Source organism: Halorubrum sp. SD683, from assembly GCF_002135045.1.
Classification (GTDB): domain Archaea; phylum Halobacteriota; class Halobacteria; order Halobacteriales; family Haloferacaceae; genus Halorubrum; species Halorubrum ezzemoulense.
Window position 1 is genome coordinate 54,858 of record NZ_NEWJ01000002.1, and the last position, 43,356, is coordinate 98,213.

Here is a 43,356-nt window from a genome sequence, read left to right on the forward strand (position 1 = left end):
CCGCCAGCGAGACGGTGATCTGCCGACGGAGTTCCGCGTCGATTTCCATGGCTGCGGCTTCCCGTCGCCACTAAAAAAGGACTTCGATGGGCGTCCCGCCTGGCGACTCACCGCGCGAGATGGGTGATGTCCCGCCGCAGGCTGTACCCCCGCGGCACACCGACGACCTCCAGGCAGTCGGCGCACAGCACCCGCTCGTAGTCGCGGTTCGTGTCCTTCTCCAACAGAGAGACGTCTTCGAGCGGGAACACCGACTCGCACCGGTCGCACTCCGCCTTGTCGCCGTCGACGATCTTCATCGCCTCTCGGTACCCGGGATCCGTACATAAAATCGCGGCCGGCGTTATCACTCCGGATATCGGCGGTCGGAAAAATCGCGTTCGAGCGTCGGTCGATGCGGTCGGGGGTCGGTGGGCTCCGGCGTTAGCCGAAGAGCTCGCCGAGGCCCTCGCCGCCGTCGCCGTCCTCTTCGTCGTCGTCGGCCTCGTCGGCATCCTCGGCCTCGTCGGCCTCTTCCTCCTCGTCGTCATCCGCCTCGTCGGCGGCGTCGGCGTCGGCGGCGCCACCGGCGGACGCGCCGGCGGCCGGGGCCGCGGCGGCCGTCTCGATGGCCTCCTCGATGTCGACGTCCTCCAGCGCGGCGACGAGCGCCTTGACGCGGGACTCCTCGACGTCGACGCCGGCGGCTTCCAGCACGCCGGTGACGTTGTCTTCGTTGATCTCTTCGCCAGTCTCGTTCAGGATGAGCGCAGCGTAAACGTATTCCATTGGTGTGTACCTCGTGTTATCCGAACATCGCGCCGAGACCGTCGCCGCCGTCGTCGCCGTCGTCCTCGTCGGCGTCGTCGGCGTCGGCCTCCTCGGCGTCTTCCGTGTTGTCGTCCGCCTGTTCCTCCTCGTCGTCAGCGTCGTCCGTCGCCGGCTCCGCCGCCGGCGCGGCCTCGACGCCCTGGAGCTCCTCGGGGAGCGCCTCGTCGTCGTCGATCTGCGCCGCAAGCGCGCGCAGCTGGGCGTCGGCCTTCCCGATCAGGTCGGGCACGACGTCCGGGCTCTCGATCTCCGCGAACAGCCCGACGGACTTCGCCTCGCCGGACGCCTTCGCGAGAAGGGTGCCGGCGGTGGCGGCCGTCGGGTATGCGGCGTTGACCGAGAGGTTTCGCGCGGCGGCCGCGGCGGACCGGATGTCCGCCTCGTACTCGTCGACGTCGAGTTCGAGTTCTTCTGGCTCGAACAGGACGCCCTCGGAGTAGACGGCGCGCAGGTCGAGACCGACCTCCTTGGGCTCGATGCCGAGCTCGACGAGGACGTTCGCGAGGTCGTCGTCGACGACCTCGCCCTCCTCCAGCACGGTCGAGTCCTCGGTCACCTTGATCGAGCCGTCCATGATTCGGGCGGACGCGCCGACCGTCTGGAGCTCGCCGACGAACGGTCCCGGGTCGACGCCGGTGTCGCCCTCGGGGATCACGATGTCGTTGGGGGCCACCTCGCCCGCGTTGATCGGGGCGGGGGTCTTCGAGGCTTCGAGCTGCTTGAAGAGGCCGAACGGGTTGTCGTTGGTGCCGATGAGCGCCACCTGGCCGCTGACGTACTCCGTCAGCGCCTCGACGCTGTCGCCGACCTCCTCGAGCGCTCGGGTCGTGAGCGTGTTGCGGCTCATGCGGACGGCGGCCGAGCCGTGGAGCTCCCGGCGCATGGCCTGGAGCTGCCGGCTCGGGATGCCGGCCACGCCGACGATCCCGACGGACTGGTAGGAGTCGATGAACTCGACGAGCTCGTCGACTTCCTCCCGTTTCCACTCGGGGATCGTCTCGGTCTTGCGGACCGAGCTCATACGGGCACCTCCTTCGCGGGACCCATCGTGGTCTTCACGTAGATCCCGTCGATGTTGAGCGGGCCCTTCTCGAGGTCTGCTTCGAGTCGCCGGATGATGACGTCGATGTTGTCCGAGATCGCGTCGGCGCCCATGTCTTCGGCGCCCACGCGGGTGTGGAACGTGCGCCGGTCGCGCGACCGGAGCTGTACCGTGTTCTTCATCCGGTTGACTGTGTCGACGACGTCGTCGTCCGGCTGCAGTGGGGTAGGCATCTTCCCGCGCGGACCGAGGACGGTACCGAGGTACCGACCGATGTCCTGCATCAGGTTGGCCTCCGCGACGAAGAAGTCGGTCTCGCCGGCGAGGTCCTTTGCGCGGTCGTCGTCGTCTCCTAAGTCTTCGAGGTCGTCGCTGTCCAGCACTTCGTCAGCGACCTCCTCTGCGCGGACGGCGGTTTCGCCCTCCGCGAAGACGACGATCTGTGTCTCCTGCCCCGTTCCAGCCGGCAGCACGACGGACTCGTCGATACGGTTCGACGGATCGTTGAGGTCGAGGTCTCGCAGGTTGATCGCGATGTCCACGGTCTCGCGGAAGTTCCGCTCGGGCGCATCGTCGAGTGCGAGGGTTACGGCCTCTTGTATTGTGTCTGCCATTTTCACCTCCGTAGTACGCAGGTCGCTCCTACGGGTCAGTGAAACAGGCGAAGCCTGTCTCATCGGAGAGTGGTTCATCGGAGGTTTAAAAGCGTCGAACCGCCGGTCGCCGTGTGAACCGGAGGCAGGGCCGCTCGCTGGCGGTCACGCGGTCGCGCCCGCTTCGCCGGGCCGCAGGACTCGGATTCGACGGGCGTCGAACGCCAAAACGTCGGATAGGGGAACCCTTTTGACGGCGCTCTTCGACCCATGAAGTAATGACGCAGGGTGGTCCGCCGTGACGATGGACGACCGCATCGACGACCTCCGGAAGCGCCGCGAGCGGGCGGCCAAGGGCGGCGGCGAAGACCGGATCCAGTCGCAACACGACAAGGGGAAGATGACCGCTCGCGAGCGGATCGACTACTTCCTCGATGACGGCACGTTCCACGAGTTCGACCGGTTCCGCACCCACCGCAACCACACCTTCGGGATGGAGGAGAAGCAGATCCCGGGCGACGGCGTGGTGACCGGCTACGGCGAGGTGAACGGCCGGAAGACGTTCGTCTTCGCGCACGACTTCACCGTCTTCGGCGGGTCCCTCGGCGAGGTGTTCGCCGAGAAGGTGTGTAAGGTGATGGACAAGGCGATGGACGTGGGCGCGCCGGTCGTCGGCCTCAACGACTCCGCGGGCGCCCGCATTCAGGAGGGGGTCGCCTCGCTCGGCGGCTTCGCCGAGATCTTCCGGCGCAACACGGAGGCCTCGGGCGTGATCCCTCAGATCTCGGCGATCATGGGGCCGTGCGCCGGCGGTGCGGTGTACTCTCCGGCGATCACAGACTTCACCTTCATGGTGAAAGACACGTCGCACATGTTCATCACCGGGCCGGACGTCATCGAGACGGTCACCGGCGAGGAGGTGAGCTTCGAGGAGCTGGGCGGCGCAGTGACCCACTCGTCGACATCCGGCGTGGCGCACTTCGCCGAGGAGAGCGAAGAGGAGGCGCTGGACAACATCGCGCGGCTGCTGTCGTACCTCCCGGCGAACAACGTGGAGGACCCGCCGCGCGTCGAGCCGTGGGACGACCCGGAGCGCGCGGACGACGCGCTCGCCGAGATCGTCCCCGACGCCCCCCGGAAGCCGTACGACATGAAAGACGTGATCGAGAGCGTCACCGACGAGGACTCCTTCTTCGAGGTTCAGGAGAACTTCGCGAAGAACATCGTGGTCGGCTTCGCCCGGCTCGACGGCCACTCCGTCGGCGTCGTCGCGAACAACCCCCGCGTGAACGCCGGCACCCTCGACATCGAGTCGAGCCAGAAGGGCGCGCGGTTCGTCCGCTTCTGCGACGCGTTCAACATCCCCATCGTCACCTTCGAGGACGTGCCCGGGTTCATGCCCGGCACGGATCAGGAACACAACGGGATCATCCGCCACGGCGCGAAGCTGCTGTACGCCTTCTCCGAGGCGACCGTCCCGCTGCTCACCGTCATCACCCGGAAGGCGTACGGCGGGGCCTACTGCGTGATGTCGTCGAAGCACATCGGCGGCGACGTCAACTACGCGTGGCCCACCGCCGAGATCGCGGTGATGGGTCCGAAGGGCGCGGTCAACGTCCTCTACCGCGAGGAGCTGGCCGAGGCCGACGACCCTGACGCGCGCAGACAGGAGCTCATCGACGAGTACCGCGAGGAGTTCGCGAACCCCTACACCGCCGCCGACCGCGGCTTCGTCGACGACGTGATCGAACCGACCGAGACGCGCGCCCGCCTGATTGAGGACCTGAAGATGCTGAAGGGGAAGCGCTCGGACCAGCCCGCAAAGAAGCACGGCAACATCCCGATCTGATGGCGACCGACCACGAACCGGGCCGCGAGGGGTCGGCGGGCGAGGGTGCGACCGACGAGGCTCCGACGACAGATCCGGCGCCCGCGCTCGCCGGCCTCTCGATCCCCGACGACGCTCGCGACGACGAGGCGGCCGCGATCGCCGCCGCGGTCGCCGCGCACCTCCGGGACGGCGAACTCGCCGCGGCGGCCGCCGCGAGCGACGCGGACGACGACCGCGACGAGGACCGCTGGGGCTTCGCCGCCCGGATCGACCGGCTCCACCGCCGCCGGGTGCGCGTCCCCGTCGACGCGCCGACCGACCCGTGGACCGCGGCCGGTCGGAGCGACCGGTTCTGATCCTCTCGGCGGAGGCGACCGATCCCGACTTCTCGCCAGACCCACTTCCCTTCGCTCTGTGACGGTCGAGTTCAGACGGTCGCTCGCGCCGTCGCTGGTCGGACACTCGACACGTCGAATAGCGTCGCCGGACGCGGTGGCGTCCGGCCGCGTACATTCCCCCGACGGCGCGCCGTCGACCCGTCGCGCCGTCGACCCGGCCCTGACTCAGGGCGCGTTCGTAGATCGGTCCACTGACATATATACCTGTGGTAGTCTCTCTCGGGGTCGGTCACTCCTCTCCGAGCTCGTCGCCGCCGGAGGTCGGCGCCCCACCCCGGTCTCCGAACAGCCGGTTGAGGACCATCGGAACGACGACCACGAAGGCGAGGAGCGCGCCGACTCGGACCAACAGCGACGCGTCGGTCGCTACCGTGAGTCCGAGGTAGACGGCGGCGCCGACGAGGACCGACGGCAGCATGTATGGGTTCCCGGCGTCAAGCATACCTCACCGTGGCGCCCGCCGCCCCCTTAACCGCCTCGGCACGGACCGACAGAGTTTGGTAGCAGTTCGTGGAAGAACCGACAGGAATGTTCGATAAGGTTCTCGTGGCGAACCGCGGCGAGATCGCGGTCCGCGTGATGCGCGCCTGTGAAGAGCTCGGCGTCGACACCGTCGCCGTCTACAGCGACGCCGACAAGCACGGCGGCCACGTCCGGTACGCGGACGAGGCGTACAACGTCGGGCCCGCCCGCGCGGCCGACTCGTACCTCGACGGCGAGGCGGTCGTCGACGCGGCGCGGTCCGCCAGCGCCGACGCGATCCACCCCGGATACGGCTTCCTCGCTGAGAACGCCGAGTTCGCCGCCCGCGTCGAGGCCGCCGACGGGATCACGTGGATCGGTCCCGCGAGCGACGCGATGGAGCGGCTCGGCGAGAAGACGCACGCGCGCCGCGTGATGGACGACGCGGACGTGCCGATCGTCCCCGGGACGACGGAGCCAGTCACCGACGTGGAGGCCGTCACGGCGTTCGGCGACGAGTACGGCTACCCCGTCGCGATCAAAGCGGAGGGCGGCGGCGGCGGCCGCGGGATGAAGGTCGTCGAGAGCGCCGACGAGGCCGAGGAGGCGCTCGAATCCGCCAAACGCGAGGGCGAGGCGTACTTCTCGAACGACTCGGTGTACCTCGAACGCTACCTCCAGACCCCCCGCCACGTCGAGGTCCAGATCGTCGCCGACGAGGGCGACGACGGCGAGGGCCCCGCCGACACGTCCGACGTGGTCCACCTCGGCGAGCGCGACTGCTCGCTCCAGCGCCGCCACCAGAAGGTGATCGAGGAGGGGCCCTCCCCCGCGCTCTCCGACGAGCTGCGCGAGAAGATCGGCGAGGCCGCCCGCCGGGGCGTCGCCGCCGCCGACTACACCAACGCCGGCACCGTCGAGTTCCTCGTCGAGGAGGACCCCGACCGCGACCCGTCGGAGCCGCTCGGGCCCGACACCCCATTCTACTTCCTCGAGGTCAACACTCGGATTCAGGTCGAACACACCGTCACCGAGGAGCTGACCGGGATCGACATCGTCAAAGAGCAGCTCCGGGTCGCCAGCGGCGAGGGGCTCTCCGTCTCGCAGGACGACGTCGAGCTGGAGGGCCACGCGATCGAGTTCCGGATCAACGCCGAGAACGCCGCGGACGACTTCCAGCCCGCCAACGAGGGGTCGCTGGACACGTACGACCCGCCGGGCGGGATCGGCGTCCGCGTCGACGACGCGCTCCGGCAGGGCGACGAGCTCGTCACGGACTACGACTCGATGATCGCGAAGCTGATCGTACGGGCCGGCGACCGCGAGACCTGTCTCGCCCGCTCGAAGCGCGCGCTCGCGGAGTACGACATCGACGGCGTCGTCACCATCGTCCCGTTCCACCGGCTCATGCTCGACGACGAGCGCTTCGTCGACGGGACGCACACGACGAAGTACCTCGACGAGGAGCTCGACCGGGAGCTGGTCGCCGAGGCGCAGGAGCGCTGGGGCTCCGAGACGGTCGGCGCCGCGGACGACGACGAGGAGGTGACCGAACGCGAATTCACCGTCGAGGTGAACGGCAAGCGCTTCGACGTCGAGTTAGAGGAGCGCGGCGCGCCCGCGATCCCGGTCCCGGAAGGCGGTGGGAGCGGTGGGAGCGGCCAGCAACGCCCGCCGCAAGCGAAATCCGACGACGGCGGCGACGAGGGCGACGTCGACGTCGCGGAGGGCGGCGAGGCGATCGAGGCGGAGATGCAGGGGACGATCCTCTCGGTCGACGTCGCGGAGGGCGACGAGGTCGCCGCCGGCGACGTGGTCTGCGTCCTCGAGGCGATGAAGATGGAGAACGACGTGGTCGCCGAGCGCGGCGGCACCGTCGCGGGGGTCCACGTCGCGGAGGGCGACAGCGTCGACATGGGCGACGTGCTGATCGTGTTGGAGTAGTCGGACTCCTGTCCCCGCGAGTCGCTTCGCGCGTTTCCTCGGTGACGAACCCGTCCCTCACGGCACTCTCGGTGGCTCTATCACTGGAAATAATCGGCGGGAATGATTGATACGACCGCGTCGCCGAGAGTCCGTAATGGAACACCCGAGCGACGAACACCCGGAGCGGATTCACGTGCTGTACGTGAACGGCGACGCCGACTTCGCCGAACTCGCCCGGGCGAAACTCGAACGGATCGCCCCGCGAGTCACGGTGACGACCGTCGGCGACGCGCGGGCCGCCCTCGATCGGGCGATCGAGGGCTCCGCCGACTGCCTCGTCACCTCGTACTCGCTGCCGGAGGGGACCGGGATCGACCTCGTCTCGCGAGTCGAAACCGAGCGCCCTGACCTGCCGACGGTCCTCTTCACCGGGAGGGGCAGCGAACGGATCGCCAGCGAGGCGACCCAGGCCGGCGTGTCGGACTACATCCCGATCCACGGGACCCAGGACAGCTTCGAACTGCTCGCCGGGCAGATCCGGACGCTCGTCGACGCGGTGCGCAAGCAGGCGGCCGCCGAGCGGTTGTCGGACCGCTTCCAGCGGACGCTCGAACGCGCCACCGACGCGATCTACGCGGTCGACGACGACTGGCGGGTGGAGTACATGAACGACACGATGGCCGAGCGGGTCGACCGCGACCCGGAGCGCATCGTCGGGAACACGATCTGGGAGGCGTTCCCGTCGATAGTGGGGACGGAACTCGAAGAGCGGTATCGCACGGCGATGGCCACCGGGGAACCGGCGTCGTTCGAGCAGCGGCTCGGCGAGCCGTTCGACTACTGGGTCGAGGTGCGGGCGTTCCCGGACGAGGACGGGCTCACCGTCTTCTCGCGGGAGATCACTGACGACCGGGAACGCGAACTGGAGCTGGAGCGCAGCGAAGCGGTACTGGAGAACGTCCACGACGCGGTGACGGTCGTCGACGAGGACCGGTCCGTCGTCTTCGCGAACGCGGCCGCGGGCCGACTGCTGTCGGACGATCGGTCGGCGGACCTCACGGGGGAGCGGCTCTCCGACCTCGTCGGCGACCGCGTCGGCGAATCGGACGCTCGCGCGTTCTCCGAGACCGTCGACCTGACGCTCGACGAGATGGAGAGCGACGGCGGGACCTCCGGGTTCTACGACGCAGACCTCCAGATGGACGTCGCCGTCGGAGGCGGCCAGCGGACGTTCGACATTCGACTGACGCCGTTCCAGCGCCGATCGACCAACCAGGTGCTCGTCGTCGCCCGCGACGTGACCGAACAGAGCGGGGCGAAACGCCAGCTGGAACGGGAGCGAGACGCGCTCCGAGAGCTCCAGACCGTCATGGGGAAAACCGACATCTCAGCCACGGCTCGCCTCCGGGACCTCCTCCGTGTCGGCTGCCGGACGCTCGGGCTCGAGATCGGCATCGTCTCGCGGATCCGCGACGACGACTACACGGTCGAAGCGGTTCACGCGCCGGACGCCGACCTCGAGGCCGGCGATCGGTTCGACCTCGAAACGACGTACTGCGCGGAAGTGGTCGAGACCGACTCCGTCTGCTCGTTCGCCGACGCGGTCAGCGACGGGAAGGAGACGCATCCCGCGTACCGCGACCTCGAGCTCGAGTCGTACATCGGCGTGCCGCTCGTCGTCGACGACGCCCGCTACGGGACGGTCAACTTCTCGAGCCCGACGACGCGGGTTGCCCCGTTCGGAGCGCTCGAACGGACGTTCGTCGAGCTGTTGGCCGAGCTCGTGAGCGCCGAGCTCTCCCGGGCGCGAGACCGCGCCGAACTGGAGCGACAGGAGTTCCTCTTCGACCGCGTCCAGGACATCGCGGACATCGGCGTCTGGGAGTACTTCCCGTCGCAAGAGGAGCTCACGTGGTCGGACGGGACGCGCCGGATCCACGGCGTCGACGCGGGGTACGAGCCGTCGATCGACAACGCGGTCGAGTTTTACCACCCGGACGACCGCGCGACGATCACCGACGCGGTCGAGGCCGCGGTCGAGGACGGGGAGCGGTACGACCTCGACCTCCGGATCGAGCGGGCGGACGGCGAGGTGCGCGACGTCCGAGCGTGGGGGGAGTACGTCGAGGACGCGCGGCGGGGCGACGCGGCGCTTCGCGGCGTGTTCCAAGACGTGACGGAGCGGGAGGCGAAGCGGCGCGAACACCAGGCACTCGCGGAGGAGTACGCGGCGCTGCTGGAGACGTCCGGCGACGCGATATTCCTGCTTGACGTCGACGCCGCCGGCGACGAGCCGTCGTTCGAGTTCGCCCGACTCAGCCCCGGCTACGAGTCACAGACCGGGCTCACGACCGCGGACGTCCGGGGTGAGACGCCGCGGGCGGTGTTCGGGGAGGAGCAGGGGGCCGAACTCGCGGCCAACTACGCCCGCTGCGTCGCCGAGGGCGAGCCGATATCGTACAGCGAGGAGCTCGAGACCGTCGCCGACGGCCGCTTTTGGGAGACTAGCCTCGCACCGGTGATCGTCGACGGCGAGACGGTCCGGCTCGTGGGTATCGCCCGGAACGTGGCCGAGCGGGTCGAACGGGAGCGGGAGCTCGAGGCGACGAACCAGCGACTGGAGTCGCTCATCGAGGCGACCCCGCTCACCGTCATGGAAGTCGACGCCGACGGGAGCGTCGTCCGCTGGAACGAGGAGGCCGAGACCATGTTCGGCTGGTCCCACGAGGAGGTGCGCGGCGAGGAGAACCCGCTCGTCTCGGCGGAGCGGTGGGACGAGTTCGCCGCGCACCGGCGGCGGGCGCTCCGCGGCGAGCGGGTCCGCGCCGAGGAGGTACGGCTAGAGACGAGGGCCGGGGCGGAGCTGGATCTCCTCCTGTCTATCGCCCCGATAACGGATCCCGACGCCGAGGTCACGGGCACGCTCGCCGTCGTCGAGGACATCTCCGACCAGAAGCAGCTGGAGGGCCGGCTCCGGGCGCTCCAGGAGACCGCTCAGCGGCTCAGCAGCGCCGAGTCCGCCGGGGGGATCGGCTCCGTCGCCGTCGACGCCGCGGCCGACGTGCTCGGCCTCGACGTCACCGCGGCGTGGGAGCACGACGAGCGGGCGGACGCGCTCGTCCCGATCAGCGAAACGCCGGCGACGACGGACCTGTTCGGAGCGGCGCCTCGGTTAGACCGCGGCGAGGGGCTCGCGTGGGACGCGTTCGAGTCGGGGGAGACGCGGGTGTACGACGACCTCGGCGACGCGGACCGCCGATACGACCCCGACACGGCGATCCAGAGCGTGGTCATCGTCCCGCTGGGCGAGTACGGCGTCATGATCACCGGGTCGACGTCGCCCCGCGAGTTCTCCGAGACCGACGTCGACCTGTTCCGGATCCTCGGCGCGACCGTCGAGGCGGCCTTCGCGCGGGCGAGCCGTGAGGCGGAGCTCCAGCGACAGAACGAGCGGCTCGACGAGTTCGCGAGCGTCGTCGCCCACGACCTCAGGAACCCGATCACCGTCGCGCAGGGGTTCCTCGAAATCGCGGCGGAGACGGGCGACCCGGACCACTTCGACCGGGTACAGTCGGCGCACGACCGGACCGAGCGGCTCATTGACGACCTGCTCGCGCTGGCTCGCGGCGAGACCGCGGTCGAGGACGCCGAGACTGTGGACCTCGGGACCGTGACGACGGAGGCGTGGGGGTACGTCGACACGGACGAGGCGGCGCTCGCGGTCGCGGACGCCGTCCCGACGGTCACCGGCGATCCGGGGCGCCTGACGCAGCTCTTCGAGAACCTCTTCCGGAACGCAGTCGAACACGGCGGGTCGACCGTCTCGGTGACCGTCGGGCGGCTTGACGCTGACGGGGGCTTCTACGTGGAGGACGACGGGAGCGGGATCCCGCCGGATCGACGCGACGAGGTGCTCCGTCACGGCGTTACGTCCAGCGACGGAGGGACCGGCTTCGGGCTCTCTATCGTGGCCGACATCGCGGAGGCGCACGGCTGGACGGTCGCCGTGACGGAGGGGAGCGACGGCGGCGCGCGGTTCGAGTTCGACGCGGCCGCGTAGGGCCGCACCCGAGTCGGAGCGGGGGACCGCGACGTCGGTCGGGCCGATCTGACCGACGCTGTTTAACCGAACGCCCGAGAACGAGGGGGTATGGAACCGGTCGACGACTGGCGGTCGGCGATCGCCGAGGCCGGCGAGCTGACCGGCCCGATCGCCGCGGCCCTCGTCGAGGCCCACGGCGACCGCGGCCAGCGCGCGATCGAGGCCGTCGGCGAGGGGCGCGTGAAGCGGTACCGCGATTTCACCGTCGTCGTCGGCCACGAGGACGAGTACGTGGTCGAAGACGGGGAGTGTACCTGCGCGGACGCGACGTACAACCTCGACGCCGACGACCCCGACGAGCGCTGCTGGCACGCCATCGCGGTCGACGTCGCGGACGCGCTCGACGCCGTCGACCACCACGACATGTGGTACTCCGAGGTCCGCGAGTTTCTCTGAGGCCGCCGCCCGCGCCGCTAAGCGTCGCTGCCGCCGCCGCTCTGGGTCGTCGGACCCCACCAAAACAGCCGCCGCTCGCCCGCGTGAGGCGACGTTTTTCGCGAACTTCGGTCTGAGAGTCGAAAACGTTTACAACAGCGGCCGGTCTCCCCTACGGTATGGCGGACTGTCCACTCGCCGACGACTGCCCCAGCTTCGACGAACGGATCCAGGGGATGGGGTGTCAACACTACGGCAACAAAGGCGGCGCGGAGTGGTGTAACCACTACGACATGCCGATCTACGAGCTGAAACAGCAGCCGGTCCAGCCCGGCGAGGCGGTCGTCGTCGAGGTCGACGACATCCACGAGAGCGGTGCTGGCGTCGGCCGCACCGACGACGGGTTCATCGTCCTCGTCGACGGGCTCCTCCCCCCGGCGCGCGCCGAGGTCAAGATCCACCGCGTGAAGTCCAGCCACGCGACGGCGCAGGAAGTCGTCGAGCGCCTCCCCGACGACCCGGACGCCGAGGAGTCCGACGACGACGCGGACGCCGAGGGGAACGACGAGGCGGAGAGCGAGGACGACGAGGGTCGCAGTCGCCGCGACCGCCCGGACCGCGAACGGCTCGGCAGCCGCGAGAACTTCTGGGGCAAGTGACGGCGTCTCGGGGGAGCCCCGCCCCACGGACAGTCCGGACGCCGTCGATCCGTCGCGCGATTCTCCGCCGCCCGACTCCCGCGACGCCCGTCGCCTGAAACCGCCGTTTTTTGAGCGACCGGCCCGTCGATGACCACATGGTGGCAGACGACGAGCAGCCGGAGCCGGTCGATGTCGACGCCGACTCGATCCTGGAGGGGGCTGGGTTCGACGCCGACGAGAGCGTGCTCACGCGCCGGCAGGCGGAGGTGTTAGCGCTCCGCGAGCGCGGGCTCCGACAGTCGGACATCGCCGACCGACTCGGCACCTCGCGCGCGAACGTCTCCAGCGTCGAGGCGAGCGCCCGCGACAACGTCGAGCGCGCCCGCGAGACGGTCGCGTTCGCGGAGGCGCTGTCCTCGCCGGTCCGCGTCGAGATCGAGGCGGGAACCGACCTCTACGACGCGCCGAAGCGGGTGTACGACGCCTGCGACGAGGCGGGCGTCAAGGTGAACCAGACCGCCCCGGAGCTGATGAAGGCGATCGGCGACCGCGCGGGCGACGCGGTCCACGGCCGCGAAGTCCGCAACCGGCTGTTCGTCACGGTCGCCGCCGACGGGCAGATCCGCGTCCGGCGGCCGTAGCCTCGCGCCGCAGTCGGTTTCCGCTCTCTCACTCCACGTCGATCCGCTCCGCGACGCCGACAAGCGTCGCGCCCGCGGTGACCGTTGCCTCGCGGGCGACCGAGTACGCGATCCCGCCGCGGTCGGCGCGCGCGACCTGATGCGTCTCGAACGTCGTCGGGTCGAACACCTCGCCGACGCGGTCGCCCTCGGTCACCCGGTCCCCGACGGCGAGGTCTGGCTCGGGGACGAACAGCCCGGAGTCGCCGGCGGTCACCCGCCCGAGGTGGTTGCGCGCGACGACGCCGTCCCACGGCTCGGGCTCGCCGTCGAGCAGCCCCTCGTGTCGCAGCGCGCCGATCATCCCGGCCACGCCGGTCTCGACCGCCGCCGGGACGACCTCCCGGCTGTGGGCGAGCTCGGGCGTGATCGTCGGGATCCCTTCGCGGGTGGCCGCGACCCGGAGCTTCCCGGCGAACCCGCGCTCGTCCCACTCCGTGTCCGCGTCGTCTCCGGCCGCCTCCGCGAGCAGCAGGTCGGTGCCGAACGCCTCCGCGAGCCCGCGGCAGGCGTCGTCACCGCGCATGTACACCGCGTGGGTCGCCATCGACGGCGACCCGGTGTGGAGGTCGACGATCGCGTCCGCCTCGCCCGCGAACGCCCAGAGCCGGGCGGCCATCCGGTCGTGGAGCGACCCCTCCGGGTCGCCGGGCCAGCATCGGTTCATGTTCGGCTGGCGCGAGTCGAGCGACTCCGGCGTCGTGTACGAGACCCGGTCGAAGGTGAGCGGGTCGGCGACCGGCACCGTCACCAGCGTGCCGTCGAGGTCGGCGGCCGACGGCCCGCCCTCGGCTCCGGTTTCGGCTCCGGACGCGCCCTCGGCGCCGTCGCCGACGAGCCGGTCGTGGAGCCGCCGGAGCACCGCGGTCCCGTTCACCTCCCGACCGTGCTGAGCCGCCTGCGCGTACACCACGGGCGCGTCCCCGGGCGCGTCGAGCTCTGGCCCGCCGTCTCCGTGGACGATTTCCCCCTCGCCGTAGGCGTGGACGGTCGTCCGGATCGGCACGCCCGACGGGAGCCGCGCGAGGGTGAGGCTGCGACTTGTGTGCATGCGAGCGGCTCGGGCCGGCTCGGAGTTATACGTCCGGGTGTGACTCTGACCCCTACGGACCCCCGTCCGACCGCGGACGCTAAGGCCATGGCCCGCACACCACGTTCCATGCGCGTCACCCTGCTCGGGACGGGCGACACGACGGGGACGCCGACGGTCGGCTGCGACTGTGACACCTGCGAGACGGCTCGCGAGCGCGGGGTGTCGCGGTCGCGCTTCTCCGTCCACGTCGCCAACGAGCGGACCGGCGAGTCGCTGCTCGTCGACTTCAGCCCCGACTTCAGACAGCAGTTCCTCGCGGCCGACGTCCCGCTGCCGGACGCCGGCCTCGTGACGCACATCCACTTCGACCACCTCGACGGGCTGGGGAACGTCTACCGGCTCGTCGACGGGCTGCCGGTCCACGCGCCCGCGGAGACCGACTCAGCGACCGACGAGAGCGTCGCGGAGACGATCCGAGACAAGTACGACTACCTCGAAGACCGGATCGGCGTCCACGCCCGCGACCCCTTCGAGCCCTTCGAGACCTGCGGCTTCGAGGTGCGGTTCGTCCCGGTCGACCACCCGCCGCTCGTCTGTTACGGGGTCGTCGTCCGAGATCCGGTGACCGGCGCGAAACTCTCGCTCACGGGCGACACCAGCTACGACGTTCCCGAACGCTCCCGCGAGGCGCTCGCCGGCGCGGACCTCCTCCTCGCCGACGCCATCGTCCCCGCCTCGCTCTGTGAACACCACCCGATCGGCGGCCGACACGAGGGGCCGGACGGCGTCGCCCGCACGTTCGGCACGAAGCACATGACCCGGGAGGGGGCGCTCGCGCTCGCGGACGAGCTCGACCCCGACCGGACGCGGCTCGTCCACCTCGCCCACTACTACCCCGCCGACGAGGCGTTCGAGGAGCCACTCGCGGTCGACGGCGAGGTGTACGAGCTGTAGCGAGCACGGCGATTCTCCGCGGGCTGTATCCTTTTGTCTCGCTAGCACGTAGCACGCGTAGATGGCCGCGACGGACCGACTCCGAACCGCGCTCGACCGCTTGGAGCCGCCGCCGCGCGCGGTCGACTGGTCGCTGTTCGCGTTCGTCGTCGCCGAGGCGGCCACCGGGCTGGTCTCCTTCACCGTCGGCGTCCCGGAAGGGTGGCCGCTGTTCTGGTTCCACCGCGCGCTCGGCGTTGGCATCGTCGCGCTGCTGGGGTGGAAGCTCGCCCGCGTCCGCCGTCGGCTCACCGACCCGAACCTGTGGCGGCGGTCGACCGCGCTCTCCGTCCTGACGCTCGTCGCCGCGGTCGGCGCGCTCGCGACCGGCACCATGTGGGTGTTCGGCCTCGACGTGCGGCTCTCCTACTGGACGCTCCTCTCCGTTCACGTCGGGTTCGGGCTCGCGCTCGTCCCGCTCGTGGCCGCGCACGCCGCCACCCGGTTCCGCCCGCCTCGGCGCGTCGACTTCGAGCGCCGTCGGACCGCAGTCACCTACTTCGCGCTGCTCGCGGCCGGCGGCACGACCTACCGCCTCCAGCAGGGGATCAACGACGCGCTCGACACGGCCGGGGCAGACCGGCGGTTCACCGGCTCGCAGCCCCGCGAGGGCGACGGAAACGGCGCCTTCCCGATCACCTCGTGGGTCGCCGACGACCCCGACCCGATCGACCGCGACGCGTACCGGCTGGCGGTCGACGGCCTCGTGAGCGACGCCGTCGAACTGACCGCCGACGAGCTGGCGGCGGGTCACGAGACGGAGGCGCTGCTCGACTGTACGAGCGGCTGGTACACGGTCCAGGAGTGGGGCGGGATCCGCGTCGGCGACCTGCTCGACGCGGCCGGAGATATCGACGACGACGCGGCCTACGTCCGGTTCACGTCCGTCACCGGCTACCGCTGGAGTCTCCCCCTCGACGAGGCCGAGGACGCGCTGCTCGCGACGCACGTGGGCGGAGAGCGGCTGAGCCACGGCCACGGCGCGCCCGCCCGACTGGTCGCGCCCGACCGCCGGGGTTTCCAGTGGGTGAAATGGGTGACGCGCGTGGAGGTCCGGTCGGAGTACGACCTCGGGCAGTGGGTGGTGACGCTGGTGAGCGGGTTCGACTAACTCCGCGGCCGGTCCGGCCTCACTCGTACTCGGTCCCGACGACCTCGCGGATGCGCTCCGCGGTCACCGGGCCGACGCCGTCGACGTCCAGTAAGTCGTCTTCGGGCGCGGTCATCACGGCCTCGACGGTGCCGAAGTGTTCCAGCAGCGTCCGCGCCGTCACGGGCCCGATGTCGGCGATCGAGGAGACGACGTACTCCTGCTGTTCCGCGCGGGTCTTCGTCGTCTTCTCGCCGTGGACGCTCACCTCGCGGTCGCGCGTCTCCTGCTCCCGCTTGGCGATCGTCGCGAGCAGCTCGGTGGTGTCCTCCTCGCCCTCGGTGCGGAGGACGCTCACGTCGAAGTCGACCGCGAGCGACGCGAGCGCGCCGCGGATCGCGTTCGGGTCGATATCGCGCTGGCCGTAGAGGTTCGTCCCTTCGACGACCATGACGGGGCGAGCGTACGCCCGCGAGAGCTCGCCCACCTGCTCGAACATCGACCGGTCGGAATCGAGCATCGAGTCGACGAAGTCGGCCGCCGACTTGCGCTCGACCGCGACGCGGTCCGAGAGGACGTAGTCGCCGACCGCGAGCGTCTCCAGCCGGGTGACGAGGCCGTCGCGCGTCGAGAGGTCCTTCGCGATCGAGGAGTCGAGCTCGCGCTGGTCGACGACGACCTCGACGCCCTCGTCGACGCCGGCGGTGGCGACGACGCCGTCGTCGCCTGCGTCCGTCTCTGCCTCGACCTCCGTCTCTCCGTCAGCCTCGGCCTCCACGTCGTCCACGTCGTCTTCTCCCTCCCGCGCTTCCGCAGCGAAGTCGGTGAGGCCGGCGTCGCCCTCGTCGTCACCGCCGATCTCGCCTTCATCGTCACCACCGACTTCGCCCTCAGCCTCACCCTGGTCATCGCCCGAGCCGCCTTCGCCAGAGTCGCCCTCGCTCGCGGACCCGCCGGCGAACGCGTCGAGGCCCGCCTGTCCCTCGTCGCCGACTGACTCCTCGATGTCGTCGGTGGCCTCCTTCAGCTCGGCGAGCTGGCTGGCCATCTTCTTTTCGCGGCGCCGTGAGATCCAGAAGAACGCCTCGTCGCGGGTGTCCTCGGCCATCAGGACGACGACCTTTCCCTCGGCCTGCCGGCCCGTCCGCCCCTTGCGCTGGATCGAGCGGATCGCAGTGGGGACCGGCTCGTAGAAGCAGACGAGGTCGACCTCGGGCACGTCGAGGCCCTCCTCCGCGACCGAGGTGGAGACGAGTACTTCGAACTCGCCCATCTTGAACTCGTCGAGCGTCTCCTGTTGCTGTTTCTGGCTCATCCCGTCGGAGCCGTCCTTGTCGCCCTGTCCGACGAACTTGCGTACGTCGAAGCTGGCGGAGAGGAACTCCACGAGCGCCTCGGCGGTGTCCCGGGACTCGGTGAACAAGATAGCGCGCTCGCCCTCGTTGATCCCGAGCGTCTCCGCAAGGAGGATGCGGGCCTTCGAGAACTTCGGGTGGAGCCCGTCGAACGACTCCGCCTTCCGCATCGCTTCTCTCACTTTGGGGTCCGCGACCATGCGCTGGCTCGCCTTCGACGCGCCCGACGACCGGGCGGCCTCGCGCTGGCGCTCGAAGTAGCGACGCACGGACTCGACGGACTGCGTCTCGACAAGCTCGGTCGCGCGCCGGAGCTTCATCACCTCGGCGTGGGTACTCATCCCCTTGTACCCCTCCGACTGGTCGTTGTCCATCATCTGTTTCAGCTGCCCCCGCATCTTGTTGAGGTCCTTCTGCGAGAGGTCGGGGTTCGTCGTGTTCGTCACGCCGAGCTGTTTCAGCTTCTCCAGCCGGTCCGTGATCACCTCGTTGAGCGCGTCCCGGATCGCGAGCACCTCGTCCGGCAAGGTGACTTGCTCCCACCCGACATCGGTGTCGTGAGTGTACTCGTCGACATCGGCGTCCTCCTCGGTCATCACCTCGACGTTGACGAGCCCGAGGTTCTCGCAGACCGTCTCGATCTCCTCGGTGTCGCCGCCCGGCGAGGCCGACATCCCGGTGACGAGGGGGTCGGTCGCGTCGACGTGGTACCGCTCCGCGATGTAGACGTACGCGTAGTCGCCGGTCGCGCGGTGGCACTCGTCGAAGGTGAGGTGGGTCACGTCGCGCAGCGAGATCCGGTTACCGACGAGGTCGTTCTCGACGACCTGCGGCGTCGCGATCGCGATGCGCGCGTCGTCCCAGAGCGCGGCGCGGTCGTCGGGCTTCACGTCGCCGGTGAACACGACGATCTCGTCGTCCGGAATCTCAAGCGCCTCGCGGTAGAAGTCCGCGTGCTGCTGGACGAGGGGCTTCGTGGGGGCCAAGAAGAGCGCCTTCCCGCCCGCCTCGTGGAGGCGCTCGACGGTGACGAGCAGGCTGACCGTCGTCTTGCCGAGGCCGGTCGGGAGACAGACCAGCGTGTGTTTGTCGGCGGCGGCGTCCGCCAACTGGAGCTGGTAGCGGCGCCGCTGGAGGAAGTCGTCGACGAGCAGGGGTCTGTCGATCCCGGCGGCCTCGGTCGCCATCGGCGGTGCTTCGCCGCCGTCGGCCTAAAGCCTTCGCGAAGCGGGGTGAAAGTTATCCGTCGACGGAACGCTCCTCTCGGAGCTCCTCCGGAACGTCCTCGTCGACCAGCTGTGCCCACTCCGCGAGCCGGTCGTCGGATCTGTTCTGCGTGCTCATTACGCGACGGATCTCCGTGGTGCGTATTAACAGTTACCCCGATTCCACACGATCTATTATATGCTCGGCGGATCGCCGCTCCGCGATCGCCCGCGACCGGAGCCGGTTCCGCTCGAGGCGACACGCACACCTTTTACCGCTCACGCGCCTCCGGGCGGCATGAGCAACCTCGACGAGTTCCTCGCGGGCGAGCGGCTCGACGACGTGGTCTTCTACCTGAGCGACGCGTACCTCGACGACGACTCCCGGCTGCGCGAGGTCGGCACCGAGACCGCCGGCGGCGTGCGGCTGATCCTCGACGGCGAGACCGGGCGGTCGGCGTTCCAGGCCGGCACGGGCATGGGCGCGATGGAGTTCGCGAAGACGGCGATGGCCGCGGAGGGCGAGATCGCGCGCTCGCTCGACGACGGCGCGTGTCCGTTCGCGGACGGCCCGGACGCGGACGACGCGAGCGAGGATCCCGAAGCCGACCACGACATCCAGTTCATCTTCGCGTTTGCCGAGGCGCAAAACGAGGAGGTCGGCGGCCTCTACGCCGAGGGCGACGTGGTCCACGCGTACGCTCACTGTACCTGCGGCGAGAGCTACTCGCACAAGTGGGTCGTCGGCGACCGCGACGACTGAAAGCCCGCCGAGCGACCGGCTACCCGCTCGGCTCGACTACTCCTGCTCGGGCGCGTCGTCTTCCGGGACGGCCCCCTCGACGAGCGACTGGTCGCCGTACTGCTCCCGGAGGTCCTTCTTCGAGAACTTCCCGGTGGCGGTCTTGGGAACCTCGTCGATGAACTCCACCGCGTCCGGGACCCACCACTTGGGGTACTCCTCGCGGAGCCCGGTCTCGATCCGCTCGACGAGCTCGTCGCGGTCGACGCCCTCGGCCACGACGATGAACGCCACGGGGCGCTCCTGCCAGCGCTCGTGGGGCACGCCGACGACGGCCGCCTCGCTGACGCCGTCGTAGGCCATGATCGCGTTCTCCAGCTCGACGCTGGAGATCCACTCGCCGCCGGACTTGATCACGTCCTTCGTCCGGTCGACGAGCTGCATGTAGCCGTCCTCGTCGACGGTGACCACGTCGCCGGTCTTCAGCCAGCCGTCGACGAACTCCTCCTCGTTCGCCTCGGGGCGCTTGAAGTACTCCTTCGTGACCCACGGGCCGCGGATCCGGAGCTCACCGAACGCCTCGCCGTCCCACGGGATCTCCTCGCCGTCCTCGTCGATGACCTCGAACTCCAGGCCGGGAGCGACGAGCCCCTGCTTCGAGCGCTTGTTCACCTGCGTCTCGTACTCGGCGTCGCGAAGGTCATCTTTGAGATGCGAGACGGTGCCGATCGGCGACAGCTCCGTCATCCCCCACGCGTGGAGCACCTCCACGTCGCGCTCGTCGTACCACTCGACCAGTGCCTTCGGCGCGGCCGCGCCGCCGATGATCACGGTGTCGAGCGTCGAGAGGTCTACCTCGTTACCCCCCTCGATGTACTCGCGGAGGCCGAGCCACACCGTCGGCACGCCCGCGGAGATGGTCACGCCCTCCTCTTCGATCAGCGCCGCGAGGTCCGCGGGGTCCGGCGATGGACCGGGGTAGACGTGCTTCGCGCCCGCGGCGGCGGCGGTGAACGGCATCCCCCACGCGTTGACGTGGAACATGGGAACGACGGGCATCACCACGTCAGAGTCCTCCATCGGGATCCCCTGCGGGGTCTGGGAGGCCATCGTGTGGCTCCATAGCATCGAGTGGGTGTACTCGACGCCCTTCGGCTTCCCCGTCGTGCCGGAGGTGTAACAGAGGCCGGCGGGCTGGTCGCCGTCGAGGTCCGGCCAGTCGTACTCGGTCGAGTGGTCCGCGATGAACTCCTCGTAGGCGGGCGCGTTGAGCGCGTCGATGCCCTCCGACCCCATCGCGACGAAGTCGACGCCGTCGAACTCTTCCGCCCCCTCCGCAGCGCCCGCGATCTTCTCGGCGAGCGACGGGTCGACGAAGATGATCTCGTCTTGGGCGTCGTCGACGATGTACTGGATGTGCTCGTCGGGCAGCAGCGGGTTGATCGTGTGGAGCTGCGCGCCCGTGTTCGGGACGCCGAAGTACGTCTCGAAGTGCCGCGTGTGGTTCCAACAGAACGTCGCGACGCGGTCGCCGCGCTCGATCCCGTGGTCGTCTAAGGCGTTCGCGAGCCGGGCCGTCCGGTCGGCGTACTCGGCATACGTGTGCCGCGTCCGCCCCTCGTGCGTCCGCGAGACGATCTCGGTGTCGGGGTACAGTCGCTCGGCGCGCCACATGAACGGTCGCAGGGTCTGCGCGTGTCCGCCTGGCATACCTCTCACCTCACGCGGTCTGGAACTATGAACGTTATCATGATTGATCGTGACTCTTCACCCCCGAAACAGGCTCGCGTGGACCGGCGCGTGGTTAGAGTCTGGCCGCGGGTCGTCGCCGTCGTCGCCGTCCTCGTCGGAGACGGCGCGGCCGTCGACGCCGTCGGCGAGGAAGTCTCGGACCGGCGGGCCGACGTGTTCCGGCTCGACGAGGAACGCGTCGTGGCCGTGGTCGGAGTCGACCACGTGGTGGGCGACCGGCACCCCGGCCTCGCGGAAGGCGTCGCCCAACGACGCCGACTGCTCGACCGTGAAATGCCAGTCGGCGGTGAAGCTCATCAGCAGCGTCTCGCCCTCGAACGCGGCGAGGGCGTCGGCGTCGGTCCCGTGGCCGGCGGCGAGGTCGTACTCGTCCATCGCGCGCGTCAGATAGAGGTAGCTGTTCGCGTCGAAGCGGTCGCCGAACCCCTCCGCCTGGTAGTCGAGGTACGACTCGACCTCGCGGTACGGGAAGAACCCGGCCGTCGGCTCCGGCGGCAGCCCGAGGTCCCCGTCCTCGCGCGTCAGGGAGTCGCGGCCGGCCGACCGGCGCCCGAACTTCCGCTCCATCGACGCCTTCGAGAGGTACATAATGTGGCCGATCTGGCGGGCGATCGCGAGCCCCTCGGTCGGGGCCGGCCGGTCGTCGCCGTAGTAGTCGCCGCCGTTCCAGTCCTTGTCGGCGCGGATCGCCCGGCGCGCCACCGCGTCGAGCGCGAGACACTGCGCGTCGAGGCGTCCGGCCGTCGCGATCGCGACCACGCGGTCGACGTCGTCCGGGTACCGCTTCGCCCACTCCAAGGCGTTCATCCCGCCGACGCTGCCGCCAACGACCGCCCGGAGCCGCCCCACGCCGAGGTGGTCGAGCAGGCGGCGCTGTGCGCGCGCCCAGTCCTCAACTTGGACCGGCGGGAACGCGGTCCCCCAGCGGTCGTGGTCGGGCTCCTCGCGCAGGCCGAGGTCCGCGGGTCGCTCGCTGGCGGGGCCGGTCGTCCCGTAACAGGAGCCCGGAACGTTCGCGCAGACGACGTAGTACTCGGTCGTGTCGATCGCCTTCCCCGGGCCGACGACGTCGTCCCACCACGCCCGGGCTTGCCCGGCCTGCCCGGCCCCGGTGGTCTCCGCGTCCCGCTCCGGCTCGGGGGAGCGCGCGACGTTCTGGCTCCCGGTGAGCGCGTGGCAGACGAGCACGACGTTGTCGCCGTCGAACTCGCCGTGCGTCTCGTAGGCGACCTCGAAGTCGGGGACCGACTGCCCGCACTCGAAGGTGAAATCGCCGAGCGAGGCGACGCCGTGGTTGGTCGGGACGGCGCTCATCGGTCCGCCCCCTCGTCCGGGGCCCGCTCCTCCTCGGTCCGGCCCGCCGCGACGTGCTCGCCCGCGGCCAGTCCCGCGTCGAGGTCGGCGATCACGTCGTCGGGGTCCTCGATCCCCACCGAGAGCCGGAGCATCTCGGGGTAGACGCCCGCGAGCCGCTGCTCGTCCTCGTCCATCTGCGCGTGGGTGGTCGAGGCGGGGTGGATGACGAGCGTCTTCGCGTCGCCGATGTTCGCGAGGAAACTCGTCAGATCGACCGACTCGCAGAAGGTCTTTGCGGCCTCGTACCCGCCGTCGACGCCGAAGGTGACCATCCCGCCGAAGCCGTCGAGGTACTCCGCGGCGTTGCCGTGGCTCTCGTGGTCCTCGAAGCCGGGGTACGTCACCCAGTCGACGCGGTCGTCGCCGCGGAGGAACTCGGCCACCCGCCGCGCGTTCTCGCAGTGGCGATCCATTCGCAAGGGGAGCGTGTTCAGCCCCTGGATCGTCTGCCACGCGTCGAAGGGCGACTGCTGGCCGCCGGTCGGCCGCACGCCGCGCTGGCGGGCGACGTTTGCGAACGCGGCGTCGCCGAACTGCTCGACGAAGTCGATCGGGTACGCGGGCGATTCGCCGTCGAGCTCGGCGTAGTCGGCGTCGGGGTGGTCCCACGGGAACTGCCCGCCGTCGATCACGACGCCGCCGACGGTGGTGCCGTTGCCCGTGATCCACTTCGTCGTCGACTCCCAGACGATGTCGGCGCCGTGCTCGAACGGCCGACAGCAGTACGGCGTCGCGAACGTGTTGTCGACGACGAGCGGCACCGCGTTCTCGTGGGCGATCTCGGCGAGCCGCTCGAAGTCGGGCGTGACGAGCGAGGGGTTCGCGAGCGTCTCGACGTGGACGAACGCGGTGTCGTCGTCGATCGCGTCGGCGTACGCGTCGTAGTCGAGGGTCTCCACGAGCCGCGTCTCGATCCCGCGGCGGTCCGCGACGCTGGTGAGGTACGCGGCCGTCCCGCCGTACATCTCGGAGCTGGCGACGACGTTGTCGCCCGCGCTCGCGAGGACGGTGGTTATCGCGTCGAACGCGGCCATCCCCGAGCCCGTCGCGACCGCGTCCGACCCGCCGGCGAGGTCGGCGAGCCGCTCTTCTAAGACGTTCACCGTCGGGTTTGAGAGCCGGGAGTAGACGTGGCCTTCCGCCCGGAGCGCGTACAGCTCCGCCGCCGTGTCCGCGTCGTCGAAAACGTACGAGGTCGTCTGGTGGATCGGCGTGGCGCGGGCGCCGGTCGCCGCGTCGGGCTCGGCACCGGCGTGGAGACTCCGGGTGGAAAACCCACGTGTCATGTACGTAGTGTATATCTCTGGACACTGCTATAACCGTCAGTTACGGCAAGTGATGCCTCGGCCTGTCCCGCGGCGGACACCGAACGGCGCGCCGCGGCTCGAGACCGAACCTGTCGCTACTGCGACGCCGCTTGGAGAACGCCCCCCGAAACGGTTTCCGGCAGTCTCACGAGGATTCGGGTATGACTGAAACACCCACACCTGCCGACCTCGTCGCCGACCTCACGCTGACGGAGAAGGTCCGACTCGTCCACGGGGCCGTCGACCCTGAGGGTCGGGCGACGGGCTACGTCCCGGGCGTCGAGCGCCTCAACATCCCCCCGCTCCGACTGGTCGACGGGCCGCTCGGTGTCCGGGTCCCCGGCGAGTCGGCGACCGCGTTCCCCGCGCCGGTGGCGCTCGCCGCGACCTTTGACTCGGCTCTCGCGCGCGAGCACGGCGCGGCGCTCGGCCGGGAGACGCGCGGCGCGGGACAGGACGCCCTGCTCGCGCCCGGCGTCAACCTGATCCGCGTCCCGCACAACGGCCGGAACTTCGAGTACCTCTCCGAGGACCCGGTCCTCTCCGCGACGATGGGCGCGCGGGTGGTCGCGGGGATCCAGTCGGCGGACGTCATTGCCACCCCCAAACACTACGTCGCGAACAGTCAGGAGACGCATCGCGCGTCGGTCAGTACCGAGATCGGCGAGCGCGCGCTCCGGGAGTGTTACCTTCCCTCGTTCCGCGACGCCGTCGAGGTGGGCGCGAGATCGGTGATGACCGCCTACAACGGCGTCGACGGCGTCCGGATGAGTGACCACCGCGAGCTCGTAACCGGGGTGCTGAAAGGCAAGTGGGGGTTCGACGGGTTCATTGTCTCCGATTGGTACGGAACGGAGGGCGCGGCGGCCGCGGCCAACGCGGGCCTCGACGTGGAGATGCCGGGCACCTCGCCCGAGGCGCTCCACGACGGGACGGAAGATGAGGGCGACGAGTCCGACGGCGGCGGCTTCGACGACCTCCCCGAATCGATCGCTCGCGGCATGCCCGATCCGCGGACCTGCGAGGGGTTCGCCGAGACGCTCGCCAACGCGGTGCGAGACGGCGACGTCCCCGAGTCACGCCTCAACGACATGGTCGTCCGGGTCCTCCGCGCAATGGACGGCGTCGGGCTCTTACGTGACGCAGACGAGCGCGCCGACGGCGCCGTCGACACGCCGGCCCACCGCGAGCACGCCCGCGAGGTCGCCGCGCGAGGGACCGTCCTGCTGAAGAACGACGGTGAGGCGCTCCCGCTCGACGACGGCGACGATGTCGCCGTGATCGGCCCGAACGTCGACGAGGCGGTCCTCGGCGGCGGGGGCTCCTCGGAGACGACGCCGGTCGTCTCCGCGACGCCGGTCGAGGGGTTCGAGTCCCGCGCCGCGGGCGACGTGACCGTTCGCTACGGGCTCCCGCGAGTCGAGGGCGTCTCGATGTTCGACCTCCTCGCGGGCGACGACGGGACCGACGGGGACGCGCGCGATCCCGACGTCGACGGCGCGGTCGACGCCGCGGGCGACGCCGACGCCGCGGTGGTCTTCGTGCGCGACGCCGCCACCGAGGCGATGGACCGCGAATCGCTCCGGCTCCCCGGTCGACAGGACGAACTCGTCGAGCGGACCGCGGCCGCCGCGACCCGGACCGTCGTCGTCGTCAACGCCAGCGGTCCGGTCGAGCTGCCCTGGCGCGACGCCGTCGACGCGGTCCTGGTGAACTGGTACCCGGGACAGGCGCACGGCGACGCCGTCGCGAGCGTCTGCTACGGCGACGCCGACCCCGGCGGACGGTTACCGGTGACGTTCGCCCCTGAGGGGGCATACCCGACCGCGGTCGACGAGCGCCGCTTCCCCGGCGTCGATGGCGAAGTGAGCCATGACGAGGGGGTGTTCGTCGGCTACCGCTGGTTCGACGCGGACGACGACCGCGCCGCGGGCGCAGGCGACGCCGAACCGACCTACCCGTTCGGCCACGGCCATTCGTACGCGACCTTCGAGTACCGCGACGCGAGCGTCGAGGCGGCGCCGGCGGCCGACGCCGAGCGTCGGGCGACCGTCACCGTCGCGAACGTCTCCGACCGCGACGGCCGCGAGGTCGTCCAGGCGTACGTTCGCCCGCCGGCCGTGGACGGGGTCGACCGCCCGGTCCGGGAGCTCGCGGGGTTCGCGAGCGTCGCTGTCCCGGCGGGTGAGGTACGTACCGTCGAAATCGTGCTCGACGAGCGCGCGTTCGCGCGGTACGGGGAGTCGGGGTGGCGGGTCGACCCCGGCGAATACGCCGTCGAGATCGGCCGTTCGAGCCGGGACGCGCGGGTTGAGCGCGTCGTCGACCGCCGCGACGAAGCGTGAGTTTATCCACGGTCGCGAGCCAACAAGAGGTAATGGCAGTCGCCGCCCCCGTTCCCGACCTCGCCGACCGCGCGACCGACTGCGCCGACCGCCTGCGCGAGGCCGACAGGGTGCTGCTCGCGTCCCACATCGACGCCGACGGGATCACGAGCGCCGCGGTCGCGTCCACCGGGCTCGCCCGGGCGGGGATCGACCACGAGGTCGTCTTCGAGAAGCAGCTCGACGCCGACTCGATCGCCGGGATCGCCGCCCGCGAGTTCGACGTGGTGCTGTTCACCGACTTCGGCTCCGGCCAGCTCGACGCCATCGCCGACCACGAGGACCGCGGCGACTTCGTCCCCGTCATCGCTGACCACCACCAGCCCGCCGACCGCGACACGCGGTACCACCTCAACCCCCTCTTGGAGGGGATCGACGGCGCGAGCGAGCTGTCGGGTGCCGGCGCGAGCTACCTTCTCGCCCGCGCGCTGGAGGGGCCCGACGGCGACAACCGCGACCTCGCCGGGCTCGCCGTCGTCGGCGCGGTCGGCGACATGCAGGACTCGGCGGACGGGCTCGTCGGCGCCAACGAGTCGATCGTCGCTGACGGCGTCGACGCCGGCGTCCTCGACGCGCAGACCGACCTCGACCTGTACGGCAGACAGACCCGCCCGCTCCCGAAGCTGCTGGAGTACGCCTCCGACGTGGACATCCCGGGGATCTCGAACGACGAGGCGGGGGCCATCTCCTTCCTCACCGACCTCGACGTCGACGTGAAACGCGACGGGGAGTGGCGCCGCTGGGTCGACCTCGACGCGGAAGAGCGCCAGCGGCTCGCCTCCGCGCTGATGCGCCGCGCGGTCGCCTCGGGCGTCCCGTCCGAGCGGATCGAGGCGCTCGTCGGGACCTCCTACACGCTGGTCGACGAGGAGCCCGGAACGGAGCTGCGAGACGTCAGTGAGTTCTCGACGCTGCTCAACGCGACCGCCCGCTACGAGCGCGGCGACGTCGGCCTCGCGGTGTGTCTCGGCGACCGCGGCGACGCGCTCGCGGAGGCCCGCCGGCTGCTGCGCACGCACCGGCGGAACCTCTCTGAGGGCCTCCAGTGGGTCAAAACCGAGGGTGTCACCCACGAGGACCACCTCCAGTGGTTCGACGCCGGCTCCCGCATCCGCGAGACGATCGTCGGTATCGTCGCCGGGATGGCGGTCGGCTCCCCCGCGGTCGACCGGTCGAAGCCGGTGATCGCCTTCGCCGAGGAGAGCGCCGAGGAACTGAAGGTCTCCTCGCGCGGCTCGCACGCGCTCGTCCGGCGGGGGCTCGACCTCTCGACGGTGATGCGCGAGGCGAGCCGATCGGTCGGCGGCGACGGCGGCGGCCACGACGTGGCCGCGGGCGCGACCATCCCGATCGGCGAGCGCGACGCGTTCCTCGCCGAGGCGGACCGGATCGTCGGTGAACAGCTCTCGTGAACGCCGTCGGCTCCCCGCCCGCCCACTCGCCGACCGTTCACTCGCCGACCGTCCGGCGGACCCAGCCCGACGCGCCGCTCGGGACCGGGCCGGACGCCTCGCTGGTCTGGCGCGTCCCCTCGCCGTCGACCGCGCGGACGACGACCTCGTGTTCCCCGGCGGGCTCGAAGGCGTGGCGCCACTGCCGCCAGACGTCCGCGTCGGGCAGCGCGTCGGAGAGCTCGGCGTCGGTCCACGAGTCGCCACCGTCGGTCGACACCTCGACGCGCTTGACGCCAGGCGTCCCGGCGTAGGCGTGGCCGGCCAGTTCGATCCGGCCGTCGCCGAGTTCCGTGATCCCCTCGTCCCAGAGCTTGGCCACGGTGGTCACCTCGCCGGTCCCCTCCCAGCCGCGCTCTTCCCAGTAGCCGTCGTCCTCGACTTTCAGCAGTTCGATTTCCGAGAGCCATTTCACGTTCGTTTCGCCCCAGTGGCCCGGGATCAGCATCCGGACAGGGTGGCCGTGGTTCGTCGGGAGCTCCTTGCCGTTCATCCCCCACGCGAGGAACCCCTCGGCGAGTATGTCCACTGGGAACTGAACGTAGTACCCGTCCTCGCCGCGCAGCATGGCGCAGTTACAGTCGCCCTGGGGGTCCACGGATTCGAGCAGCGGCCGGATCGGCGTCCCCGTCCAGACGGCGGTGCCGATTCGGCGCCCGTTCAGGTCCTCCCCGACGCACCGCAGCGTCACCGCGCGGTTCTCGGCGGGGCGCTCGATCAGCTCGTCGAAGTCGACCGTCCGCTCGGAGCCGGTCTCGCCGGTGAACGTCAGCGACCACTCCTCGGCGGTGACCTCCGGGTCGAACTCCGCGATGTCGACGTTGTAGAACTCGCCGATCGGCGTCACCATCTCCTGGAGCCCGTCGCTTTCGACCGTCAGCGACGCCGAGTCGAGTTCTCGGAGCCGCGCGGCTGCGCCCTCCGACCGCGGGGCGTTGGGAAGGGGCTCGTCCTCCGACGCGAGCGCCCGCCGGCCGACGACGGTCGCGGCGACGAACCCGAGCGCGCCGGCGACGACCCCGAGCGTCCGGCGGCGCACCGCATTGACGACCGCCGGCGAGCCCCTCACTGTGCCGGTGTCACCTCCGGACGGGGTCGCGGACGACGGCAACCACCCGATCCCGACGACGACCGCCGCGGGGAGCGCCGCGCTCAGCGCACCCGTCGAGACGCCCGTCAAGCCGGCGGCAAGCAGCCAGGATCCCCCACCCGCGATCGCGGCGCCGACTGCTCGCCGATCGGTGCGCGCGGCGAGCCGAAGGCCCGCGAACGCGACCGTCCCGAACAGTCCGACGGCGATCGCGAGCGCCAGCGCGATGTGGATCAGGTGACCCGCCTCGCCGAGCGTTTCGATCGTCGCCGTCACGATCGGTCCAGGGGTCAGGTTGACGACGGTTTGGTCGATCGGCCTGACGACGAACGACGGCGTCCACCCCGCGACGAGGTACGAGCCGGCGATCGCGGCCGCGCCGGCCGCCGCGGCGAGAAGCGGTTCCCGTCGCTCGGTAACGTTGATCACGGTCAGGGTTAGGGCCGCAGTAACTTGAACTGCGGCCTCGGGGCGGTGTTGAGATAAGGTCGAAGGATGAGGCGGTCAAAGGATCGAGTTGTCTATGCTCAGTTTCGACCGCCTCAGCGGCGATAGCGGTTGTATCGAGTTAGATTTTCTGGAGCGAGAGGCGACACCCGAGTCGGCGATGAAACTCGGTATCCGACTCCATTTGGCGTGACTATCACTTTCGGATACCGTCTCGACTCTTGAGAGATTGGGTGTCGATCGCCATCGAACCACCGTCCATCGGTGGGTACAGAAAGCCGATTTACAGCCGACGGACGGTGCGAATCCGAATCACGTTGCGGTCGATGAAACCGTGATCCAGCTCAACTCTGAGCAATATTGGCTGTACGCTGCTGTCGATCCCGACACAAACCACCTGCTCCACGTTCGGCTCTATCCGACGAGAACGAACGCGATCTCCTCGATGTTTCTCTCAGAACTCCGTGAGAAACATCAGGTCGACGACGCGGTCTTTCTCGTCGACGGTGCGCCATGGTTACACGCGGCCTGTCATCGTCATGGGCTCCGATTCCAACACGTCACACATGGGAATCGGAATGCCGTCGAACATGTCTTTCGCGAAGTAAAACGACGAACAAACCAATTCTCAAATACGTTTAGTCACGCTGAACCGAGTACCGCCGAAAATTGGCTACAAGCGTTCGCCTTCGCATGGAATCAGCTTATCTAAACACTACCCCGAAACCGCTACAGTACCGTCGGCGTCGCCGGAGTACGCACAGCCGCGACGGCGAGAAAAGCGATCAGAACGAGCGCCGCGAGCGATCGCAGCGAGGGGGCGGCGTCGCGTCAGGCCTCGCCGAGGTCGCGGAACATCGCGCGGTAGTCGTCGGTCGACAGCGACTCGCCGAGGTTGTCGATGTCGGCGTCTAAGTCCTCCAACCGGTCGACCAGGTCGGCGTACGCCTCGTTCTCCTCGCGCTGTGCGGCCGGTTTCTGCGAGCTGAGGACCGCGCGTTTGCTGGCGAGGGCGGCGGCCTCCTGAACGAGGTCGTCGTACTCGCTGCGCGTCAGTAGCGTGTCGATGGCTGCGAGCAGCTTCGAGCGGCTCACCGGCTTGGTGAGGTAGAGGTCGAACCCCATGTCGATGATGTCGAAGTCGGGTTCAACCGCGGTGACCATCGCCACGCGACAGTCGTACCCCTCCTCGCGGATGTGTCCCAAGACGTCGTCGCCGCTCCCGTCAGGGAGTCGGCGGTCGAGGAGTACCACGTCGACGGCGGCGTCGACGCGGTCGATCGCCTCGGCGGCGGTCTCCGCCACGTCGACGGCGTACCGCTCCTCTAAGAAGCCGGCGTACAGCGCCGCGATGTCTGGCTCGTCCTCCACGACGAGCACCGACGGATCGCTCACCGCCGATCACCGCCGAGGGCGACCGGACACGCTTCACCGGGCATACACGAACGGGCGGCGTGTCGAGAGATAAAACTGTCGCCGTTCGCTCGCCCGATGTGCTCAACCGTCTTTTATATACTCCGGCCGCCAAGGGGGAGACGAATGTCAGAACTCGTCTCCACCGGGGTCGAGGGGCTCGACTCCATTCTCACCGGCGGCATCACCGAGCGGTCGACGGTCCTCGTCTCCGGCAACCCGGGCACCGGCAAGAGCATTTTCGGCATCCAGTACCTCCATCACGGCGTCTCCGAACACGACGAACGCGGCGTGTACGTCTCCTTCGAGGAGGACGAGGCCGACATCCGCGGCGCGGCCGCGTCCGTCGGCTTCGAGAGGTTCGACGAGATGGTCGACGACGGCGACATCGTGATCCTCGACAAGCGGGAGATGCTCCGCGAGACCGACTTCTCGACCGCGGTCGACCGCCTGCTCGACACGGTCGAGGACGGCGAGTTCGACCGCCTCGTCTTGGACTCGCTGTCGATGTTCCAGTTGTTCTTCGACGCCGAACAGGAGAAGCGCACCTACCTGCTGAAGTTCTCGGACATCCTCAAGGCGAACGGGCTTACCTCGCTGCTCATCAACGAGCAGGGCGCCGTCTTCCCCGACACGGAGGTCGGCTTAGAGAACTTCCTCACGGACGGGAACATCTACTTTATCCAGACGCCGACGGACTCGGGCGTCAACCGCTACGTCTGGGTGGCGAAGATGCGGAAACAGGACATTGACACCGACATCTTCCCGATGGAGATCGGACAGGGTGGGATCACGGTCCACGAGCGCGCCGGCGGGTTCTCGATGATGGGCGGCTCCGACGACCAGCCCTCGTTCTAACCCTCGCAGCGCGGCTGCGTCGATCGCGGCCTGGTGACGCTCTTCCGATCGCGGCACGATCGACGGTCTTCCGATCGCCGCTGCCGACCAACGCTGATCACTTTCGCGACGAGAGGTCGCGCCAGACGTCGTCGAGGCGGTTCTTCACCGCCGACCGTTCCTCCACCTCGACCGTGAGCCCGTCGCGGAAGTCGACCTCGACCCCGTCGACCCTCCGACGGTACACCTTCACGCGCCGGTGTTCGTCCGAGAGCGGGCGGTCGTGTAACTCCAGTAGATCGGCCTCCTCCAACTCGTTGATCCGTCGGTAACACGTCGCGATCGGGACGTCCAGCTGGTCGCTGAGATCCTGCGCCGACTTCGCGTCGCCCGTCGCCGTCAGGATGTCCGTGTTGTATTTGTTACCGAGTACGGTGATCAGATTGTCCCCCACCATTCACGTTATCGGGATTGATTTTTATCTCTTATAACGGTACCGGTGAGTGCCCCGGGCGGCAACCCTCGCGATCCGGCGTGCGGTACGGGACCACGGGCGGTTCGGCGACTCGAATCGGTTTGCCGTGTTATCGCCGCTGATACCCGCTCCCGTGGGTTTATAATCCGCATTCGAGCAGGTGAGGTATGGAGCTCATTGAGGGGTTGTACCTGATGACGACCACCGTGCTGGCCGGCGCGAGCGCGACGCTGGTTGCGTTCGCCGTCGCGGCGTATCGGTCGTCCGGCCGCACGGCGATGGCGTACCTGGCGGTCGGCTTCGGACTCGTCGTCGTCGCGGCGGTCGCGACGCCCGCGGCCGCCTTCCGGACCGAATTCGCCGACCCCGAGGCCCTCCTCCTCGTCAACACCGGGCTGCTGGCGGCGTCGATGGCGCTTGTCGCCGGGAGCCTCGCGGTGTACGAGCCGGGGACGCGGGAGTTCGTGATCCCCGAGTCGGAGGTGTCGCGTCTGCGCGATCGGTGACAGTCGGATCCGAGCCCTAACCTCCCGCGTCCCCGCTGAATCGATCCTAAGCGAACACCGCGAAACCGGAGGCGTACCCCGCTCCCCGACGCCCTTTTGCGTTCTCGGTCCGTAACGACATCGATGACAGATCGCTGTCGAAACGGCGGCGCGACCGCGAGCCCGCGACCGGTTCCGCGGCGGCGCCGACCCGGTGAATCGCCCCGAGGCTCGGGGCGTCGACGATGACGGCTGCCGACGCCCGCGGGGGTCGCTCGCCGGTCGCGCGCCTCTCGGATCTCGCCGCGCGCGCCGGCGTCGGCGCCGGGGTCACGGTGCTCGTGAGCGTCCTGCCCGTCGTCGGGCTGGTCGCGCCAGCGGTCGGCGCCGGCGTGGCGAGTTGGACCGACGACGCGGAGCGCCCCCGCGGCCCGAAGATCGGGGCCGCCACGGGCGCGCTGGTCGCGCTGCTGTCGCTGCCACTGACGTTCTTTGCGGTGTGGGTCGCCGCCGCGGTGTCGCCCGCGGCGACCGTCGGCGTGCTCGCGCTCACGCTGTTCGGCGCGGCGTACGTCGTGGGCAGCGGCGTGCTCGGCGGCTACCTGGCGGACCGGATCGCCGCCGAGCGCGATACCTCGCGGGCGGACGCCGACCGCGAGGCGCCCGCGACGCCGATCGAGCGCCTCAAACACCGCTACGTCGAGGGCGAGATCTCCGACGCGGCGTTCGAGCGCCGCCTCGACCGACTGGTCTCCGCCGACCGCGACCGCACCGACTCGGCGTCTCGGCGCGAGACGCCCGAGACGACTGCCCCCGAACACGAGCGCTGAAACGGCCTCGGGGGAATCGCTCTTTCGAACGGCGTCGTTGACAGCCGGTATTCACCTCTCTCCCTTGTCAGTCTCGCCCGACGCGGTCGCCGCTCGTTCGCACATCGGATTCGTGATGGAGACCGGTCGGTACCGCCGCTGCGCCGCAGATCCAGATCTGATACTCTCTCGCCGAAGTCGTTGATATATTCTGTAACTAAACTACTCAAAATAACCCGGAAATCGCACGACGTGACGTGTTTATCAACTCGGATAACCGGGGACGTGATCTTAAGTAGGAAATCCACTTCGCTATCGATAACGCCCGCCGGGCAGGCCGGGGGCCGACGCAACACACAATGTTCGAAACCATACTGGACGAGGAAGAGCGCGGTCAAGTGGGGATCGGGACCCTCATCGTGTTCATCGCGATGGTGCTGGTGGCGGCGATCGCCGCCGGCGTCCTGATCAACACAGCCGGGTTCCTCCAGACGCAGGCAGAAGCAACGGGCGAAGAGAGTACATCTCAGGTGAGCGAACGGCTTCAGGTCGTGAGCCAGTCCGGTGACATCGCTGACAACGTCGCCGGTACCAGCGAGCGCGGCATCGGTTCACTTGAGTTCGTCGTCGCGTCGGCACCCGGCGCCGACAACATTGACCTCGACGAGGTATCGGTGGAGTTAGTGGGGACCTCGGGGCAGGAGACGTTCCAGCTCGACGAGGACCCGCCGGCGACCAACGACATCTTCACCAAACCTGGGGATAGCCCTGTCCTGACAGACAACAGTGACCGCGCTGAAGTTGTCGTCGATCTTGAGGCAACTGACACGTTCGAGGACACTAACGGTTACGCGCTCACTGAGGGCGACTCGCTGACGGTGACGTTCACGACCGCGGCAGGCGCATCGACGACGACTGAGATCCGTGTCCCGACCACGCTGGTCGGCGATGACGGCGACTCGGTGAGGCTGTAACAATGTTCGAATTCATCACTAACGACGACCGCGGTCAGGTCGGTATCGGCACGCTCATCGTGTTCATCGCGATGGTGCTGGTCGCCGCCATCGCCGCGGGCGTCCTGATCAACACGGCTGGGTTCCTCCAGTCACAGGCGGAATCGACCGGCGAAGAGAGTACGGACCTCGTGTCCGAGCGGATCGAAGTGACTAGTTCCGTCGGGATTGTCAGCAGTGACACCTCGACGCTGAGCGAGATCCGCGTGACGACCACCGGGGCGCCCGGTGCCGACGACATCGACCTGACCGACACGACGATTCAGGCGGTTGGGCCCGGCGGACAGGAGAACCTCGTGTTCACCGACGCCGCGTACGACGTCGTTGTCCCGGATGAGACAGATAACACCTCTATCCAGCAGGCTGTGGCCAGCGACGCTAAGACCGTTCAGGTCGGCGTGAGTTCGGATCTCTCCGACGATGTCGAGTATCTGAATGTTTCATCAAATAAGACTGGTAATCCATACGTGTCTGTCCCGATTGAGAACATCGATGCGGGTGAAATCAACACGATCGACATCTCTGATCTCGACCTCAGCGGAACTCCAACCTTAACATCGCAGGTCTACGCTAGTTCCACTACTGATGGTACGAGTGTCACTGTGACTGATGTTAGTTTCTCTGACCCCACTGCCAATGCTAACGCGTCACAGCTTCAGGGTAATATCCTCGCTCATTATACAGAAGTCCGCGTGGCTGCTGGTCAAGATAATTCCAGCGACGGCAGTGGATACGCACAGATCAACATCACGAACCAGGCCAACGGTAACACGGTGATTCTCACCGCTGGCGAGGATTTCACTAAGGATTCGAGGTTCACGGCAGATATCTCGGATCTTGACATCTCTGAGAATGATAAGCTGGCGACCACCACGGAAAAAAGCGACGGTAGCGACGTGAGCAGTAGTAGCAATCAGACGGTTAATGCGGGTCTTGACATCGTATCTGTCGAGAACCTCAATCCCGGTGAGTTCGCGGTCGGCTCCGACGGTGCCTTCGAATCTGATCCGGTCCTCGACGATCAGGGTCAGTACACGATCCTACTGAACCCGACTTCCGGCGCGTTTGCGGACGAGAACGCCTTCGGTGAGAGCGACGACGCCACTATCGACCTCGTCTCGCCCGCCGGAGCGACGACGCAGGTCGAACTGACCGCACCCGATCTCTTCAGTGAGTCGGGTGAAGCGGTCCGGCTCTAAGCGCGGACGCACACACAATTAACCGCTCCCGCCGCGGAGACCGGATCCACGGCGGGAATCCGCCGCAACACCTATTTTACGGCGCGCGCTACCACGACCCATGAGTGACCACGACGCGCCCGCGGCCGACCCGGACGCGCCGCCCGCCGACCCCGACGAGCTCGACTTCACCGACGACGAGAACGTCGTCGAGATCGGGCAGAGTCGGTACGTCGTCGGGACGAACGGCCGCCCCAACGTCGGGCGCTCGCAGGACGACCGCCGGCCGCCGCCGGACGACGCGGCTCCTCCTGCCGACTCGGGCGAGTTCACCGCCGCGGAGCCCGCGAGCCCCGACGACCGCCGCCCCGCCGGCGACGACCCGCGGGCGAGCGCCGCCGGTCGCGGCGCCGAGGACCGCGGCCAGCGACAGGCGAGCGGACAGGACCGTGCCAGCAAACGGGGGCGGCCCGGCAGGCGGGGACGTGCCGGGTCAAGTCCGGGCGAGCAGCAGGCACCGTCCGGCGCGGACGCGGTCGACCGACAGGCGGTGAGCCGGTGGCTGGCGAACTCCTTCGACGGCGACGGCTTCGACTACGGCATCGACGCGACGCTCCACGCGGAGGGCGACACCACCCGCCAGCGGACCGTGTCGAACGACGTGACGGCGACGTTCGACACGCTGATCTCGTGGTTCGCGTCGAACGCCGGGCCGAGTTCGCCGACGCCGGAGGCGATCGGGCTGCTGCTCGCCGCCTCCGAGACGACCGTCGACCTCCCGCCGGTGATGATCAAGCGGTTCGCGGCGAGTCAGGGGCTCTCCGCGAGCGACAGCATCGGCGATCTGGTGCGCGCCGCCGAGAAAGAGGGCGGGTTCCGGGTCGAGTGAGTCGGGAAGGAGAACGGGAAGCTACAGGAGGAACAGCAGCGCGGCGCCGACCACCGCGAATATCGCGTACAGTCCCGCCATCACTTCGCGTTTCAGCGGGCTGCCGAGCGGCTCGGCGGTGAGCCGGCGGATCGGCGGGAGGATCGCGATCCCGGTGAGGATCAGGGGGAAAGACCCGATCGCGGGGACGAGGGTGAGCGCGACGACGACGGTGCCGTACCCGACGACGTAACAGCCGCGCCGCCAGAGCTGCTCGCGGTCGCTGAGGTCGGCCATGTCGGCGAATCCGCTGGACCCGCTCGCGTCGCCTCCGCCGTCTCCGCCGCCCCCCGCCACCTGCTCCGCCTGTCGCTGGACGTACTCGTCTAACTCCTCGGCCGCGTCCTCCGTCTGCGGGGCACCGCACTGCGCGCAGTACCGGGCTTCCTCGTCGATCGACGCCTCACAGCGGGGACACGATGCCATCGTGGTGGAAAGCGGACGCCCGTTCGGCTTAATTCTTCGGGGAACGGCCGAGCGGTCGACACCCTCGCAGTCGGTCGATCTGGCGCTCGTTCGACGCTGTCTCCCCGACTCCGTTCACAGGAGTGATAATCGGGAGGGTACGTTTTAGCTGAATGTAGGCGCTAAGCCCCCGTCCTCAAGGAGCGAGCAACGCGAGCGAGTAGGGCGGGGATACAGCGCCGTCATCAGTTATCTTACACTGACTGTTACAGGCCCACAGGCCCACGGAATCAACAACTTAATGTAAGTACAATGTATACACTCTGATGATGGATAGACACGAAATCGAAGGCCACGAAGTCATCGAAGGTGAGGTGAAAGCCACTGGTAATGGCGCTCACGTTTTCGTTCCCAAAGACTGGCGTGGCGCAGACGTGAAGATCGTCCGAATATCTGATCCAGACGAGTAACCCATGCACTACGCCTACAGGTATCGACTCCACCCAACAGAAGACCAGCGTGAGACGCTGGACTATCACCGCGATACCTGCCGGCAACTGTACAACCACGCACTCAACGAGTTCGAGCAAATTCCTGACTCAGCAGGAACACTCAACCAGCGAGTGCGTCAAGTCCGTGACCAACTGCCCGCTCTCAAAGACTGGTGGGCTGAGCTCACCGACCTGTACTCGACAGTGACACAAGCCGCTGTCATGCGAATCGAAGACAGTATTAAAACTCTCTCACAGCTCAAAGAGAACGGGTACAACGTCGGGAGTCTCAATTGGAAGGCTCCGAGCGAGTTTCGGAGTTTTAAATATGTGCAGTCTGGCTTCGAGTTCGACAAAAAGAACGGCCAGACTGTCCTCTCGCTCTCGAAACTTGCTGACATTCCAATCAGTTACCACCGCGAAATTCCCGAGGATGTTACTGTCAAAGAGGTCTGTGTCAAGAAAGAACGAACTGGCGAGTGGTACGCTTCATTCGCCGTCGAAGGCAAACAAGAACCAGTGAAACCAGATAATCCCGACCGCTGTGTCGGGATCGACGTGGGTATCCTCAAATACGCTCACGACACGGACGGGCGTGCTGTTGGCTCACTTGACCTACAAGACGAACGAGAACGCCTCATACGCGAACAACGGTCGCTCTCCCGGAAACAGCACGGCTCGAACAATTGGGAGAAACAACGGCTGAGAGTAGCTGAGTGTCACCAGCGAGTCAGACGGAAACGCCACGACTTCCTACACAAACTCTCGAATTACTACGCCACCGAGTACGACTTGGTGGCCGTTGAGGATTTGAACGTGAAGTCGATGCTGGAGTCGCCTGGAAACAGTCAGAACACGGCTTCGGCAGCGTGGGATGCGTTCACCACGATGCTCAAATACAAGTGCAAGCGAGAAGGCACACACTTTGTCGAAGTAGAGCCAGCGGGCACAACCAAAGAGTGCGCGTCGTGCGGCGTTGAATCAGATAAACCGCTGTGGGTGCGTGAACACTCGTGTCCTGCCTGTGGGTTCAAGATGGATAGAGACGCAAATGCCGCACTCAACGTTTTGTCTCGTGGTTTCGAGAAGCTAGGACTGGGACAGTCCGAAGACACAACGCCTGTGGAGACTGCGCTCCCTATGTTCATACCGTCGGATGCTTCCGATGTTGTGGATGTAAAGCGCGTCGTAGAAACAGGAAGCCCCACCCTCAAGGAAGCCGCGTCAGCGGCTGAGTAGGGTGGGGTAGTTCACTCGGAGAACGGCGGAGCGTCGAACGACTGACACGCCCCCGTGACCCTCGCGGGGTCGACGATCCGTCCGACTCACAATGACAGACACGCCTGACGACAACCGAGACTCGCCCCCGCGGCCGAGACCCGCCCGACTCGGTGGTCCCGACGCTCCCGGAGGCACCGACGAAGCGCTCGCGTCTCGGCTCCGCCGGCGCTCGACGCTCCGACGAGGCATGGCGGTGTTCGTCGCCCTCGTCGCCGTGTTCTCCGTCGTGGCTACCGGTCCCGTCGCCGCCGGCCTCTCGGCGGCCGACCACGTGCCCTCGGGCGACTCCCTCGAAACCAACGCCGTCTCTACCGACTCGACGGAACCCGGCCCGACGGCCCGACCCGAACTCAGCGGTTCATTTTCCCGCCCGACCTACACCGGAATCGCGGGCGACCCGGTCAATATCAGGTACACCGCCAGCAACAGCAACGGAAGCGCGTACCTCCTGATCGGCGGGAATCGCCTCACCGACTCCGGAAAGTTGGTCGGGTTCACCGACGTCGTGAAGCTAGACGATTTCGACGGCACGGTCAACACCCGCCTTCTCGGAACGGCCGAGGGAACCGCCAGTAGCTGTGCCCGAGAGAACACGTCCTGTGACTTGGAGTTCCGCGATCAGGACGGCGACACGCTTGACAAGGACCTCTCCGACCTCCGCGGTGCCACCGGTGCCGGCGGACTCGCCCGTCCGCTCGTTCCGCAGCGGTACCGGCTAGCGATCACCAACGGCACGTTCATGATCGAGGACTCCGGCGCGGTGACTCCCGTTGAGTCGGCCGCCTCGTCGGACCTCGTGTTGACGAAGCCGACGTTCCACGACGAGATCGAGGTGTTCACCACCGCGGATCCGGAGAACGTCGAAGGCGGTGGCGGCGACGAGTCGCTCAGCGCACTCGAACAGAACGGGCTTGAGCGAACCGCGGTGACGAAGGGCGACCGCGTTGTCCTCGGCTTCGAAGCGACCGGCATCTGGGGAGCACTGTCGCACTTCGCCGAGAAAGAGGGTGAAGACTCGCTTCAGGCCGGCCAAGCGATCAACCACACCGTTCTGAGAGATTTTCTCAGGGCCGAAGAGGGCGTCTCCCTCAGCGTTCGACAGACGAACCCGAGCATGAACGAGCCCCGCTCGAAGCTCGACCTCGCGGACGCCGACCCCGAGGACGTCTCGCTTCTCCTTGCCGACGCTAAGGAGCTAGAGACTGGTGACTCGACCCCGGGCCGGTTCTACCTCGTTCTGGACACGAGCGACGGGGGGCCCCTCGGGAACCCCGAACCGGGAGACGAGTTCGCCGTCGAGTTCGCTCTGGAGGGCACCGAGGGGCAGCGGTACGCGTTCGCTGAAACTGACTCGGAGCCGCCGGACCCGTTCAGACATAAATCGAACACCCCGGACCAGTTCCCGTACTGGGAGACCAACGACGGGACCGTGAGCGCGGAGGCGTCGTTCTCGATCCAGGAGCGCTACTTCGAATACGACCACGTCACCGACGACGGCGAACTCCTCGTCGAGGCCTCGGGCGGGGCGGTGACGGGGACGACAACGATCCTCCCACCGATCGAGATGTCCGCCACCTTCGTCGACGACAAGCGCGACGAGCCCTTCCGGTCGGAGTCCGAAGTATCGCTCTCCGACGACGGGAACTTCACCATCGGCGCCGACCTCGGCAACGCCGACCCCGGAACGCGGCTGAACTACGCGCTGTACGAGGGGACGACGCTCCGCGACAGCCGCACGGTGGTCGTCGTCGAGGACACCGACGACCCGGACCGGCTCGCGATCGACAGCGTCCCCGAGAACGTCACCGTCGCGACGGGCGGGAACCTCTCCGCGCTCGGAATTGGCGTCCGAAACGCCGGCGGGCTGGAGGGAGCGGGAACGCTCGCGCTCGATGTCGACGACGGGAACATAACGACCGCTCGCGACCTGACGCTGTCGTCGAACGAGTCGCGCACCGTCGGCTTCCCGTCCGAGACCGTCCGTCTCGCCCCCGGGGAGTACCCGTTCTCCGTCACCCTCGACGGCGACCAGCGGAACGGAACGGTGACCGTCGCGGAGAACCCGGCGCGGACGACGATCGACGACGGCGACGGCGAGGCCGACGGAAGCGACACCGACGACGCCGAGAACGCTTCGAACGTCAGTGAGGGTGACGAGAACGCTACGAACACCGACGGGAACTCGACGGACGCCGGTGGAAACTCCACTGCGAACGACTCCGCGGGCGCCGCGGACCCCGACGGGAACTCCTCGAATCCCGGCGGCAACTCTACGAACCCCGACGGCAACTCGTCGGACCCGACCGGCGATTCCGGCGGGGGTGACGGCGATGACGACCCGGCGACCTTCCTCCCCTTCGGCATCGGCACCCGCGAGACGCTCCTCGGCACGGTCGTCGTCGGTGCGATCCACATCCTCGGCCACTGGGTGTGACTCACCCGGCGGCGACCGGCCGCGTCCCGCTCCGTTCTCAGCGCTGAGAACCGCGGGGGAGCGGTTAAGTGATCGCTGTGCCCGGATTCAGACAACAATGGCTACGCGGGTACTCATCGCCGACGACTCGGAGTTCATGCGGAACCTCCTCCGAGAGATCCTCGAAGGCGAGTTCGAGATCGTCGGGGAGGCGGAGAACGGCGTGGAGGCGGTCAACATGTACGAAGAGCACGGTCCGGACCTCGTGATGATGGACATCGTGATGCCGATCCGCGACGGGATCGAGGCGACGACGGAGATCTTAGAGGAGAATCCCGACGCGACGGTGATCATGTGTACCAGCGTCGGGCAGGAGGAGAAGATGAAGGCGGCCATCAAGGCGGGCGCTGAGGGGTACATCACGAAGCCGTTCCAGAAGCCGAACGTGCTCGACGCCATCGGCTCGGCGGTATAATGCGCGTCGACGTCCGCGCGCTCGGGGCCTGTAATCGCCTCGCGGAGCGGGGGGCCAAACAGGCCGCCGGCGCGCTCTCGGACCTGACCGGGACCGACCTCGCGGTGGAGGTGACGGGCGCGAGCGTCGCCAGCGGCGAGGACCTCGCAGAGTCGTTCGCGGGCCGAGAGTCGATCGGCGTGAGCGTCGGGCTCCGCGGCGGGTTAGACGGCGAGGCGGTCCTCGCGTTCGACGCGGTCAACGCCGACGCCCTCCTCTCGCTTTTACCCGGCGGGCAGTCGATGGAGCGCAGCGCGGTGACGGAGGTCGGCAACATCGCGCTCGGCGGCTTCCTCGACGGCTGGGCGAACTACCTCGGGAAGGCGATAGACATGTCGCCCCCGCGGTACTTCGAGGCGGACGGCGCCGCGGTGCTGCCCGACGGCGCGCTCGCGGGCGACGGCGTGTTCCTCTTCGAGAGTCGGCTGGACGCCACGACGACCGACCTCGACTTCTCCATCTACATGCTTCCCGACTCGGGGCCCTTCCGCGACCTCATCGTCGGGAAGACGGCCCCCGCGGCGACGGCCGGCGGCGAGGCGAACGGCGGGACGGAGAGCACGGCGGTGCCGTACGAGTCGCTGTCGACGTTCTCCTCGCTGGCGAAGCGGGGGTCGGCGAACGCCGCCGACAACATCTCGATGATGACCGGGTTAGAGACGAGCGTCGACGTGAGCCGGCTCCGGTTCGTCCCGCTCGCTGACGTGCCCGCGGAAGTGGGGACCGAGCCGCATGCCGGCACGGTGTTCGAGCTCCAGGGAGAGCCGAGCGGCTACCTCGCGATCCTCTTCGAGGAGTCCTCGGCGGCGGCGGTCGCCGACGCGATGCTCCCGATGGAGCCGGACGAACCCTTGGGCGACATGGCCGAGAACGCGCTCTGCGAGCTCGGCAACGTGATGACGAGCGGGTTCATCGACGGCTGGGCGAACGTGCTCGGCACGTCGATCACCCACTCGCCGCCGGAGTTCGTCCACGACATCGGGGCCTCGACGATCAGCCCGCTCGTCGCGAAGCTGAGCGAGCGACAGGACTACGGGTTCGTGATCGACACCGCCATCGAGACCGAGGGGATCCAGGCGCGCTGTGACGTGTACGCGCTCCCCGACGAGCGCGAACTGGCTCGGGCGCTCGACCGACTCTCCGACTCGTGACCCGCTCGCTCTCCGACGACCCACCGGACGACCCGGCGGAGCGGACGGAGAGCGACGCGGTCGCCGACCCGGCCGCCGTCACCGGCGGTGCCGCGGCCGACGACCCCGGCCGAATCAAAGTGGGCGTCGGCGAACTCGCGGTGACGACCGACGACGCGGTCCTGACCACCAGCGGGCTCGGCTCCTGCGTCGCGGTCGCGCTCGTCGACGAGCGGGCCGGCGCTCGCGGCCTCCTCCACGCCATGCTGCCCGCGGGCGAGGGGCGGACGACCGCGACCTCGCGACCCGCGAAGTACGTCGACACCGGGGTCGACTCGCTGATCGCGTCCCTCGACGACGGCGGCGCCGACCCCCGGCGGTTGAAGGCGCGGGTCGCCGGCGGCGCCGAGATGCTCGACCTCACCGACGCGGTCGGTCCGCGGAACGTCGAGCGGGTCGGCGAGGTGCTCGACGCCGCCGGCGTCCCGATCGTCGCCAGCGACGTCGGCGACGCGGTCGGCCGCACGGTCCGGTTCCGCTCGGACGGTCGGCTCGTCGTCCGCGCCGCCGACGGCTTCGAGCGGGCGATCTGAGCGCCGATCGGCGGCGGTTCGGTCCCCTTCCCGTCTCAGTTCTCCGCATTTAGTCCTGTAACGTCCGATATTCGACCGACGGCATGCTTTCTCACGGTTGATATTTTGAGGGGTGAATTGAAGTGCGTTCTGCGGGTCGTACACGGTAATGGGCCTCGAACTACCGGTGTGGGGAGCTCCAACCGCCGCCTGGGCAGTCGCCACGCTGGGGCTCGTCGGTGCGAGCGTCCTCGACAGGTTCCTCGACGACGACGGATCCGGCGACGACGGTTCCGGGGGTATGGACGGCGACGACGATCCCTTCGGCGGCGACATGGGTGGAGGGA

38 protein-coding genes and 3 pseudogenes (1 of these 41 cut by a window edge) are annotated in these 43,356 nt (G+C 68.5%); 26 read left to right on the plus strand and 15 right to left on the minus strand.

Going from position 1 to position 43,356, the window contains the following annotated elements; translation table 11 throughout:
- The 5 genes from B9G49_RS01980 to B9G49_RS02000 all read right to left on the minus strand — a co-directional run.
- On the minus strand, positions 1-49 hold the start of the coding sequence (locus tag B9G49_RS01980; RefSeq protein ID WP_086215248.1) for a hypothetical protein. Its footprint begins 167 nt before the window's first position; 49 of the gene's 216 nt are visible here — the first part of the coding sequence; it begins with the start codon at positions 47-49; its stop codon lies off the left edge, out of view.
- A 58-nt stretch (positions 50-107) separates the two neighbouring features.
- Entirely contained in the window at positions 108-299 is a 192-nt protein-coding gene (locus tag B9G49_RS01985) for a hypothetical protein (protein ID WP_049932696.1), read from the minus strand.
- A 124-nt stretch (positions 300-423) separates the two neighbouring features.
- On the minus strand, positions 424-768 hold the full coding sequence (rpl12p, locus tag B9G49_RS01990; protein WP_086215249.1) for a 50S ribosomal protein P1: 345 nt from the start codon (positions 766-768) through the stop codon (positions 424-426).
- 16 nt (positions 769-784) lie between these two features.
- Positions 785-1,831 carry a 50S ribosomal protein L10 gene (locus B9G49_RS01995; RefSeq protein WP_086215250.1) on the minus strand — a complete coding sequence of 349 codons (1,047 nt, stop codon included), beginning with the start codon at positions 1,829-1,831 and terminating at the stop codon, positions 785-787.
- Positions 1,828-2,466 (minus strand): 50S ribosomal protein L1, encoded by a 639-nt coding sequence (locus B9G49_RS02000; RefSeq protein ID WP_049932691.1) that lies wholly within the window; start codon positions 2,464-2,466, stop codon positions 1,828-1,830. The genes B9G49_RS01995 and B9G49_RS02000 overlap by 4 nt, the downstream gene beginning before the upstream one ends.
- A gap of 283 nt (positions 2,467-2,749) precedes the next feature.
- On the opposite strand from B9G49_RS02000, the gene B9G49_RS02005 reads away from it, so the two are divergent.
- Together B9G49_RS02005 and B9G49_RS02010 are read left to right on the plus strand one after the other, a co-directional pair.
- Positions 2,750-4,294 (plus strand): acyl-CoA carboxylase subunit beta, encoded by a 1,545-nt coding sequence (locus B9G49_RS02005; RefSeq protein WP_086215251.1) that lies wholly within the window; start codon positions 2,750-2,752, stop codon positions 4,292-4,294.
- Positions 4,294-4,632, plus strand: coding sequence for a hypothetical protein (locus B9G49_RS02010; RefSeq protein ID WP_086215252.1), 339 nt, complete (start codon positions 4,294-4,296; stop codon positions 4,630-4,632). Before B9G49_RS02005 ends, B9G49_RS02010 begins: the two co-directional genes overlap by 1 nt.
- Positions 4,633-4,903: 271 nt before the next feature.
- Here the strand turns inward: B9G49_RS02010 and B9G49_RS02015 are convergent, their stop codons facing one another.
- The gene (locus tag B9G49_RS02015) at positions 4,904-5,116 is read right to left on the minus strand and encodes a hypothetical protein (RefSeq protein ID WP_086215253.1); all 213 of its coding nucleotides are present in this window, start codon (positions 5,114-5,116) and stop codon (positions 4,904-4,906) included.
- An 86-nt stretch (positions 5,117-5,202) separates the two neighbouring features.
- On the opposite strand from B9G49_RS02015, the gene B9G49_RS02020 reads away from it, so the two are divergent.
- The 5 genes from B9G49_RS02020 to B9G49_RS02040 all read left to right on the plus strand — a co-directional run bounded on the left by B9G49_RS02020 (position 5,203) and on the right by B9G49_RS02040 (position 12,821).
- Positions 5,203-7,080, plus strand: coding sequence for a biotin carboxylase N-terminal domain-containing protein (locus B9G49_RS02020; RefSeq protein WP_086215254.1), 1,878 nt, complete (start codon positions 5,203-5,205; stop codon positions 7,078-7,080).
- Positions 7,081-7,216: 136 nt separating this feature from the next.
- Complete coding sequence (locus B9G49_RS02025) at positions 7,217-11,122, plus strand: PAS domain-containing protein (protein ID WP_086215255.1); 3,906 nt, start codon at positions 7,217-7,219, stop codon at positions 11,120-11,122.
- Between the two features lie 90 nt (positions 11,123-11,212).
- Positions 11,213-11,560: a hypothetical protein gene (locus B9G49_RS02030; RefSeq protein ID WP_049932681.1), complete on the plus strand. Its 348-nt coding sequence runs from the start codon at positions 11,213-11,215 to the stop codon at positions 11,558-11,560.
- Between the two features lie 158 nt (positions 11,561-11,718).
- Complete coding sequence (locus tag B9G49_RS02035; RefSeq protein WP_086215256.1) at positions 11,719-12,198, plus strand: TRAM domain-containing protein; 480 nt, start codon at positions 11,719-11,721, stop codon at positions 12,196-12,198.
- A gap of 137 nt (positions 12,199-12,335) precedes the next feature.
- A complete protein-coding gene (locus tag B9G49_RS02040) occupies positions 12,336-12,821 on the plus strand; it encodes a Tfx family DNA-binding protein (protein WP_086215257.1) in 486 nt (161 codons plus the stop codon).
- Between the two features lie 28 nt (positions 12,822-12,849).
- Here the strand turns inward: B9G49_RS02040 and B9G49_RS02045 are convergent, their stop codons facing one another.
- On the minus strand, positions 12,850-13,911 hold the full coding sequence (locus B9G49_RS02045; protein WP_086215258.1) for a succinylglutamate desuccinylase/aspartoacylase family protein: 1,062 nt from the start codon (positions 13,909-13,911) through the stop codon (positions 12,850-12,852).
- Between the two features lie 108 nt (positions 13,912-14,019).
- On the opposite strand from B9G49_RS02045, the gene B9G49_RS02050 reads away from it, so the two are divergent.
- Positions 14,020-14,847 (plus strand): MBL fold metallo-hydrolase, encoded by an 828-nt coding sequence (locus tag B9G49_RS02050; RefSeq protein ID WP_086215259.1) that lies wholly within the window; start codon positions 14,020-14,022, stop codon positions 14,845-14,847.
- Positions 14,848-14,908: 61 nt separating this feature from the next.
- Positions 14,909-15,997, plus strand: a complete 1,089-nt coding sequence (locus B9G49_RS02055; protein ID WP_086215260.1) for a molybdopterin-dependent oxidoreductase — start codon at positions 14,909-14,911, stop codon at positions 15,995-15,997.
- A 19-nt stretch (positions 15,998-16,016) separates the two neighbouring features.
- Here B9G49_RS02055 and B9G49_RS02060 read toward each other — a convergent pair whose 3' ends face one another.
- Complete coding sequence (locus B9G49_RS02060; protein ID WP_086215261.1) at positions 16,017-18,518, minus strand: DEAD/DEAH box helicase; 2,502 nt, start codon at positions 18,516-18,518, stop codon at positions 16,017-16,019.
- 316 nt (positions 18,519-18,834) lie between these two features.
- On the opposite strand from B9G49_RS02060, the gene B9G49_RS02065 reads away from it, so the two are divergent.
- The gene (locus tag B9G49_RS02065) at positions 18,835-19,299 is read left to right on the plus strand and encodes a DUF5807 family protein (RefSeq protein WP_049932670.1); all 465 of its coding nucleotides are present in this window, start codon (positions 18,835-18,837) and stop codon (positions 19,297-19,299) included.
- A gap of 36 nt (positions 19,300-19,335) precedes the next feature.
- On the opposite strand, the gene B9G49_RS02070 is transcribed toward B9G49_RS02065, so the two are convergent.
- From B9G49_RS02070 to B9G49_RS02080, 3 genes are read right to left on the minus strand one after another with little or no spacing between them, the layout of a single operon-like run.
- Positions 19,336-20,988, minus strand: a complete 1,653-nt coding sequence (locus B9G49_RS02070) for a long-chain fatty acid--CoA ligase (RefSeq protein WP_049932669.1) — start codon at positions 20,986-20,988, stop codon at positions 19,336-19,338.
- Between the two features lie 57 nt (positions 20,989-21,045).
- Complete coding sequence (gene metX, locus B9G49_RS02075; protein WP_086215262.1) at positions 21,046-22,344, minus strand: homoserine O-acetyltransferase; 1,299 nt, start codon at positions 22,342-22,344, stop codon at positions 21,046-21,048.
- Positions 22,341-23,672 carry an O-acetylhomoserine aminocarboxypropyltransferase/cysteine synthase family protein gene (locus B9G49_RS02080; protein WP_086215263.1) on the minus strand — a complete coding sequence of 444 codons (1,332 nt, stop codon included), beginning with the start codon at positions 23,670-23,672 and terminating at the stop codon, positions 22,341-22,343. Before B9G49_RS02080 ends, metX begins: the two co-directional genes overlap by 4 nt.
- A gap of 182 nt (positions 23,673-23,854) precedes the next feature.
- On the opposite strand from B9G49_RS02080, the gene B9G49_RS02085 reads away from it, so the two are divergent.
- The gene (locus B9G49_RS02085) at positions 23,855-26,038 is read left to right on the plus strand and encodes a glycoside hydrolase family 3 C-terminal domain-containing protein (protein ID WP_086215264.1); all 2,184 of its coding nucleotides are present in this window, start codon (positions 23,855-23,857) and stop codon (positions 26,036-26,038) included.
- 32 nt (positions 26,039-26,070) lie between these two features.
- The gene (locus B9G49_RS02090) at positions 26,071-27,489 is read left to right on the plus strand and encodes a DHH family phosphoesterase (protein WP_086215265.1); all 1,419 of its coding nucleotides are present in this window, start codon (positions 26,071-26,073) and stop codon (positions 27,487-27,489) included.
- A 37-nt stretch (positions 27,490-27,526) separates the two neighbouring features.
- On the opposite strand, the gene B9G49_RS02095 is transcribed toward B9G49_RS02090, so the two are convergent.
- The gene (locus tag B9G49_RS02095) at positions 27,527-29,047 is read right to left on the minus strand and encodes a molybdopterin-dependent oxidoreductase (protein ID WP_086215266.1); all 1,521 of its coding nucleotides are present in this window, start codon (positions 29,045-29,047) and stop codon (positions 27,527-27,529) included.
- A 94-nt stretch (positions 29,048-29,141) separates the two neighbouring features.
- On the opposite strand from B9G49_RS02095, the pseudogene B9G49_RS02100 reads away from it, so the two are divergent.
- A pseudogene (locus B9G49_RS02100) lies at positions 29,142-29,777 on the plus strand (IS6 family transposase).
- Positions 29,778-29,896: 119 nt separating this feature from the next.
- Here B9G49_RS02100 and B9G49_RS02105 read toward each other — a convergent pair.
- Complete coding sequence (locus tag B9G49_RS02105) at positions 29,897-30,460, minus strand: HalX domain-containing protein (RefSeq protein ID WP_086215267.1); 564 nt, start codon at positions 30,458-30,460, stop codon at positions 29,897-29,899.
- Between the two features lie 144 nt (positions 30,461-30,604).
- Between B9G49_RS02105 and B9G49_RS02110 the strand changes: the two genes are divergently transcribed.
- On the plus strand, positions 30,605-31,336 hold the full coding sequence (locus tag B9G49_RS02110; RefSeq protein WP_086215268.1) for an ATPase domain-containing protein: 732 nt from the start codon (positions 30,605-30,607) through the stop codon (positions 31,334-31,336).
- A 97-nt stretch (positions 31,337-31,433) separates the two neighbouring features.
- Here the strand turns inward: B9G49_RS02110 and B9G49_RS02115 are convergent, their stop codons facing one another.
- Positions 31,434-31,772: a helix-turn-helix domain-containing protein gene (locus B9G49_RS02115; protein WP_049932657.1), complete on the minus strand. Its 339-nt coding sequence runs from the start codon at positions 31,770-31,772 to the stop codon at positions 31,434-31,436.
- 185 nt (positions 31,773-31,957) lie between these two features.
- Here B9G49_RS02115 and B9G49_RS02120 point away from each other — a divergent pair, with 185 nt between their 5' ends.
- The 5 genes and pseudogenes from B9G49_RS02120 (at position 31,958) to B9G49_RS02140 (ending at position 36,164) form a co-directional block, all read left to right on the plus strand.
- On the plus strand, positions 31,958-32,296 hold the full coding sequence (locus B9G49_RS02120) for a hypothetical protein (RefSeq protein WP_086215269.1): 339 nt from the start codon (positions 31,958-31,960) through the stop codon (positions 32,294-32,296).
- Positions 32,297-32,520: 224 nt separating this feature from the next.
- Positions 32,521-33,105, plus strand: a complete 585-nt coding sequence (locus B9G49_RS02125) for an SHOCT domain-containing protein (RefSeq protein ID WP_086215270.1) — start codon at positions 32,521-32,523, stop codon at positions 33,103-33,105.
- A gap of 338 nt (positions 33,106-33,443) precedes the next feature.
- Positions 33,444-34,058, plus strand: a complete 615-nt coding sequence (locus B9G49_RS02130) for an archaellin/type IV pilin N-terminal domain-containing protein (protein WP_086215271.1) — start codon at positions 33,444-33,446, stop codon at positions 34,056-34,058.
- Between the two features lie 2 nt (positions 34,059-34,060).
- Positions 34,061-34,453: pseudogene (locus tag B9G49_RS17300) on the plus strand (archaellin/type IV pilin N-terminal domain-containing protein); the annotation flags it as partial.
- Between the two features lie 943 nt (positions 34,454-35,396).
- Positions 35,397-36,164, plus strand: coding sequence for a hypothetical protein (locus B9G49_RS02140; protein ID WP_086215272.1), 768 nt, complete (start codon positions 35,397-35,399; stop codon positions 36,162-36,164).
- Positions 36,165-36,185: 21 nt separating this feature from the next.
- On the opposite strand, the gene B9G49_RS02145 is transcribed toward B9G49_RS02140, so the two are convergent.
- The gene (locus tag B9G49_RS02145; RefSeq protein ID WP_086215273.1) at positions 36,186-36,629 is read right to left on the minus strand and encodes a zinc ribbon domain-containing protein; all 444 of its coding nucleotides are present in this window, start codon (positions 36,627-36,629) and stop codon (positions 36,186-36,188) included.
- Between the two features lie 308 nt (positions 36,630-36,937).
- Between B9G49_RS02145 and B9G49_RS16100 the strand changes: the two genes are divergently transcribed.
- The 7 genes and pseudogenes from B9G49_RS16100 to B9G49_RS16105 all read left to right on the plus strand — a co-directional run.
- Entirely contained in the window at positions 36,938-37,078 is a 141-nt protein-coding gene (locus tag B9G49_RS16100) for a DUF2080 family transposase-associated protein (RefSeq protein WP_143414674.1), read from the plus strand.
- A 3-nt stretch (positions 37,079-37,081) separates the two neighbouring features.
- On the plus strand, positions 37,082-38,338 hold the full coding sequence (locus tag B9G49_RS02150; protein ID WP_086215274.1) for an RNA-guided endonuclease TnpB family protein: 1,257 nt from the start codon (positions 37,082-37,084) through the stop codon (positions 38,336-38,338).
- A 91-nt stretch (positions 38,339-38,429) separates the two neighbouring features.
- Positions 38,430-40,814 carry a BGTF surface domain-containing protein gene (locus B9G49_RS02155; RefSeq protein WP_394334810.1) on the plus strand — a complete coding sequence of 795 codons (2,385 nt, stop codon included), beginning with the start codon at positions 38,430-38,432 and terminating at the stop codon, positions 40,812-40,814.
- Positions 40,815-40,911: 97 nt separating this feature from the next.
- Positions 40,912-41,268 carry a chemotaxis protein CheY gene (gene cheY, locus B9G49_RS02160; protein ID WP_004597560.1) on the plus strand — a complete coding sequence of 119 codons (357 nt, stop codon included), beginning with the start codon at positions 40,912-40,914 and terminating at the stop codon, positions 41,266-41,268.
- The gene (locus B9G49_RS02165; RefSeq protein WP_086215276.1) at positions 41,268-42,458 is read left to right on the plus strand and encodes a chemotaxis protein CheC; all 1,191 of its coding nucleotides are present in this window, start codon (positions 41,268-41,270) and stop codon (positions 42,456-42,458) included. The genes cheY and B9G49_RS02165 overlap by 1 nt, the downstream gene beginning before the upstream one ends.
- Complete coding sequence (locus tag B9G49_RS02170) at positions 42,455-43,030, plus strand: chemotaxis protein CheD (RefSeq protein ID WP_086215277.1); 576 nt, start codon at positions 42,455-42,457, stop codon at positions 43,028-43,030. The genes B9G49_RS02165 and B9G49_RS02170 overlap by 4 nt, the downstream gene beginning before the upstream one ends.
- 148 nt (positions 43,031-43,178) lie before the next feature.
- Positions 43,179-43,356: pseudogene (locus tag B9G49_RS16105) on the plus strand (flagella accessory C family protein); the annotation flags it as partial.

Coding starts and splice junctions, on each gene's coding strand:
- B9G49_RS01985 (WP_049932696.1), bottom strand. CDS start 299: ATGAAGATCGTCGACGGCGACAAGGCGGAGTGCGACCGGTGCGAGTCG.
- rpl12p (WP_086215249.1), bottom strand. CDS start 768: ATGGAATACGTTTACGCTGCGCTCATCCTGAACGAGACTGGCGAAGAG.
- B9G49_RS01995 (WP_086215250.1), bottom strand. CDS start 1,831: ATGAGCTCGGTCCGCAAGACCGAGACGATCCCCGAGTGGAAACGGGAG.
- B9G49_RS02000 (WP_049932691.1), bottom strand. CDS start 2,466: ATGGCAGACACAATACAAGAGGCCGTAACCCTCGCACTCGACGATGCG.
- B9G49_RS02005 (WP_086215251.1), top strand. CDS start 2,750: ATGGACGACCGCATCGACGACCTCCGGAAGCGCCGCGAGCGGGCGGCC.
- B9G49_RS02010 (WP_086215252.1), top strand. CDS start 4,294: ATGGCGACCGACCACGAACCGGGCCGCGAGGGGTCGGCGGGCGAGGGT.
- B9G49_RS02015 (WP_086215253.1), bottom strand. CDS start 5,116: ATGCTTGACGCCGGGAACCCATACATGCTGCCGTCGGTCCTCGTCGGC.
- B9G49_RS02020 (WP_086215254.1), top strand. CDS start 5,203: ATGTTCGATAAGGTTCTCGTGGCGAACCGCGGCGAGATCGCGGTCCGC.
- B9G49_RS02025 (WP_086215255.1), top strand. CDS start 7,217: ATGGAACACCCGAGCGACGAACACCCGGAGCGGATTCACGTGCTGTAC.
- B9G49_RS02030 (WP_049932681.1), top strand. CDS start 11,213: ATGGAACCGGTCGACGACTGGCGGTCGGCGATCGCCGAGGCCGGCGAG.
- B9G49_RS02035 (WP_086215256.1), top strand. CDS start 11,719: ATGGCGGACTGTCCACTCGCCGACGACTGCCCCAGCTTCGACGAACGG.
- B9G49_RS02040 (WP_086215257.1), top strand. CDS start 12,336: ATGGTGGCAGACGACGAGCAGCCGGAGCCGGTCGATGTCGACGCCGAC.
- B9G49_RS02045 (WP_086215258.1), bottom strand. CDS start 13,911: ATGCACACAAGTCGCAGCCTCACCCTCGCGCGGCTCCCGTCGGGCGTG.
- B9G49_RS02050 (WP_086215259.1), top strand. CDS start 14,020: ATGCGCGTCACCCTGCTCGGGACGGGCGACACGACGGGGACGCCGACG.
- B9G49_RS02055 (WP_086215260.1), top strand. CDS start 14,909: ATGGCCGCGACGGACCGACTCCGAACCGCGCTCGACCGCTTGGAGCCG.
- B9G49_RS02060 (WP_086215261.1), bottom strand. CDS start 18,518: ATGGCGACCGAGGCCGCCGGGATCGACAGACCCCTGCTCGTCGACGAC.
- B9G49_RS02065 (WP_049932670.1), top strand. CDS start 18,835: ATGAGCAACCTCGACGAGTTCCTCGCGGGCGAGCGGCTCGACGACGTG.
- B9G49_RS02070 (WP_049932669.1), bottom strand. CDS start 20,988: ATGCCAGGCGGACACGCGCAGACCCTGCGACCGTTCATGTGGCGCGCC.
- metX (WP_086215262.1), bottom strand. CDS start 22,344: ATGAGCGCCGTCCCGACCAACCACGGCGTCGCCTCGCTCGGCGATTTC.
- B9G49_RS02080 (WP_086215263.1), bottom strand. CDS start 23,672: ATGACACGTGGGTTTTCCACCCGGAGTCTCCACGCCGGTGCCGAGCCC.
- B9G49_RS02085 (WP_086215264.1), top strand. CDS start 23,855: ATGACTGAAACACCCACACCTGCCGACCTCGTCGCCGACCTCACGCTG.
- B9G49_RS02090 (WP_086215265.1), top strand. CDS start 26,071: ATGGCAGTCGCCGCCCCCGTTCCCGACCTCGCCGACCGCGCGACCGAC.
- B9G49_RS02110 (WP_086215268.1), top strand. CDS start 30,605: ATGTCAGAACTCGTCTCCACCGGGGTCGAGGGGCTCGACTCCATTCTC.
- B9G49_RS02115 (WP_049932657.1), bottom strand. CDS start 31,772: ATGGTGGGGGACAATCTGATCACCGTACTCGGTAACAAATACAACACG.
- B9G49_RS02120 (WP_086215269.1), top strand. CDS start 31,958: ATGGAGCTCATTGAGGGGTTGTACCTGATGACGACCACCGTGCTGGCC.
- B9G49_RS02125 (WP_086215270.1), top strand. CDS start 32,521: ATGACGGCTGCCGACGCCCGCGGGGGTCGCTCGCCGGTCGCGCGCCTC.
- B9G49_RS02130 (WP_086215271.1), top strand. CDS start 33,444: ATGTTCGAAACCATACTGGACGAGGAAGAGCGCGGTCAAGTGGGGATC.
- B9G49_RS02140 (WP_086215272.1), top strand. CDS start 35,397: ATGAGTGACCACGACGCGCCCGCGGCCGACCCGGACGCGCCGCCCGCC.
- B9G49_RS02145 (WP_086215273.1), bottom strand. CDS start 36,629: ATGGCATCGTGTCCCCGCTGTGAGGCGTCGATCGACGAGGAAGCCCGG.
- B9G49_RS16100 (WP_143414674.1), top strand. CDS start 36,938: ATGGATAGACACGAAATCGAAGGCCACGAAGTCATCGAAGGTGAGGTG.
- B9G49_RS02150 (WP_086215274.1), top strand. CDS start 37,082: ATGCACTACGCCTACAGGTATCGACTCCACCCAACAGAAGACCAGCGT.
- B9G49_RS02155 (WP_394334810.1), top strand. CDS start 38,430: ATGACAGACACGCCTGACGACAACCGAGACTCGCCCCCGCGGCCGAGA.
- cheY (WP_004597560.1), top strand. CDS start 40,912: ATGGCTACGCGGGTACTCATCGCCGACGACTCGGAGTTCATGCGGAAC.
- B9G49_RS02165 (WP_086215276.1), top strand. CDS start 41,268: ATGCGCGTCGACGTCCGCGCGCTCGGGGCCTGTAATCGCCTCGCGGAG.